45 protein-coding genes and 2 pseudogenes (1 of these 47 running past the window's edge) are annotated in these 57,671 nt (G+C 64.5%); 27 read left to right on the top strand and 20 right to left on the bottom strand.

Annotated elements, in window-relative coordinates; genetic code table 11:
* The 3 genes from WFQ67_RS25025 to WFQ67_RS25015 form a co-directional block, all read right to left on the bottom strand.
* A protein-coding gene (locus WFQ67_RS25025) for a PAS domain-containing hybrid sensor histidine kinase/response regulator (protein WP_337058498.1) crosses the window boundary here: on the bottom strand, positions 1 to 1,658 show its 5' portion. The gene continues 3,250 nt to the left of window position 1, outside the view; the window shows 1,658 of its 4,908 coding nt (coding positions 1–1,658); it begins with the start codon at positions 1,656 to 1,658; the stop codon falls past the left edge of the window.
* Positions 1,655 to 3,382, bottom strand: coding sequence for a putative bifunctional diguanylate cyclase/phosphodiesterase (locus WFQ67_RS25020; protein ID WP_213629417.1), 1,728 nt, complete (start codon positions 3,380 to 3,382; stop codon positions 1,655 to 1,657). The genes WFQ67_RS25025 and WFQ67_RS25020 overlap by 4 nt, the downstream gene beginning before the upstream one ends.
* A 478-nt stretch (positions 3,383 to 3,860) precedes the next feature.
* Positions 3,861 to 4,988 (bottom strand): response regulator, encoded by a 1,128-nt coding sequence (locus WFQ67_RS25015; protein ID WP_337058497.1) that lies wholly within the window; start codon positions 4,986 to 4,988, stop codon positions 3,861 to 3,863.
* A gap of 280 nt (positions 4,989 to 5,268) precedes the next feature.
* On the opposite strand from WFQ67_RS25015, the gene WFQ67_RS25010 reads away from it, so the two are divergent.
* The 6 genes from WFQ67_RS25010 to tam all read left to right on the top strand — a co-directional run bounded on the left by WFQ67_RS25010 (position 5,269) and on the right by tam (position 11,265).
* Positions 5,269 to 6,528 (top strand): HD-GYP domain-containing protein, encoded by a 1,260-nt coding sequence (locus WFQ67_RS25010; RefSeq protein ID WP_337058563.1) that lies wholly within the window; start codon positions 5,269 to 5,271, stop codon positions 6,526 to 6,528.
* Positions 6,529 to 6,595: 67 nt separating this feature from the next.
* Positions 6,596 to 7,066, top strand: coding sequence for a GNAT family N-acetyltransferase (locus WFQ67_RS25005; protein ID WP_337058496.1), 471 nt, complete (start codon positions 6,596 to 6,598; stop codon positions 7,064 to 7,066).
* A gap of 101 nt (positions 7,067 to 7,167) precedes the next feature.
* Complete coding sequence (gene blaPAM, locus WFQ67_RS25000) at positions 7,168 to 8,031, top strand: PAM family subclass B3 metallo-beta-lactamase (protein ID WP_337058495.1); 864 nt, start codon at positions 7,168 to 7,170, stop codon at positions 8,029 to 8,031.
* A gap of 25 nt (positions 8,032 to 8,056) precedes the next feature.
* A complete protein-coding gene (locus WFQ67_RS24995; RefSeq protein WP_213629410.1) occupies positions 8,057 to 8,479 on the top strand; it encodes a PaaI family thioesterase in 423 nt (140 codons plus the stop codon).
* 750 nt (positions 8,480 to 9,229) lie between these two features.
* On the top strand, positions 9,230 to 10,096 hold the full coding sequence (locus tag WFQ67_RS24990; protein WP_337058494.1) for a DMT family transporter: 867 nt from the start codon (positions 9,230 to 9,232) through the stop codon (positions 10,094 to 10,096).
* A gap of 398 nt (positions 10,097 to 10,494) precedes the next feature.
* On the top strand, positions 10,495 to 11,265 hold the full coding sequence (tam, locus tag WFQ67_RS24985; RefSeq protein ID WP_213629406.1) for a trans-aconitate 2-methyltransferase: 771 nt from the start codon (positions 10,495 to 10,497) through the stop codon (positions 11,263 to 11,265).
* Between the two features lie 84 nt (positions 11,266 to 11,349).
* Here the strand turns inward: tam and WFQ67_RS24980 are convergent, their stop codons facing one another.
* Entirely contained in the window at positions 11,350 to 11,712 is a 363-nt protein-coding gene (locus WFQ67_RS24980; RefSeq protein ID WP_111263190.1) for a DUF3509 domain-containing protein, read from the bottom strand.
* A gap of 170 nt (positions 11,713 to 11,882) precedes the next feature.
* Positions 11,883 to 12,743 carry a LysR family transcriptional regulator gene (locus WFQ67_RS24975; protein ID WP_213629404.1) on the bottom strand — a complete coding sequence of 287 codons (861 nt, stop codon included), beginning with the start codon at positions 12,741 to 12,743 and terminating at the stop codon, positions 11,883 to 11,885.
* A gap of 107 nt (positions 12,744 to 12,850) precedes the next feature.
* Here WFQ67_RS24975 and WFQ67_RS24970 point away from each other — a divergent pair, with 107 nt between their 5' ends.
* Positions 12,851 to 13,276 carry a VOC family protein gene (locus WFQ67_RS24970; protein WP_213629402.1) on the top strand — a complete coding sequence of 142 codons (426 nt, stop codon included), beginning with the start codon at positions 12,851 to 12,853 and terminating at the stop codon, positions 13,274 to 13,276.
* Between the two features lie 97 nt (positions 13,277 to 13,373).
* Here WFQ67_RS24970 and WFQ67_RS24965 read toward each other — a convergent pair whose 3' ends face one another.
* On the bottom strand, positions 13,374 to 14,012 hold the full coding sequence (locus tag WFQ67_RS24965) for a ferritin-like domain-containing protein (protein WP_337058493.1): 639 nt from the start codon (positions 14,010 to 14,012) through the stop codon (positions 13,374 to 13,376).
* Between the two features lie 124 nt (positions 14,013 to 14,136).
* On the bottom strand, positions 14,137 to 15,222 hold the full coding sequence (locus WFQ67_RS24960; protein WP_337058492.1) for a DUF1615 domain-containing protein: 1,086 nt from the start codon (positions 15,220 to 15,222) through the stop codon (positions 14,137 to 14,139).
* A gap of 143 nt (positions 15,223 to 15,365) precedes the next feature.
* On the opposite strand from WFQ67_RS24960, the gene WFQ67_RS24955 reads away from it, so the two are divergent.
* Positions 15,366 to 16,127, top strand: a complete 762-nt coding sequence (locus WFQ67_RS24955) for a DUF695 domain-containing protein (RefSeq protein ID WP_337058491.1) — start codon at positions 15,366 to 15,368, stop codon at positions 16,125 to 16,127.
* Positions 16,128 to 16,926: 799 nt separating this feature from the next.
* Here the strand turns inward: WFQ67_RS24955 and WFQ67_RS24950 are convergent.
* The 5 genes from WFQ67_RS24950 to peaA all read right to left on the bottom strand — a co-directional run bounded on the left by WFQ67_RS24950 (position 16,927) and on the right by peaA (position 23,300).
* Positions 16,927 to 18,597, bottom strand: coding sequence for an AMP-binding protein (locus tag WFQ67_RS24950; RefSeq protein WP_337058490.1), 1,671 nt, complete (start codon positions 18,595 to 18,597; stop codon positions 16,927 to 16,929).
* A 178-nt stretch (positions 18,598 to 18,775) separates the two neighbouring features.
* Positions 18,776 to 19,900 carry a quinohemoprotein amine dehydrogenase subunit beta gene (gene peaD / locus WFQ67_RS24945; RefSeq protein ID WP_337058489.1) on the bottom strand — a complete coding sequence of 375 codons (1,125 nt, stop codon included), beginning with the start codon at positions 19,898 to 19,900 and terminating at the stop codon, positions 18,776 to 18,778.
* A 29-nt stretch (positions 19,901 to 19,929) separates the two neighbouring features.
* Positions 19,930 to 20,253 carry a quinohemoprotein amine dehydrogenase subunit gamma gene (qhpC, locus tag WFQ67_RS24940; RefSeq protein ID WP_173180023.1) on the bottom strand — a complete coding sequence of 108 codons (324 nt, stop codon included), beginning with the start codon at positions 20,251 to 20,253 and terminating at the stop codon, positions 19,930 to 19,932.
* Position 20,254: 1 nt separating this feature from the next.
* Entirely contained in the window at positions 20,255 to 21,685 is a 1,431-nt protein-coding gene (gene peaB, locus WFQ67_RS24935) for a quinohemoprotein amine dehydrogenase maturation protein (RefSeq protein ID WP_337058488.1), read from the bottom strand.
* 49 nt (positions 21,686 to 21,734) lie between these two features.
* A complete protein-coding gene (gene peaA / locus WFQ67_RS24930) occupies positions 21,735 to 23,300 on the bottom strand; it encodes a quinohemoprotein amine dehydrogenase subunit alpha (RefSeq protein WP_337058487.1) in 1,566 nt (521 codons plus the stop codon).
* 406 nt (positions 23,301 to 23,706) lie between these two features.
* On the opposite strand from peaA, the gene WFQ67_RS24925 reads away from it, so the two are divergent.
* The 9 genes and pseudogenes from WFQ67_RS24925 (at position 23,707) to WFQ67_RS24885 (ending at position 35,265) form a co-directional block, all read left to right on the top strand.
* Positions 23,707 to 25,200 carry an aldehyde dehydrogenase family protein gene (locus WFQ67_RS24925; protein WP_337058486.1) on the top strand — a complete coding sequence of 498 codons (1,494 nt, stop codon included), beginning with the start codon at positions 23,707 to 23,709 and terminating at the stop codon, positions 25,198 to 25,200.
* Between the two features lie 294 nt (positions 25,201 to 25,494).
* On the top strand, positions 25,495 to 26,994 hold the full coding sequence (locus WFQ67_RS24920; RefSeq protein ID WP_337058485.1) for an RHS repeat protein: 1,500 nt from the start codon (positions 25,495 to 25,497) through the stop codon (positions 26,992 to 26,994).
* Between the two features lie 83 nt (positions 26,995 to 27,077).
* Positions 27,078 to 27,656: pseudogene (locus WFQ67_RS30535) on the top strand (DUF6531 domain-containing protein); the annotation flags it as partial.
* Positions 27,657 to 27,926: 270 nt separating this feature from the next.
* On the top strand, positions 27,927 to 28,559 hold the full coding sequence (locus WFQ67_RS24915; RefSeq protein ID WP_337058484.1) for an RHS repeat protein: 633 nt from the start codon (positions 27,927 to 27,929) through the stop codon (positions 28,557 to 28,559).
* A gap of 13 nt (positions 28,560 to 28,572) precedes the next feature.
* Positions 28,573 to 31,311 carry an RHS repeat-associated core domain-containing protein gene (locus WFQ67_RS24910; RefSeq protein ID WP_442969625.1) on the top strand — a complete coding sequence of 913 codons (2,739 nt, stop codon included), beginning with the start codon at positions 28,573 to 28,575 and terminating at the stop codon, positions 31,309 to 31,311.
* On the top strand, positions 31,308 to 31,718 hold the full coding sequence (locus WFQ67_RS24905) for a hypothetical protein (protein ID WP_213629371.1): 411 nt from the start codon (positions 31,308 to 31,310) through the stop codon (positions 31,716 to 31,718). The genes WFQ67_RS24910 and WFQ67_RS24905 overlap by 4 nt, the downstream gene beginning before the upstream one ends.
* Positions 31,719 to 32,653: 935 nt before the next feature.
* Positions 32,654 to 32,911: a hypothetical protein gene (locus WFQ67_RS24900; RefSeq protein WP_173180033.1), complete on the top strand. Its 258-nt coding sequence runs from the start codon at positions 32,654 to 32,656 to the stop codon at positions 32,909 to 32,911.
* A gap of 236 nt (positions 32,912 to 33,147) precedes the next feature.
* On the top strand, positions 33,148 to 34,356 hold the full coding sequence (locus tag WFQ67_RS24895) for a hypothetical protein (protein ID WP_337058482.1): 1,209 nt from the start codon (positions 33,148 to 33,150) through the stop codon (positions 34,354 to 34,356).
* A gap of 375 nt (positions 34,357 to 34,731) precedes the next feature.
* Positions 34,732 to 35,265: a hypothetical protein gene (locus tag WFQ67_RS24885; RefSeq protein ID WP_337058481.1), complete on the top strand. Its 534-nt coding sequence runs from the start codon at positions 34,732 to 34,734 to the stop codon at positions 35,263 to 35,265.
* Positions 35,266 to 35,277: 12 nt separating this feature from the next.
* Here WFQ67_RS24885 and WFQ67_RS24880 read toward each other — a convergent pair whose 3' ends face one another.
* Positions 35,278 to 35,826, bottom strand: coding sequence for a hypothetical protein (locus tag WFQ67_RS24880; RefSeq protein ID WP_337058480.1), 549 nt, complete (start codon positions 35,824 to 35,826; stop codon positions 35,278 to 35,280).
* Between the two features lie 277 nt (positions 35,827 to 36,103).
* Here WFQ67_RS24880 and WFQ67_RS24875 point away from each other — a divergent pair, with 277 nt between their 5' ends.
* Positions 36,104 to 36,949: an AraC family transcriptional regulator gene (locus tag WFQ67_RS24875; RefSeq protein WP_337058479.1), complete on the top strand. Its 846-nt coding sequence runs from the start codon at positions 36,104 to 36,106 to the stop codon at positions 36,947 to 36,949.
* A 72-nt stretch (positions 36,950 to 37,021) separates the two neighbouring features.
* Here WFQ67_RS24875 and WFQ67_RS24870 read toward each other — a convergent pair whose 3' ends face one another.
* From WFQ67_RS24870 to WFQ67_RS24850, 5 genes are all read right to left on the bottom strand, one after another.
* Positions 37,022 to 37,837, bottom strand: a complete 816-nt coding sequence (locus WFQ67_RS24870; RefSeq protein ID WP_111264197.1) for a protein phosphatase 2C domain-containing protein — start codon at positions 37,835 to 37,837, stop codon at positions 37,022 to 37,024.
* An 81-nt stretch (positions 37,838 to 37,918) separates the two neighbouring features.
* Positions 37,919 to 39,208, bottom strand: coding sequence for a flavin-dependent monooxygenase QhpG (gene qhpG / locus WFQ67_RS24865; protein WP_337058478.1), 1,290 nt, complete (start codon positions 39,206 to 39,208; stop codon positions 37,919 to 37,921).
* On the bottom strand, positions 39,201 to 39,872 hold the full coding sequence (gene qhpE / locus WFQ67_RS24860; protein ID WP_337058477.1) for a subtilisin-like serine protease QhpE: 672 nt from the start codon (positions 39,870 to 39,872) through the stop codon (positions 39,201 to 39,203). Before qhpE ends, qhpG begins: the two co-directional genes overlap by 8 nt.
* The gene (locus WFQ67_RS24855; protein WP_337058476.1) at positions 39,862 to 41,589 is read right to left on the bottom strand and encodes an ABC transporter ATP-binding protein; all 1,728 of its coding nucleotides are present in this window, start codon (positions 41,587 to 41,589) and stop codon (positions 39,862 to 39,864) included. Before WFQ67_RS24855 ends, qhpE begins: the two co-directional genes overlap by 11 nt.
* Positions 41,590 to 41,716: 127 nt before the next feature.
* A complete protein-coding gene (locus WFQ67_RS24850) occupies positions 41,717 to 43,606 on the bottom strand; it encodes a sigma-54-dependent Fis family transcriptional regulator (protein ID WP_337058475.1) in 1,890 nt (629 codons plus the stop codon).
* A gap of 234 nt (positions 43,607 to 43,840) precedes the next feature.
* On the opposite strand from WFQ67_RS24850, the gene WFQ67_RS24845 reads away from it, so the two are divergent.
* From WFQ67_RS24845 to WFQ67_RS24805, 9 genes are all read left to right on the top strand, one after another.
* Positions 43,841 to 44,236, top strand: a complete 396-nt coding sequence (locus tag WFQ67_RS24845) for a MerR family transcriptional regulator (RefSeq protein ID WP_021218137.1) — start codon at positions 43,841 to 43,843, stop codon at positions 44,234 to 44,236.
* A gap of 43 nt (positions 44,237 to 44,279) precedes the next feature.
* Positions 44,280 to 45,443, top strand: coding sequence for an isovaleryl-CoA dehydrogenase (locus WFQ67_RS24840; protein WP_173180051.1), 1,164 nt, complete (start codon positions 44,280 to 44,282; stop codon positions 45,441 to 45,443).
* Positions 45,444 to 45,523: 80 nt separating this feature from the next.
* The gene (locus tag WFQ67_RS24835) at positions 45,524 to 47,128 is read left to right on the top strand and encodes a carboxyl transferase domain-containing protein (RefSeq protein ID WP_263153833.1); all 1,605 of its coding nucleotides are present in this window, start codon (positions 45,524 to 45,526) and stop codon (positions 47,126 to 47,128) included.
* 91 nt (positions 47,129 to 47,219) lie between these two features.
* On the top strand, positions 47,220 to 48,017 hold the full coding sequence (locus WFQ67_RS24830; protein WP_337058474.1) for a gamma-carboxygeranoyl-CoA hydratase: 798 nt from the start codon (positions 47,220 to 47,222) through the stop codon (positions 48,015 to 48,017).
* A 69-nt stretch (positions 48,018 to 48,086) separates the two neighbouring features.
* Positions 48,087 to 50,030 carry an acetyl/propionyl/methylcrotonyl-CoA carboxylase subunit alpha gene (locus WFQ67_RS24825; protein WP_337058473.1) on the top strand — a complete coding sequence of 648 codons (1,944 nt, stop codon included), beginning with the start codon at positions 48,087 to 48,089 and terminating at the stop codon, positions 50,028 to 50,030.
* Positions 50,031 to 50,250: 220 nt separating this feature from the next.
* Complete coding sequence (locus WFQ67_RS24820; protein WP_337058562.1) at positions 50,251 to 51,159, top strand: hydroxymethylglutaryl-CoA lyase; 909 nt, start codon at positions 50,251 to 50,253, stop codon at positions 51,157 to 51,159.
* A 738-nt stretch (positions 51,160 to 51,897) separates the two neighbouring features.
* Complete coding sequence (locus WFQ67_RS24815; RefSeq protein WP_111264543.1) at positions 51,898 to 53,370, top strand: asparagine synthase-related protein; 1,473 nt, start codon at positions 51,898 to 51,900, stop codon at positions 53,368 to 53,370.
* Positions 53,371 to 53,401: 31 nt separating this feature from the next.
* On the top strand, positions 53,402 to 54,031 hold the full coding sequence (locus WFQ67_RS24810) for a lasso peptide biosynthesis B2 protein (RefSeq protein WP_158545639.1): 630 nt from the start codon (positions 53,402 to 53,404) through the stop codon (positions 54,029 to 54,031).
* A 21-nt stretch (positions 54,032 to 54,052) separates the two neighbouring features.
* Positions 54,053 to 55,744, top strand: coding sequence for an ABC transporter ATP-binding protein (locus WFQ67_RS24805; protein ID WP_337058472.1), 1,692 nt, complete (start codon positions 54,053 to 54,055; stop codon positions 55,742 to 55,744).
* Positions 55,745 to 55,790: 46 nt separating this feature from the next.
* Here the strand turns inward: WFQ67_RS24805 and WFQ67_RS24800 are convergent, their stop codons facing one another.
* Complete coding sequence (locus WFQ67_RS24800; protein WP_213629343.1) at positions 55,791 to 57,209, bottom strand: short-chain fatty acid transporter; 1,419 nt, start codon at positions 57,207 to 57,209, stop codon at positions 55,791 to 55,793.
* Positions 57,210 to 57,493: 284 nt separating this feature from the next.
* Positions 57,494 to 57,671 (bottom strand): annotated as a pseudogene (locus tag WFQ67_RS24795) (acetyl-CoA C-acetyltransferase); the annotation flags it as partial.

Below are 57,671 nucleotides of genomic sequence, written 5' to 3'. Positions count from 1 at the left end.
CTGAGTTCATGGCCGCGCTCGACCACCTCTTCGGTGACGTGCAGCAGCGCAGGGGTCTGCCGCCCCACCAGTTCCTTCGCCGTGTAGCCCAGCAGGCGCTCGGCGCCACGATTGAAGACGCGGATCAGGCCGTCGGCATCGGTGGCGATGATGGACACCTCCGAGGCCGAGCTGAGCACGCTGTCGAGCAGCACGTTGGTCGCCGTCAGCTCCTCGGTGCGCGCCGCCACCTGTTCCTCGAGCCCGGCGTTGAGTTCGAGGATGCGGGCCTCGGCACGCTTCTGCGCGGAGATGTCGCGTACGGTCTTGGAGATTCCCACCACATGCTTTTGGCGATCCAGGATGGGGGCGATGGACAGCGAGACATCGACCAGGCTGCCGTCCTTGCGGTGGCGCTCGGCATCGAACAGGGCGAGACGCTCGCCCCGGCCGACCCGCCGCAGGATGTCGGTCTCCTCATCGACGCGTGCCTCGGGGACGATCAGCTCCTTGAGCGTGTGGCCGATGGCCTCCTCCGCGTCGTAGCCGAAGATCGCCTCGGCGCCGGCGTTCCAGCTGGTCACCACGCCGCCCAGGGTCTGACCGATGATGCCGTCGGGGGAGCTTTCGACGATGGCCGCCAGGCGTGAGCGCTGCTCGAACACCTGTTGCTTGCGCCACCCGCTGACGCCATTGGCCCCCACCAGCGCGGCCAGCAGGCAGGTCAGCGCCAGGCCGGCGCCCCAGGCCAGGCGGGGTGACAACAGGTTGAGCTGGGCGGTGAAGGCCGGGTAGGCGGCCAGCTCAACCTCCCAATGGCGCCCGTAGAGGCTGCGCTCCACACGCAGGCTCATCACCTCGGGACTGCCGTCGGGGGAGGCGGCGCTTTCGTAGAACACGTCTGCGGTGCCCGGCGTGGTGATGTCGCGCAGGCGCAGTTGCAGGGTGTGGGCATCCACCTGCAGGCCGTCGAGCACCTCCTCGGTGAGCAGCGGCGCGTAGCTCCAGCCGACGAGCTGCCGCTCGCGCTCATCGACACTCGCGGGGACGGCCACGCCCTGGTAGATGGGCATCAGCATGAGAAAGGACTGCAGCGGCTTGCCGACCGCCTGCACCAGCGTGATGGGGGCGGTGAGACGCACCTCGCCGCTGCGCATGGAGGCCAGCGCGGCCTCGCGCCGATTGGCTTCCGAGGCGATGTCCAGGCCAATGGCCGCTGAATTGTTGGCCACCGGCTCCACGTACTGGATGACAAAGCGGTCGCCCTCGTGCTGGCTGATCTGGCGGATGGCGAAATCCGGCTTGCCGTCGGCGCGGGCGAGGCGGAGAAAGTCGGCCTCTTCGGCCTGAGCGACCTTGCGGATGAGGCCGAACCCCCGCGCGCCGGGAAACTCGAAGGCGATGTCGCGGGAGCGGGCGTAGCGGTTGAACAGCTCGCGGCTGATGCCCGCCTCGCCAACCGTCACCAGGGCGCCACGGGCACCGCGCAGGCCGTACTGGTAGAGGCCCAGGCGACGCACCACGGCATCGGCCATGGCGTCGGTGACCCGCGTCAGCGCCTCGTGGATGCGCTGCTGGTTGTGCTGCTGCAGCTGGCTGGCCACCAGCGCGGTGGCCAGGATCCCGGCCAGGACCACGGCCAGCATGCTGTAGACCGGCGCGGACAGGCGCCGGCTCATTGGCCGGCTCCATCGCCGGCGTCGAGCCAGCGTTGCGGGTGGGTGGTGTTCTCGGCGAGAAAGCGGCTGGCCTCGGGAAAGGGTACCGGCCGGCAGAACAGGTAGCCCTGCATGATCCGGCAGCCCAGCCCGAGCAGCAGCCGCGCCTGTTCGCGATGCTCGACGCCTTCGGCCACCAGATCCAGTCCCAGGGCCTGGGCGAGGCGGATGACCGCCTCGATGATGGCCGCGTCACTGCGGTCGGTGAGCATCTCGCGGACGAAGCTCTGGTCGATCTTCAGTACGTCGATGGGAAGGCGCTTGAGGTAGGCGAGGCTCGAATAGCCAGTGCCGAAATCGTCGATGGCGATGCGCACGCCCACCTCCTTCAATGCCAGCAGGGTCTTGCGCGTCTGGTCGATGTCATGGGCCAGCACGCCTTCGGTGATCTCCAGCTCCAGGTGGTCGGGCGGCAAGCCCGACTCCTGGATGATGTCCTTGACCATGCCGAGGAAGCTTTCCTCGCGGAACTGCACGGCGGAGATGTTCACGCTCAGGCACAGCGGGTAGCCCATGTCGAGCAGACGCCTGGCGTCGTTGCAGGCCTGCAGCAGCACGTACTTGCCGATGGGGATGATCAGCCCGGTTTCCTCGGCCAGGGGGATGAAGTCGGCGGGCGAGACCAGCGAGCCATCGGCGGTGCGCCAGCGGATCAGCGCCTCGATGCCCGATGGGCGGCCATCGGCGGCGTCGATCTTGGCCTGGTAGAACACCTCGAACACCCGCTGCTCCAGGGCCCGGCGCATGTGGCGTTCGAGCATGTGGCGGGCGCGGGTGCTGGCCTCGATCTTCTCGGAGAAGAAGCGGAAGCGGTTCCGTCCCTCCACCTTGGCCTGGTACATGGCCGAGTCGGCGTAGCGGTAGAGGGATTCCAGGTTGTCGCAATCGTCCGGGTAGACGCTGATGCCGATGCTGGCCGAGAGGTCGTAGCGGGCGCCGTTGATGGTCAGCGGCAGGCCGATGATCGACAGCAGGCGCTCGGCGAAGTCCCCCACCGCGTCGAAACCCTGGACATCCGGCAGCAGCACCACGAATTCGTCGCCGCCCTGGCGGCTGACGGTGTCGACGGTGCGCACCGAGGCCGAAAGGCGCAATGCGACCTCGCGCAGCACCTGGTCCCCGGTGGTGTGGCCGATGGAATCGTTGATCAGCTTGAAGTTGTCCAGGTCGAGCATCAGCATCGCCACCTTGCCCTGGCCCCGCCGCGCTTTCTGCAACGCCTGTATGGCGCGGTCCTGCAGCAGCGCGCGATTGGGCAGGCCGGTCAGCGCATCGACGTAGGCCACGCGCTTGGCCTGCTCGCGCAGGCTCAGGTGGGCCTTCACGTAGGCACGCACCACCGCCAGGTTGAGCGGCTTCTGGATGAAGCCCAGCGCACCGGACTCCAGGGCCTGCAGCTCGTTCTCCGGCCCGCTGTGTGAAGTGACGAAGATGATCGAGGCGTCGCACAGCTTGGGATCGGCCTTGATCTGCCGGCAGATGTCGAATCCGCTCATCTGCGGCATCTCGATGTCCAGCAGCACCACATCGGGCCGGCAGGACCGGGCGATCTCCAGGGTCCCCGGGCCGCCATTGGCGATGTGCACGGCCGCCAGGTCGCGCACGGCCTCGCTCAGCACCCGGATGTGGCTGACCTGGTCATCGACGATGAGGATCACTGGATCGTGGCTGTAGAGGTCGTGCATTCCCTGGCTACCTCGAATGACACTAAGGTCCTGACTAACTGACAGCCTAGACGAAGATATCCCACGCTCAGGTTCAACTGGACTGACAAGGGTCTCTGCTGGTCGGCGGGCGCCAGGAGCAGCGCACTACGCCCCTTGGCGACCTGCAGTTTTAGTGGGTCCCCGCGTTCGCGGGGATGACGAATGGGGGATGAGCGCCGTGAAAACCCCGTCACCCTCGTGAACGCAGGGGCCCAGTGAAAGGGCCGCAACGGGAAGCACGAAAACGAATCCTTCGCGGATGCACAGGTTTCCGTTAAGCCCGCAGCCGGTGGATTTGGGCTGTTCTTTAAGTGGCTCCCCGCGTTCGCGGGGATGACGGGTGGGGGATGAGCGCTGTGCAAACCCGTCACCCTCGCGAATGCGGGGGCCCAGTGAAAGGGGCGCAATCAGGCGTCGGAGCATGCAGCCGCCGCGCACTCCGGACCCTGTGGCTGCCCTAGCCCACGCCGGCCAGGCGCTTGAGGCGTTCGATCTCCGCCGCCGACTCCCCGACGCACTGGGCCGCGGCCAGGCGCATGACCACCTGCTCCTGGCGCACCTGGAACTGCGGCAGCGCATAGCAGGCGCCGATCAGGTCGCGCAGGGCCATGGGCAGGCCCCAGTGCGCCTTGAGGCGGATGGCGAACGGCTCGGCGAAGTCGGCGAGGGCCTTGGTCAGGGTGTTGTCGTCGAGGGCCTGGCGGCTCTGTCGCATCCACTGCTGGGCCTGGAAGATCACGCACATCTCGCCCAGCCGGTAGAGCAGCGCCGCCGCCTGCAGCGGACCGTGGTCGAGGCCGCACTGGCGGGCGGTGCGCACCACGGTTTCGGAAAGCTGCTCGATCTCGTCCAGGTAGTTCTGCAGGAACAGCTTCAGGAACGGGTCAGTGGTGCTGCCGGCCTGGCGCAGGGCCAGGGCGATGGCGTGGTTCATGCACGTGCGGGCGCCCATGCGCTTGAGCGCCTCGGGCAGGCTGATGCAGGGCGCCTGGCCGCTACCGTAGGTGGCGCTGTTGGCAGCGGCGATCAGGTAGGCGCACAGCGCCGGGTCGCGGTTCCAGTCGGCGGCCAGCTCCTGGAAATCCATCGGCACGCCCCGGCTGGCCTGTTGCAGCTTGTCCTTCACGTCGGCCAGCAGCGGCACGTCCAGCTGCTCGGCGGTCAGGCCGCGCAGGTGCTCCTCGAAGTTGCCCTGCTGCGCCTCGGGCTCCACTGCCCGGGCATCGCCGGGCAGCAGGCTCTCCAGGCAGGCGATGACCTTGGGTACATCGAAGGGCTTGGTGATATAGGCGCTGATGCCCATGGGGCGAGCGGCCATCACGCTTTCCCGGTCGGCACGGCCAGTGACCACCAGCAGCGGCACGGTCCTGTCGATGCGGCGGATCTTCTGCATCACATCCAGGCCGGTGCCATCCGGCAGGTTCCAATCGACGATGACCAGTTGGTAGCGGTTCGATCGCCAGGCATCGACGGCCGCACGAACCGCTGCGAAACACTCGATTTCCGCCCCCGGACGGACACTCAGCACCAGTTGCTGAAGCAGATTGGCGATCCAGGGATCGTCATCGACTATCTGAATCCTCATCGGCTCCTCTCGTCCTAGCCCCCGGGACGCTTCCACGGCATGGCTTCCCGGCCCCGGCAAAGAATAGAACAGCCCAGCCGCCAACGCCCTCGCCGGGCCGGGGCTCCAACCGAGCGATCGGCCACCGATCTTCACAGGCTTGCCTATAGTGAGTGCGTACCGCCATGCAACCTGAGGTGATCCCCATCCCACGCGCCCGTTCACCGGCCCGCACGTGACCGGTGAGGATCGAGCCGTGCCAGGCGCATGCGGCCCCAGCCACCCCATAGGATGTCCAATGGTGCTGAAGCGAATCGCTACCGCCGACCTGCAGCTCGGCATGTACGTCCAGGAATTCTGCGGCTCATGGATGGACCATCCCTTCTTCCGCGCCAAGTTCGTGGTCAAGACCGACAAGGACCTGCAACGCATCCGCAACAGCGAGATCGCCGAGGTGTGGATCGACACCAGCAAGGGCGCGGACGTGGCCGAGCATCTGCCCAGCCGCACCGTCGAGGAAGTCGAGGCCGAGATCGACGAGCGCCTGGCCGCCGCCGAGCACAAGCCGCCCCTGCGCCCCACCAGCCTGGAGGACGAGGTGGCGCGTGCCGCCGAGCTTTGCGCGCGCTCGAAGGAAGCGGTGGTGTCGATGTTCGGCGATGCGCGCATGGGCAAGGCCATCGACGTCGAGAACGCCCAGGGGCTGGTGGAGGAAATCGCCAACTCGGTGCTGCGCTGTCCCAATGCGCTGATCAGCCTGGCCCGCCTGAAGTCGGCCGACGAATACACCTACATGCATTCGGTGGCGGTCTGCGCGCTGATGATCGCCCTCGCCCGCCAGCTCGGCCTGGCGGAAGCCCAGGTGCGCGAGGCAGGCATGGCCGGGCTGCTGCACGACATCGGCAAGATGGCCGTGCCCATGGACGTACTGAACAAGCCCGGCAAGCTCACCGACAGCGAATTCGAGCAGGTACGCAGCCACCCCGAGGCGGGTACGCAGATACTCCTGCAGAGCGGCCAGGTCAGCGCCCTGGTGCTGGATGTCTGCCTGCACCATCACGAGAAGGTCGACGGAACCGGCTACCCGCATCGCCTGCAGAGCGATCAGATCAGCCTGCTGGCGAAGATGGGCGCCGTCTGCGACGTGTACGACGCCATCACCTCCGACCGCCCCTACAAGCGCGGCTGGGACCCCGCCGAATCCATCCGCCGCATGGCCGAATGGAGCCAGTCGCACTTCGACGAGGCGGTGTTCCAGGCGTTCGTCAAATCCATCGGCATCTATCCAACCGGTTCCCTGGTGCGCCTGGACAGCGGGCGCCTCGGCGTCGTGCTGGAGCAGCACCCGAAGTCGCTGACCATGCCGCGGGTCAAGGTCTTCTATTCCGTGCGCCTTAAAGCCGCCATCCCGGTGGAGGTGATCGACCTGGCGAAGCTCGCCGGGCGCGACAAGATCGTCGCGCGGGAATCCTCCGCCGACTGGCCGTTCAAGAACCTCGACGAGCTCTGGTCCGGGATCGCCGACGTGCGCCGCAGCCGCGCGGCAGAGGGGCAGCGCTGAAGCGGCGCTTGTGCGGGGCGCCGCACTGCTGTTCCATGTGCGCTCCCCACCCCGCAAGGACGACCCCATGTACCGCCTGGACTGGCTGCGCAACCACCCGCAGCACAGCGACACCTACGCCCTCTGGCTCTACCGGCAGTTCGCCTACGAGTTCGCCGACCAGCCCCTGGAGGACTGGCAGCGCGAGTTCGCCGAAGGCCAGCTCAGTGGCGAGTGGCAGTGCCTGGTGGCGCTGGATGGCGAACGCCTGCTCGGCGGCGCGGCCCTGGCCGCCGACGACCTGCCCGGCCGCGATGACCTGGGCCCCTGGCTCGCCTGCGTGTTCACCACACCCGAAGCGCGCGGGCAGGGCATCGCCGAGCGCCTGATCGAGGGCATCTGCGAGCAGGCACGCAGCCAGGGCCATGTGCGGCTCTACCTGCACACCCAGGATCGCGCCGACTACTACGCCCGGCGCGGCTGGACGCCGCTGGAATCTTTCCACGCCTGGGGCGCCGAGCACACCCTGATGTGGCGCGCCCTGGAAGGCGCGGCATGAGCGCGCCGAACCCCGGGCGCGAAAAAGGGTCAGAGCGGCTCCATGGCGCCCGGCGTACCGGCCGGGCAGAATGCCGCCCCCGTTATCGATGGAGTGTTCCGATGCGTTTGCTCGCCAGCCTCGCGCTGCCCCTGTTCGCCGCCAACCTGGCGGTCGCCGCCCCCGCCCAGCTGCCCCAGCTGGAGGCCTACAAGGGTCTCGACGCCTGGCTGGTGCCGGTGGAGCCACTGCGCATCAGCGACCACGTATGGCAGATCGGCACCGCCAGCATCAGCGCCCTGCTGGTGAAGACCGACGCTGGCGCGGTGCTCATCGACGGTGGCATGCCCCAGGTGGCCGATCACCTGCTGGCCAACATGAAGAAGCTCGGCGTGGCCCCGCAGGATGTGCGCCTGATCCTGCACAGCCATGCGCACATCGACCACGTCGGCCCGCTGGCGGCGATCAAGCGCGCCACCGGCGCCATGCTGGTGAGCAACGCCGAATCCGCCGTGCTGCTGCAACGTGGCGGCGCCGACGACATCCATTTCGGCAGCGGCATGCTCTTCGAACCGATCCAGACCGACCGCCTGGTGCAGGACGGCGAGGCCGTGACCCTGGGCAGCAGCACCTTCACCGTGCACTTCACCCCGGGGCACACGCCCGGCAGCATGAGCTGGACCTGGACCGACACCCGGGACGGCGAGCCCCTGCGCATCGCCTACAGCGACAGCCTCAGCGCGCCGGGCTACCAGTTGCGCCACAACGCCCGCTACCCGCACCTCGTGGAAGCCTTCCGCGCAAGCTTCGCCGCCGTCCGCGCCCTGCCCTGCGACCTGCTGCTCACACCCCACGCCGAAGGCAGCGGCTGGGACTACGCCAACGCCGCCAGGCCACATCCCCAGCCGGTCAGCTGCAAGGCCTACGCGGACAAGGCCGAGGCGAAGCTCGACCAGATGCTCGCCGAGCAGGCGAACAAGCGCTGACATCCAACGACCAGGGGGCCCGGACATGGCCAGCAAAGACGCGATCGCGAGTTTCATCAGGGACGCCTTCCCGCAGACCCGCGTGGTGATCGAGTCCGTCGGGCCGATGGCCGCCACGGTATCGCTGCAGGTGGACGACAGCGACCTGCGCCCCGGCGGCACCGTATCCGGCCCCACGCTCATGGCCGTGGCCGACGTCGCCCTCTACGTCGCCGTGCTGGGGCAGATCGGCATCGTGCCGCTGGCGGTCACCACCAGCCTGACCATCAACTTCCTGCGCCGGCCGGAAGCCGCCCGCCGGGTGATCGGCGAGTGCCGGCTGATGAAGCTGGGCAAGACCCTGGCCATGGGCGAGGTCTCCCTCTATTCCGAAGGCCTGGACGACCCCGTCGCCCACGTGGTCGGCACCTACGCCATCCCGCCGGAGCACCTGCGGCAGGTGCCGTGACACCGTGCAGGGGCGAATTCATTGGCTCTGTCTGCGTTAAGTGTTGCCAGGAGGTTTTTGGCCAAGCCGATTGCCGAGTTTTGCTGATGGTTTCTGTTTCGCCTTGCCGGGCGAGTCCCTTTTAACAATCGTCGGAATGCCGAACCACTTAAAAGGAACCAAAAGCGCTCGCCCCTGCATACGGGTCTGGCTGAAGCCAGACTCCCCTCGCTCCATCATCGTTTCAGGGGCCCGGCGTACCGGGCCATCCATGGCCCGGTACGCCTTTCGCGACATCCATGTCGCTCAACCCCTGAAACGACGATTGCGCTCGGCCTCCTGAAGGGGCGTTTGGCGGCTGCTGCAACCTCTTCGCCAGAATCTTCAGCGATGTGCGCATCACGCTCGCTTACGTAGGGTGGTGTAGAGCGAAGCGAAACCCACGCGGTGGGCGTGACAGGGAGCCATAAATGCCCCAGAAAGCACCAGGCTTGAGGCCACCCATCAAGTTCACAACAGCTAACGCAGACACAACCAATCCATTCGCCCAGCCCATGCTCGCAGGTTGCAGCGATGCGAACCCCATCAACGGTGGTTGCCGGCCCAGCATGGGGTTCGCTTCGCTCTTCCCATCCTGCGGATAGGCATATGACGGGTCGTGGGAGCGAATTCATTCGCGAATAACCGGCACCTTGGTCGCATTGACCGCCGTCGCGCGGCCGCGCTTGTATGGCGCCACGACAACGACCACCCGACGCTACGGGACCCGCCATGACCGTGCCTGCCGCCCACCCGACCACCACCCGAGGCTCCACGTTGCTGCTCACCGGCCTGGCGATGCTCGCCTTCGCCGGCAACTCGGTGCTTTGCCGCCTGGCCCTGAAGCACACGGGCATCGATGCCGCCAGCTTCACCGTGCTGCGCATCGCCAGCGGCGCGCTGATGCTGTGGTTCCTGCTCAGGTGGCGCAGCGCCGGCAAGCCCATGGCCGGCAGTTGGCCAGGCGCGCTGGCGCTGGTGGTGTACGCGGCGGGCTTTTCCCTGGCCTATGTCCACCTGGAGACCGGCACCGGCGCCCTGCTGCTGTTCGGCGCGGTGCAGTTGAGCATGCTGTCCTACGGTTTCCTGCGCGGTGAGCGGCTCGGGCTGCAGGGCGCGACGGGCCTGTTGCTGGCCATGGCCGGGTTGCTGGTGCTGCTGTTGCCGGGCGCCAGTGCGCCGCCCCTGGGCAGTGCGCTGCTGATGCTGGTGGCGGGGCTCGCCTGGGCGGTCTATTCGCTGCTGGGCAAGGGCTCCGGCGATCCGCTGGCTGCCACCACCGGCAACTTCGTGCGGGGCATCCCGATCGCCCTGGCCTGCGCCCTTCCCTTTCTCCACGACCTGCACTACGACCCCGCCGGCGCGGGCTTCGCCCTGCTCTCCGGCGCCGTGGCCTCCGGCCTGGGCTACGCCATCTGGTACGCGGCGGTGGCCCGGCTGGCTGCGATCCAGGCCGCCACGGTCCAGCTCAGCGTGCCGATCATCGCGGCGACGGCGGGCATCCTGCTGCTCGGGGAAGCACTGACCCTCACCCTGGCGATCTCGTCCATTGCGGTGCTGGGAGGCGTGGGGCTGGTCCTGGGCAGCAAGGTGCGCTGAAGCAGCGTTTGGCCTCCGGACCTGGGCGGTCTGTCAGATCTTTACCGTTTCGCTATAGCAAAAGGCTTACAAGAGGCGGATGAAATCTCCTCTGCCCGACTTTATCTGACAGACCTATCCTACACACACGACTGAAGCGCAGGACGCGCCCGGTCAGGGAAGATCGACCAACGCCAGGATGGCAGCCGACAGGATGTCGGACGGTCTGGAAAAAGCCCGCTTCGGCGGGCTTTTTACTTTTCTGCGTTCTGCAGGCATTGCACCCGCCCCGGCCCCTCGCCTACCTCGCATCGAGCACACCTGCTCGCCTGCGGAGCCCTTCGCCGCCATCCAGGCTGGAAGGATCGGCCGCGCTGGAGGATCATCGAGCCCCTCTCACCGCAGCCCGGAGCCTTTCGATGAGCTGGTCCGCCGCGCAGTACCGGAAGTTCGAAGACGAGCGCAATCGCCCCATCCATGACCTGCTGGCGCAGGTACCCGAGCACCCCGTGGCGCGGGCGATCGACCTGGGCTGCGGCCCGGGCAATTCCACCCAACTGCTCCTCGAGCGTTTTCCCGATGCCCGGGTCACCGGCCTGGACAGCTCGGAGGACATGATCGAGGCCGCCCGCCAGCGCCTGCCGGACGTCGACTTCCAGGTGGGCGACATCACCCGCTGGAGCAGCGCCGAGCCGGTCGACCTGATCCTCGCCAACGCGTCACTGCAATGGGTTCCGGACCATGCCAGCCTGCTGCCGGCGCTGCTGGCCCGGCTCGCCCCCGGCGGAAGCCTGGCGGTACAGATGCCCGACAACCTGGATGAGCCGGCGCACCGGCTGATGCGCGAAATCGCGGCGCAAGGGCCCTGGGCCGAGCGCCTGGCGGACGCGCACCGCGCCCGGGAAAGCCGCCATCCGGCGTCGTGGTATTTCGGCGTCCTGCGTGAAGCCGGCGCACGGGTGAACGTCTGGCGGACCGTCTACCACCATGCGCTGGCGGGCGGCCCGAAGGCTATCGTCGAGTGGTTCAAGGGCAGCGGCCTGCGTCCCTTCCTCGCGCCGCTTTCGGCCACTGAGCAGGACCAGTACCTGGCCCGTTACGAGGCCGCAGTGGCGGCGGCCTATCCCAGCTACGCCGATGGCTGCGTGCTGCTGCCCTTCCCGCGCCTGTTCTTCGTCGCCACCCGCTGAGACGCGCCCGGGCCCATCAGCCCGGCGCGCGGGGTGCGCGCGATCAGCCCCATCACCCCGGGGCTAGGCGTGCAGCGAGAAAACTCAACCCGCCACGGCCTGGCGGCCGACCGAGCCATGGCGCAGGGCGCGGCGGGCGAACAGCGTCTTGGCGGCGGTGACCTGGATCGGGCCGCCGGTGAAGGTCGGCAGCTCGCCACGGACCCACTGGTTGCCCTCGCCCTTCCAGCTCACCTCGCCCGCAGCGAGCTTGATGTCGCGGATCAGCTCGCGGATCAGGCCGCGCACCCGCTTCTGGCAGAACACCGCGTCACTGTCGATGGCCTTGCGCAGGGTCGGGTGGTCGTCCTTGTCGAGGGTCAGCAGCAGCTTGCCGTCGGGACGGGGCGTGATGGAGACGGTGTAGCCAGGGAAGGCGTCGAAGAATTCTTTGATGGCGATCTGCATTGCAATCACTCCTGTCCGGTTCATTGCCGTAACAGGAGGTGCATCCGCCGTGCCAGCCTCGGGCCGACCGTTAAATCCTTATTAATCAAACGGTTGCGTAAAGCTGATATCAAGCTGTCATTTGCAGGATGCAAGGCCGGCCAATTGTTGAGGCCGTATTCTGCAAGGGCTCAGGCGCCCTGCAGGCAGCGGGCGAAGAGCTGCAGGATGGGCTGGCTGCGCTGGCCATGACGGGTCAGCAGGATGATGCGCCGCTGGAAGGTCAGCTCGCCCAGGCGGATGACGCGGATGGCGGCCTCGCGCTCCAGCCACAGGCCCGCCTCGGGGATCAGCGAGACCCCGAGCCCCGCTTCGACCATGCGCACGATGGCATCGAGCTCGTCGAGCTCCAGTGCCACCTGGACCTCCAGCCGCTGCCGACGGAGGAAGCGGGTGACCTGGCGCCCGCCGAAGGAGGTGCGGTCGTAGCGCACCAGCGGCTGGCTGGCGAGGATGCGCAGCGGGTCGTCGCCCTCCAGCTCGCGGGGCACGATGAGCACGAAATCCTCCTCGCGCAGGACTTCGGCGTGCAGCTCCTTGGGCAGGTCGAACGGCGGCTCGATGAGGATCGCCAGGTCCAGTTCACCCGCGTCCACCTGGCTCAGCAGGTTCAACGAGACACCGGGGATCAGCTTGGGCTCGACCTTGGGCGCGGCCTCGCGCAGGCGCAGCAGCGCGGCGGCCAGCAGGCCGGTCTGCACCGTGGCGATGGCACCTATGCGCAGCTCGCCGCTGAACTGCTCGGCCGCCTCCGGGGTGGCCATGCGCGCGAAGATCTCCAGCATCTCCCGCGCCATGGGCAGCGCGCGGTGCCCGGCGGCATTGAGGATGGCCTGGCGCCCGGTGCGATCGAACAGGCGCACGCCAAGGGCCTGCTCCAGGTTGCGGATCTGCGCGCTGACCGCCGACTGGGTCAACCCGATGTGCATCCCGGCGGCGGCGAAGGTGCCGTGGCGGGCGACGGCGATGAAGGTGCGGAGTTCGCGCAGCATGGTCGGCCTCTGATCGAAATTATTCGTGCTCGGCACAAATTATCCCGACTTTCCATCGACAATCCCATCTCTAGAATGGAGCGCACACCCCCACGAGGCAGCGCCCCATGAGTCTTTCCCCCTTCCACCTGGCCATCCCCGTCCATGACCTGGCCGCCGCGCGGCACTTCTACGGCGAGGTGTTCGGCCTCGCCGAGGGTCGCTCCAGCGAACACTGGGTGGACTTCGATTTCTTCGGCCACCAACTGGTGATCCACGAGCACCCGAAGACCTCCAGCCAGGAGGCCGCCCACACCAATGCGGTGGACGGCCACGACGTGCCGGTGCCGCATTTCGGCGTGGTGTTGCCCTGGGCGGAATGGGAAGCCCTCGCCGAGCGCCTGCGCGGGCTGGGCACGCGGTTCGTGATCGAACCCTACGTGCGCTTCAAGGGACAGGTGGGCGAACAGGCGACCCTGTTCCTCTTCGACCCGTGCGGCAACGCCCTGGAGTTCAAGGCGTTCAAGGACATGGGGCAGCTGTTCGCCAAGTGATGGGGAGCACCGGGCTGCTGTTCAGTGGGTCCCCGCGTTCGCGGGGATGACGGGATGACCTGGCCCGCTGCGGTCGGCGCCGGGCCCTGCCGGGGTGCTACGCCTCGGGCAGTTCGCGGGACAGCAGCGCCTTGATGGTGTTGGCGTGGCGCTGCTCGTCCTGCAGGACGGCCTGGAAACGACGCAGCCAGGAGTCGTCACCCATGGCGCCGACCAGGGTCACCAGGGTTTCCCAGGCGGCCTGCTCGCCCAGCTCGTAGATGAGCATGGCGTGCAGGCATTGCGGCACGGTGCTGTCCGGTTGCGCCAGCACCTGGGCCACGCGCTGGGCGGCGATGCCCCAGGTGCGGGGGTGCTCGGCCAGCGCGGTGCGGGCCCGCACGCCAACGGTTTCCAGGGCCTCGATCAAGGTCCAGACGTGGGCCAGCTCTTCATCGCGGATCTGCCGGAAGGTCGCCACCAGCTCGGCGCGGTTGCCGTGGTGGTGCATGGCACGGTCCAGCAGCGAATCGTAGAGCTGTACGCAGATGCTTTCCGCAAGCACGGCCTCTTCCAGCTTGGCGATGAACAGGCTCGAATCGCTGCGCGCCATGGCGGCGAAGGCGTGTTCGCCACGGCTGCGCCAGTCTTCGCCGGGATCATCGGCCGTGGACGGGGCCTGGCCGATGACGCCGACGCTGACGCTGACGCTGACGAGCTCACTGCGGTCGGGGCGTGCTGAGGTGACACTGGGCATTGTTATTCTCCTCTCGTGACCCGGCGGGTGCGTGCCTGAGCACCCGCCTTGGTCATGGGAAAATCCGTCCGGTGGGAGGTTCAAGAAGTTTTCAGCCGAGCTGACGACGGGCCGGCATTGCCATTCAACGTGCCATGCAGCGCTGGTAGCGCTCGTCGACACGCTTGGCGAACCACGCCGTGGTCAGCTTGCGGGTGATCTTCGGACTCTGCAGGGTGATGCCCGGCAGCACCGCGCGGGGCAGCTTGCGCCCGCCCCCCTTCTCGGCCAGGGCGAAGACCTTCTCGTACAGCTCCGTTTCGGCGAAATCCGGCCCGTCGCCCTGCTCCAGGGCGCGGCGGATGGCGCCATCGCCCATGTCCAGGCGCCGCCCCAGGGTGCGCACCGCCTTCTCGGTGGAGCCGGCATCGCGGCTGCCGTGGATGATCAGGTCGCCATCCAGCGCCAGGGGCATGCCGCTGGCCAGGCTCACCGCCTGCTGGAAGGCGGCGTTGCGGCTGGCGTACCAGCCGGCGTTGAAGTCGGCGAAGCGGTACAGCGGCTCGGGGTAGTCCGCCTCGTAGCCGAGCAGGTGGGCGATGCCGAAGTACAGGCCGCCACGACGGGTGAACACCTCGTCGCGCACGCTGCCGGTGGTCGGGTACGGGTAGTGCTCGGCGTGCTCCTGGGCGAAGGCGATGCTGACCTGCATGGGGCCGCCGGTGTGCACCGGGTTGAAGGTGCCGAACAGCTGGCGGCCGAGGGGCACCATGCCGATGAAGTCATCGAAGATCACGCTCAGCTGGCGCTCGGTGCGCACGGCTGCGAGGCGCTCGGCGTAGGTCTTGCCGGTGGGCGAGCGGATGTCCAGCGCCGAATCCACCAGGAAGCCCGGCAGGTGCAGGCGCGCGGCACGGCGGTCGATCTCCTGGCGGGCGATCTTCGCCAGGCCCGGCACCGCCGGGTCGGCCTGGTAGGTCGACTCCTGCTCGGTCACCGCCAGCACCGCGCAGAAGTTGCTCTTCACCGTGGCCAGCTCCTGGGCGGTGAAGGCCACCTGGATATCCGTGGCCCAGCCCTGGCGGTCCACCACGCTGCTGGGAATCAGCCGCGCCACCTGGGCGCGCACCTCGGCCGGGGTGAGCTGCGGGCCCTCCTGGCTGCGCTGGCTGCCGCAGCCGGCCAGCAACGCGGCGGCGACGAGGACGAGACTGGCGGGGGCGAGATTCATGGTGGCTCCGACGGCGGCAAACGAAACGGCATGGCCCAGCTTCGACAGGCGTGCCGTGAAGCTGTTCAACCGACATGCCGGCAATCCGTGCGCGAACGCGCGCGCCTCTGTAGAGTCGCTCCATCCACGCAAGGAGCTGCTGCATGACTGACGACTGGGATTTCTATTTCGCACAGGTCGACGACCGCCCCGCCTCCCTCTACGTCGACCTCGGCGCGGTGCGCGAGGCACCCCTGGAGCACCTGCCGTTCATGGCCTACGTGCGCCTGCACATGCGCACGCCGCGTGACGACGGCCTCTCCAGCCAGGATGAATTCGACCGGCTGATCGAGATCGAGGACCAGTTGACGGCACGCCTGGTCAACGAAGGCTGCGCCTACCTGGGCCGCTACACCGGCAACAGCCTGCGCGATTTCTTCTACTTCGTGGGCGACCCGTCGCTCTGGGAGGGCCGGGTGGCCACCGTGCTGGAGGGTTTCCCCGAGTACGAGTACGAAGCCGGCACCCGGGAAGACCGGGAATGGTCGACCTACTTCGACTTCCTCTTCCCGCCCGCCGAGGACCAGCAACGCATCAGCAACCGCCGCCTGTGCGCGGTGCTGGAAAGCAATGGCGACACGCTGGAGACCCCGCGCGAGATCGACCACTGGTTCTACCTGCCCGACGAGGCCCGTGGCCAGGCGCTGATCGCCGAGGCGGCCACCCTCGAATTCGCCGTGCGCAACTGTGGTTGGACCGAGGATGAGGACGCCTACCAGGTGCAGCTGTGGCGCGAGGACATCCCCCAGCCCGGGCACATCGACGAGCTGACCCTGGCGATGCTGGCCCTGGCGCTGGCCTTCGACGGCGATTACGACGGCTGGGAGACGGTGCTGGTGACGGACGAGCCGACGACGCTGCATTGAGGGGATTCGGGGGGCCGTCGACTCCCCGGCCCCAATGAATGATCCGCCAGCGCAGAGCCGGTGAGATCCATCCACATCTGTGGGAGCGAATTCATTCGCGAAAGGCCACGTCGTGGCCCAGGACCTGCAATTCGCAAAGGTGCCTTCAGGGCCTTTCCGGATGCCTGGTGCGCCCACCGCATGGGTTTCGCTTCGCTCTACGCCATCCTACGAGAGCCGCCAACCGAGCCGGCAATGGAGCCGCTGCGCGGCCCTTTCGCGAATGAATTCGCTCCCACGGGCTGGGTTGGCGATAGACAGTGGGCGAATGAATTGGCTCTGACTGCGTTAGCTGTGTGGATTCAACAGGACGACTCTGGATTCCTGGCACACCCACCGCATGGGTTTCGCTTCGCTCTACACCATCCTACGAAAGCCGCCAGCCACGGCATCCACCCGGTGGTGATGCGCACATCAATGTGAAGTCGTGAGCCTCGACGTTGGAGCAGCGGCCAAACGCCCCTTCAGGAGGCCGAGCGCAATCGTCGTTTCAGGGGTTGAGCGACATGGATGTCGCGAAAGGCGTACCGGGCCAGGGATGGCCCGTTACGCCGGGCCCCTGAAACGATGATGGAGCGAGGGAAGTCTGGCGGAGCCAGACCCGTATGCAGGGGCAAGCCTTTTTGGTTTCTTTTTTGGCGACTGAAAAAAGAGACTCGCCCGGCAAGGCGAAACAGAAACCATCAGCAAGACTCGGCAATCAACCGGGTCCCAAATCCCCTAGCAACACCTAACGCAGACAGCGCCAATGAATTCGCCCCTACGGGCCGATCTCCTCGATGCTGATTTCGCGCATGCGGAATTTCTGGATCTTGCCGGTCACGGTCATGGGGAATTCGCTGACGAAGCGGAAGTGCCGCGGCACCTTGAAGTGGGCGATGCGTGAGCGGGCCCAGTCGCGCAGTTCTTCCGCCGTGGCCGTGTGGCCGGGGTGCAGCTGGACCCAGGCCACCAGCTCCTCGCCGTAGCGGTTGCAGGGGATGCCGATCACCTGCACGTCGGCCACCGCCGGGTGGGTGAAGAAGAATTCCTCCAGCTCGCGCGGATAGATGTTCTCGCCACCGCGGATGATCATGTCCTTGCTGCGACCGACGATGCGTACGTAGCCCTCCTCGTCCATGGCCGCCAGGTCGCCGGTGTGCATCCAGCCGCCGGGGTCAATGGCGTCCGTCGTCGCCAGCGGGTTGTTCCAGTAGCCGAGCATGACGCTGTAGCCACGGGTGCACAGCTCGCCGATCTGCCCACGCGGGACGATGCGGCCGTCGGCGTCGACGATCTTGCTTTCCAGCTGCGGCTGGGTACGGCCGACGGTGGTGACGCGCAGTTCCAGGCCGTCATCGGGGCCGGTCTGCAGGGACACCGGGCTGGTCTCGGTCATGCCGTAGGCGATCTGCACCTCAGCCATGTGCATCTCGTCGATCACCCGGCGCATCACCTCGATCGGGCAGGTGGCACCGGCCATGATCCCGGTGCGCAGGCTGGAGAGATCGAAGTCGCGGCGCCGAGGGTGGTCCAGCTCGGCGATGAACATGGTGGGCACGCCGTACAGCGCGGTGGCCTTCTCCTCCGCCACGGCGGCCAGGGTGGCCAGGGGGTCGAAGGCATCGCCCGGGTAGATCATGGTGCTGCCGTGGGTCAGGCAGCCGAGGTTGCCCATGACCATGCCGAAGCAGTGGTAGAGCGGCACCGGGATCACCAGGCGGTCGTGCTCGGTGAGGCCCAGGCTCTCGCCGACCATGTAGCCGTTGTTGAGGATGTTGTAGTGGCTGAGGGTGGCGCCCTTGGGGAAGCCGGTGGTGCCGGAGGTGTACTGGATGTTGATCGGGTCGTCGAACTGCAACTGGCCCTCGCGCTCGGCCAGCGCCGCGGCGCTCACCTCCCCGGCCCGCGCCTGCAGGGCGGCCCAGGGAAGGAAGCCGGCCGGTGGCTCGGCAGCCAGGCTGACCACGCCACGCAGCTCCGGCAGCTTCTCGCTGGCGAGCGTGCCCGGCTCGCCGTCGGCCAGGGCCGGGGCCAGTTCCAGCAGCATCGCGTGGTAGTCGGAGGTCTTGAAGGCATCGGCGCAGATCACCCAGCGGCAGCCGGATTGCTTGAGGGCGTATTCCAGCTCGCTGCTGCGGTAGGCCGGGTTGATGTTGACCAGGATGGCGCCGACCTTGGCGCTGGCGAACTGGGTGATGGTCCATTCGGCGCAGTTGGGCGCCCAGATGCCGAGGCGGTCGCCCGCCTCCAGGCCGATGGCCATGAGCGCGCGGGCATGGCGCTCCACTTCCGCCGCCAGTTGCGCCCAGCTCAGGCGCAGGCCCTGGTGGCGCACCACCAGCGCTTCGCGTTCGGGGAAGCGCGCCACGGTGGCGTCGAAGGCGGCGCCCAGGGTCATGGCCAGCAATGGCTTGTCCTGGCGCCCACGGGTGTAGCTGGGGTGATTCATGGTGGTCCCTTCTTGTGCTTGTTGGGATCGACGCTGAACCGACTGCCGCTGCCAGGCAGGCAACGCGGGTGTGCCGGTCTTATTTAACCTTTACGTAAACGTTAAGCCAGGCCTGGAGGGGTCTCCGTTGGTCGTAGAGGCGTTGCGCCATACCGGCCGCAACGCCCTGCCCACTGCCTCAGCGCACGAACACCTGCGTCGTGGTGATCGCCATGTCTCCGCCGGGCAGCTTGATGTTCTTCACCTTCTCCAGGCTGTCCGGGTCGAACACCGCGATGTCGTTGAAGGTGCCGGCGAGGTACAGCTTGCTGCCGGCCTTGTTGAAGGCCACGCAGTAGTAGCTGTGGTCGAGGTTGGCGGCCTTGACCAGCTTCTGCTGCCTGATGTCGTACTTGGCCAGGCGGTTGAGCACGCCGAACATCAGGTTCGGGTCCTTGGGCGAGCGCATGCCGGTGAAGTACAGCTCGGTGAGCGGGGCGAAGTCCTGCACCGTGCTCTTGCCGGTCTTCAGGTCGATGCTGACGAAGCCGTAGATGAAGTCGGCGGTGGCCAGGTCCTGCTTCGCGTCCTTGAACTTCGCGGTGGTGTAAAGCATGGAGAAGTCGTGCAGCGCGCTCTGGTGCGGCCAGAAGTACAGCACGTCCGGCGCGCTGTAGTCGGGGCGCTGCCAGTTGCGCCCGGGCACCGCCACCTCGTATTTGCCGGTGTGCACATCCATCTTGTAGATGTCCGGCCCCGCCACGAACAGGCTGCCGTCGTCGGCGGCGCGCATCAGGTACACCTGGCGCGGCATGGGGAAGCTGCGCACGGGCTTGGCGTCGAGGCCGTCGGCGGTGCGGAACACCTCCAGGCGCGGCGGCTTGACCACGTAGTGGTCGCTCATCACCTGGGTCGGGTTGACCGTGGTGTACAGCTCCTTGCCGTCCGGGCTCAAGGCGAAGGAGAACATCGAGCGCACCTTCTCCCCCGGGTTGCGCGAGAGCCTGGCGTGGAACACGGTCTTGCAGTCGTCCAGGTCGACGCCGTAGAGGTCGCCGAAGTGGTTGTTGAGCAGGTAGGCGGTCTTGTTGTCCGGCGCCATCATCGCGGTGCCGGGGCCGAAGGCGTCGGGCAGGCGGCAGGTCTTGTAGAGGCTGTCGCTGGCCAGGTCGACCACATGGATGTTGTTCGGGTAGTTGGTGGCGATCAGGTATTCGCTGCCGGGCTTGAGGGCCGGGCCGGCGCTGTCGGCGGCCCAGGCGCCGGTGCCCAGGGCGAGGCTGGCGACGGCGGTCGCCAAGTGGGCGATGACGTTGAGTTTCATGCGGATTCCTCTTCTGTTCTTCTCGCCGGTCACTTGTCTTTGGGGAAGACGGTGCCGAGGTTGCGCCAGTCCTGCGAGGAATCCGCAGCGTTGGCGTTCCAGTCCTGGTAGGTGCTCATCATGTCCGGCACCTGGGCCGGCCACCAGCAGGGGTCGGAGCAGCCGTAGAGGTCCGCCTCCATGGGCTGGCAGAGCGAGGAGACGCCCCCGAAGGCGTCCACTTCCCAGCCCGGGTCGGTGGTGGAGGTGCAGCCGGCCACGGCGCTCATGGCCACCACGTCTTCGATGCGGTCCTCGGCCACGGCCTGGTCCAGCAACTGGGCTTTGTTGTTCAGCGGCTTGAGATGCTTCATGTCAGTGCGCCTTCCGCGAGGTGATGTAGCGGCTGATGAAGGCCGGGTTGGCGGCCATGATCCGGCTGTAGACCTCGATGCCGAAGTCCACCCAGTCACGCATCAGGTCGCAGTAGTGGTAGGTCGGGTGGGTGGGGTCGCCGTAGCGGGCGTAGCTCTCGTGGTAGCAGCCGCCGGAGCAGAGGTTGCGGATGCGGCAGGTGTCGCAGCCGGTGCCCTGGCGGTCCAGGCGCTGGGAGAGGAAGTCGTTGAGCTCGGCCTGTTTCACTCCGCTGTGCACGTCGCCGAAGGTGGGCAGGCTGGAGCCGGTGAAGCGGTGGCAGAGGTTGAGCCCGCCAGCGTGATCCACGGCCAGCATCTTCAAGCCGGCGCCGCAGGGCAGCGCCTTCTTCTGCCCCTCGTGGATATCGGTGATCAGCTGGTGCAGGTTGGAGAAGCCGATGTTGCGGTGCTCCAGCGCCGCCTCCAGGTAGCGCCGGCCGAGGGCCTTCATGTTGGCGAAGACCTGCACCAGTTCCTCGCCCGTGAGGTTGTAGTCGCTGAGATCGCCCGAGGTGACCGGGGCGAAACCGACCTCGGCGAAGCCCATCTCGTTGAACAGGTGGTTCCAGATGGTTTCGACATCGGTGATGCCCCGGGTCAGGGTCACCCGTGCGCCCACCGGGCGGCTGCGGTAGCGCGACAGCAGCATGTCGGCCTTGCGCCGGACCACGTCGTAGGTGCCCTGCCCACCCACGGTGATGCGGTTGCGGTCGTGCACCGTCTTCGGCCCGTCGATGCTGATGGAGAGGCCGAAGCGATGGGCGTCGAGCCAGTCGACGATCTCCTCGGTGAGCAGCGTGGCGTTGGTGGTCATGATGAATTCCACCGGCTTGCCGGCCTGTGCGAAACGCCGCTCGCAGTAGCCCACCATGTGCTCGATCAGCGCGCGGTTGGAGAGCGGTTCGCCACCGAAGAACACCACGCTGTAGCGGGGCTCGTCGGGGGATTCGCGCAGCAGCATCTCCACCGAGGCTTCGGCGGTCTCGACGGCCATTTTGCGGCCGGCCGAGGGCTTGTCGAGGTCCTCCTTGTAGCAATAGGTGCAGCTGAGGTTGCAGCCGGTGTTGACGTTCAGCACCACGGTGTTCAGCGCGGTGCGCTCGACCCGCTTGATGCCGACTTCCGGCGTCAGCGGCGAGCCGTCGCTGACCAGCTCCAGCGCGATCAGCTCGCGCAGGGTCTCGCTCACCTCCTGGCCGGGGAAGCGCCCGGCCAGGCGCTGCACCAGGTCCTCGGGCGAGCAGCCCTGCTGGCGCAGCGCGTCGATGATGCCGCCGGTGACGGCGTCCGTGGCGAACAACGAACTGCTGGGGATGTGGAACAGCATGCGGTCCGCGTCCACCTGCACTTCATGCAGGTTGCGCTCGACCAGATTCAAGATTGCGCCCATGGCGACCTCCGGGGAATTTGCCCAATCGTCGATGCGGTTCGCGGCGGGTTCATGGCAGCGGCGGGTTGTTCCAGCGCTGCACGGTGACGATCAGGTGGCCTTCACCCTTCTGGCCGCCCTCCTCCAGCTCGGCGATCACCTTCAGGTTGCCGGCGTTATTGGTCATCATCCGGCGCTCGGGGTTGGGGCCGGCGGCACCGGGGATGAACACGCCGTCCTTCTGCATCTGCCCGGCGAACTTCACGTCCTGGTCCTCCTCGGCGCGTGCGTCGAAGGGCGCGACCGACCAGCTGGCCGGCAGGTAGCCGATGCGGTACGGCTGGCCGGCTGCATCCCGGCCCCAGGCCTCGGCCTCGAAACGGCCCTGCACCTTGGGCGTGGAGCCGCCGTTCTCGCCCACCCGGGCGATGGAGAACGCGGGCACCACCTTCACCTCGGTGACCTTGCTGTAGACCGCCAGGGACACGCCCTTGAGCTCGTCCAGCGCCACGTCACGCACACCCGGCGCAGCATCGGCGGCGGCCTTGACCCGCACGCGCACCTGCTCCGGCGTCGCCTCCAGCACCTTGACCACCTGCAGGCCGGCCCCCAGTTGCGGAGTGCCCTTGAGGCCGCTGCCCACCAGGGTCAGCTCCGCTTCGCTACCGGCCTTGATAGAGGCCGGCTGCACGGCCAGCAGCTTGGCGCCGCCCACCTTGGCGGCGCTGAAGTCGAGGCCGCGCTCGTCGTGCTCGGCCTCGAACATGCGCCCCTTCATCTCGCCATCCAGTGCCGCGAAGACCTGGCGCATGGCGGTATCGCCGACCTTCACGTTGCCGCGCCATTCATAGCCGTTGTAGAGGATGGCCGAGCCGCTGCCCGTGAAGGGCGTGCCATCGGCGTAGGTGCCGTTCACCTGCAGCGTGAAGCTGTCGCCGGCATCGGCCGTCACCGTCATCACGCCGCGCACATCGCCCTTGGCGAGCATGTGGCCGCTGAAGCTCCATTGCCCTGGCAGCGCATCCGCCTTGGGTCGCGCCTTCTGCCAGTCGGCCCAGGCCTGGTCCTCCAGCGGGAAGCGCTTGGCCAGCTCCGGCACCATCTGCTTGAGGGCGATATCCAGCCAGTCGCGGTCGCGGGACTGGGCCTGGTACTCCAGCGACGGCCACTGGCCGAGGTGGAAGTTGACCAGGTGCTCCCACTCCCTGGCCGGGCGGCGCTGCAGGGCCACCCGTGCGCCGGAGTGGCAGCGACCGCACATCTGGGTCAGTTCCTCGTCGAACTGCTCCACCGTGTTGAGGCGACGCTCCATGGCGTAGCGCACGCCCTCGGTCTCGCTGGGGGCCAGGCCTTGCTGGTCGGCCAGGTACTTGACCAGGGTGCGGCGGTCGTCGTCGCTGATGGAGAGGCCGTGCATCACCTGCATGCGCGCGATGCTCATCAGCCAGCCTTCGGGCGTCTTGCGCTGGTGGCTGATGCGGCTGTAACGGTCGCCGCCCTCGGGAATGTGGCAACCCATGCACTTGCTCTTGAGCAGCGCCGGGCCCTCCTCCGCCGCCTGGGCCTGGGTGCACAGCAAGGCTGCCGCAGCCAAAAACAGGCTGCCCGCACGCCACCGGAGTCGAATCGTCTTCAAGGTCGGACCTCCACGGTTTTGTTCTTATGGTTCGCACCCGTCTCGCCAGCGGTGCGTCTGCAACGGCAAATACACAATGTGTGCCATCGCCTGGCAGGGCCTTTAAGAACAACGACTTAAGCCATTTCCGGGGGTGCGCCGGGGCCTTCGGTAACGGGGCCGGGCGTCTAATTTCGCGACAGCTCGTCACAGGCTGAGACAGCGGCACCCACCGGGCCGAGGGGGCCGGGCGGCGGCACTGTCCAGCGGCTGTCTCACCCCGTCTCAAACTGCAACAGTGGGGGACGGCGGCGGTGCAGGCCGTTATCGATAAATCCCTTTCCATTCAATCACTTGACTGCATTCAGGGGCCTTGGCACGGGCGTTGCGCGAGCCGTTGCAATGCCCATCGACAGAGGCCCTGCCCATGCATTCCGAACTGCCCGTACTGCCCCAGACCCGAGACTTCCTCGACCGCCCGCTGAAGATGCTGATCGGCGATGGCTGGCAGGACGCCGCCAGCGGCGCCACCCTGGACTTCCGCAACCCCGCCACGGGCGATGTACTGGGCAGCGTGCCCTCCGCCGCCGCCGAGGATGTCGACCGCGCCGTACGCGCCGCGCACCAGGCCTTCGACGACTCGCCTTGGAGCCGCATGCGCCCGCGCGAGCGGCAGAACCTGCTGTGGCGCCTGGCCGACCTGATGGAGCGCGACGCCCAGCAACTGGCCGAGCTGGAATGCCTGAACAACGGCAAGAGCGCCGCCGTCGCCCAGGTGATGGACGTGCAATTGGGCATCGACTTCCTGCGCTACATGGCCGGCTGGGCCACCAAGATCGAAGGCACCACGGTCGACCCGTCGCTGCCGCTGATGCCCGACGACCGCTTCCACGGCTTCATCCGGCGCGAGGCGGTAGGCGTGGTGGGCGCCATCGTCGCCTGGAACTTCCCCCTGCTGCTGGCCTGCTGGAAGCTCGGCCCGGCCCTGGCCACCGGCTGCACCCTGGTGCTCAAGCCCGCCGACGAAACCCCGCTCACCGCCCTCAAGCTGGCCGAGCTGGTGCTGGAGGCGGGCTACCCGGCGGGGGTGTTCAACGTGGTGACCGGCACCGGCCTCAACGCCGGCGTCGCCCTCACCCGCCACCCGGGCGTGGACAAGCTGACCTTCACCGGCTCCACCGAGGTGGGCAAGCAGATCGGCAAGGCGGCGATGGACAACATGACCCGCGTAACCCTGGAGCTGGGCGGCAAATCCCCCACCCTCGTCCTGCCCGACGCCAACCTGCAGGAGGCCGCCGCCGGCGCCGCCACGGCCATCTTCTTCAACCAGGGGCAGGTGTGCTGCGCCGGCTCGCGCCTCTACGTGCACCGCAAGCACTTCGACAACGTGGTCGCCGACATCGCCGGCATCGCCAACGCCATGAAGCTCGGCAACGGCCTCGACCCCAGCGTGCAGATGGGCCCGCTGATCTCCGCCAAGCAACAGGACCGCGTCACCGGCTACATCGACCTCGGCCGCGAACTGGGCGCCACCGTCGCCTGCGGCGGCGAAGGCTTCGGCCCGGGCTACTTCGTCAAACCCACCGTCCTCGTCGACGTCGACCAGAAGCACCGCCTGGTGCAGGAAGAAATCTTCGGTCCCGTACTCGTCGCCATGCCCTTCGACGACCTCGACGAAGCCGTGCGCCTGGCCAACGACAACCCCTACGGCCTGGGCGCGAGCATCTGGTCCAACGACCTTTCCGCCGTGCACCGCATGATCCCGCGCATCAAGTCCGGATCCGTCTGGGTCAACTGCCACAGCGCCCTCGACCCGGCGCTGCCGTTCGGGGGCTACAAGATGTCGGGAGTCGGCCGCGAGATGGGCGCGGCTGCGATCGAGCACTACACGGAGGTGAAGTCGGTGTTGATCAGGGTGTGAGGGGAAGGGCCCGCTTTTAGGGGCGGGCCTTGGGGAGCTCAATGCATGGACCACTTTCAGCCCTGAGGACAATCCGAGCCTGGTCAGGCTAATAAGTCCTCTAAGACTGAAGCGAACAACACTCATCCCGCATCTGAACGCCTTTTTGGCCCTGCCCAAAGCCAGCATGAGCGTAAAATAAATTTGACTGTAAAGCAGATTGAACCTTGAAAAGCCAAGAGAGCATCAATTTATAATGCCGCCTAAAGCAGAGCAACGCATGACGCAAGCTCTCGCCACGCTAGGACTCAAGGATTGAAGAAGTACGCATCGCTGGCAATAGCACTCTATCCCCTACAATTCAGCCCCATGGCCTCTGCACAGGAGTTCTACTGGACGTCGTTCAGCTACGTTGGCACACATGCATCTGCAACTGCAGGCTGTATAAAAAATCTCCCAAGTACAAACCCACAACTGTTGAGACTGAGATACTCTCATACGACTATAACTCCAGGAGATGGCTTTCCTATCGCCAAATGCTGGGCGATCCAGACATTCTGGCAGGATAATTTTGCAACAGAATCCCTCCGCGACTATGATTTGCTATTCCGATCTGGTGATACCTGCCCACAATATCGCAAATACAATCCCACAACCGGGGAGTGCGGCAACGACGAACAGAAAGGGCCCGACTCAATCAACAAACCTGCACTGTGCAGCACCCAAGACTCAAGTATAAAAACATCGATCGGAAACAATTACATATTCAGAGAAGAGCTACAGGAAGTCGGACTTAGCGCCCCCCTCCAGCTACACTACAACAGCATCGACAGTTCTTGGCAGCATAGCTACTCCACTCACTTGCGCACCACCTCAGAAAGATATATTTCGCTAATAAAACCAACTGGCCAAGAAGAAATATTCCTCTACAAAGAGAACGATATCACTCCAACCGACATCAACTCTGGAACGCTAACAAAAAACAACAGCGAATGGATCTACAAGTCTAGAGACAACAAAGACCTCCATTTCGACAGCGCCGGCCGACTCATCGCTCAAAACAGCATATCGGCACATATAACACTCTCCTACCTAGACAACAAAATCACAATTACCGACCAAAATGGGAGGACACTTGTAATTACTCAGTCTGTAGACCGCCGTATTCTTAGCGCACAAGCCGGCACTCAGATTATCGACTACACCTACAGCGGAATGGGTCAATTAATAGAAGCGACACGTCGGGCCAATGGGGTCGTAACCAGCAGCAAATACTCGTATGAAGATCCGCATAATGTAGGCCTCCTCACCGGCATCACCGACGAGCGCGGTATCCGCTATGCCACCTGGACCTACGACGACCAGGGCCGTGCCATCTCCAGCGAGCACGCTGGCGGCGCCGAGCGCACTCTGGTGAGCTACAACGCCGATGGTTCCTCCACCGTCACCAACGCCCTCGGCAAGCGCACCACCTATCGCTTCCAGACCATCCAGGGCATACGGCGCATCACCGCTATCGAAGGCGAGCCCTCGGCCAACTGCCCCAACAGCAATTCCACCTTCACCTACGACGACCGTGGTCTGGTGAAGACTCGTACCGACAACAAGGGCAACGTCACCACCTTCGACTACAACGATCGTGGCCTCGAGGTGTCCCGCACCGAAGCCTTCGGCACGCCCCAGGCGCGCACCGTCACTACGGAGTGGCACCCGACTCTGTTTCTGCCGGCTACTGTCACAGAACCTGACCGAGTGACCAGTTACAGTTATGACGTACAGGGAAGACTAACTGGACAAGCCACTACTCAGCGTTGAGTGCGACCACAGCTAGCGCCCAAGGACCATGCAGGCAAGGATGATCTAAATTGCAGACTCGCTTTCCATTTAAAGCCGGCGCCATGCTTGCTTTGCTTCTTTTAGCCTCTACCGCCAGGGCGGAATATTTTTATTGGTGGGCACCCGTCTACGGATTCGACAAATTCCCCTCACGCGACGCGGCAGCCCAAGCGGTACTTTCCGTCTACACAGAAAACGACAGAGACTGGTATAGCAATTACTCCATAACAAGCATTGATTATGTACGAGAAGGAACGTACATAGTAGAGATGCTTGGCTACTTCGTCGGAACAACACCATCCCGCGCCAACAACCTTGTTTATCTTGGTGGCGATAGCTGCCCACCTGGTGCGTCCTATGACACTCTTTCGTATAAGTGCAGCAGCCCTCTACTGGATGCCAATAAAGGCCTACCACCTACTGACTTGACCTGTGCAGTCCCGAATGACCGCCAGGGAAACCCAATAAATATATCTATTGGCAACAAGGTCCAGACTATCGTAGACGCCCCAGCTGCAAGCAACTCGCTCATCGGCCTCACGAGAACCTACAACAGCGCGGATGGTGTATGGCGACACAGCTACTCGACTCATCTCGAGAAAAATGGAAGCTCTTTAATTCTTGTTCGCGCGGATGGCCGTGAAACCAAATTCCAACTACAGGATGGCGTAAATAGCTACGGCATAGCTGCCAGCGGCATACTCACCCGCCAAGGGGAAGAGTGGTCTTTTGAAGAACCTAACGGCACCAAACTCGCCTTCAACTCGGCTCTTCGGCTCTCAAAAATCACTGAAAAGAATGGCCAATGGCAAGCGCTGACTTATTTCGACGCTCTCATAACCATTACCGACTCTTTCGGCAACACGGCCACTCTTCGACAGGATGCTGAGTATCAGCCCAAGCTATTTGCAATGGGAGAAACGTCCGTCAGCTACACATACAACTCCATCAGAAGGTTGACTGCTGTAACGACTACCCGAAACTCTGTTGTTTCCAGTCAGACTTATCATTACGAAGACGCCAACCCCAATCTCCTCACAGGCATCACCGACGAGCGCGGCATCCGCTACGCCACCTGGACCTACGACGACCAGGGCCGTGCCGTCTCCAGCGAGCACGCTGGCGGTGCCGAACGCACCTTGGTGAGCTACAACACCGACGGTTCCTCCACCGTCACCAACGCCCTCGGCAAGCGCACCACCTACCGCTTCCAGACTATCCAAGGCGTACGGCGCATCACCGCCATCGAAGGCGAGCCCTCGGCCAACTGCCCCAACAGCAACTCCACCTTCACCTATGACGACCGTGGCCTGGTGAAGACCCGTACCGACAACAGGGGCAACGTCACCACCTTCGACTACAACGAGCGTGGCCTCGAGGTGTCCCGCACCGAAGCCTTTGGCACGCCCCAGGCCCGCACCGTCACCACCACCTGGCACCCGACCCTGTTCCTGCCGGCCACCGTGACCGAGCCCGACCGCATCACCACCTATAGCTACGACGACCAAGGACGACCACTCAGCCAGAGCGTCAGCCAGCGCTGATTCGCACAAGGACTTGCCCATGAAACCCCTGCACCACCGCTTGAGCGTCCTCACGCTCGCCCTGGCCGGCACCCTCGCCGCCGCCAGCCTCCAGGCCGCCCCGCGCAACTGGAGCTACACCTACACCGCCAGCGGCCAGATCGAAACCGCCGATGGCCCGCGTACCGATGTCCAGGACATCACCCACTACGCCTACGACGCCCAGGGCCACCTCATCAGCGTCACCAACGCCCTCGGTCACATCACCCAGCTGTCCAGCTTCGACAGCTACGGCAACCCGCAAACCGTCATCGACCCCAACGGCGTCACCACCGCCCTCACCTACACCCCGCAGGGCTGGCTCGCCTCGGTCAGCGTCGGCGGCGGCACTACCGCCTTCGAGCACGACGCCATCGGCCAGATCACCAAGGTCACCCGGGGCGACGGCAGCTGGCTTGCCTACACCTGGGACGATGCCCGGCGCCTGACCAGGATCACCAACAACCTCGGCGAGCAGGTCGAGTTCGACCTCGACGCCATGGGCAACCGCACCGCCCAGCGCATCAAGGACGCCTCCAACAACCTCACCCAGCAGCAGCAGTGGGTGTACGACGAGCTCGGCCGCCTGCTGCGCTCGGTCGGGGCCGGTGGCCAGACCCACAGCCAGCAGTACGACCTCAACGACAACCCCACCACCGACACCAACCCGCGCCAGTTCGCCCACACAAAGGCCTATGACGCCCTCGACCGCCTGGTCTCCAGCACCGATCCGCTGAGCAAGGTCACCCGCCTCGGCTACGACGCCCAAGACAACCTCACCCAGGTCGTCGACCCGCGTGGCGTCACCACCCGCTACGTATACGACGGCCTCGGCAACCTCACCCAACTCATCAGCCCCGACACCGGCACCACCACCTACCAGCACGACGCCGCCGGCAACGTCATCCGCAAGACCGACGCCCGCGGCATCGTCACCACCTACAGCTACGACGCCCTCGACCGCCTCACCGGCCGCCAGTACCCCGCCACCCCCGCGCTCAACGTCCAGTACCACTACGACATGACCGCCAACGGCAACAAAGGGGTGGGCCGCCTCACCGCCGTGCAGGACGCCAGCGGCGTGCTCGGCTACAAGTACGACGAGCGCGGCAACCTCATCGAGCAGCTGCGCTCCGTGTCCGTGCTGGGGAGTGATCAATACGACACCCTCGGCTACGCCTACGACGCCGCCAACAACCTCATCCGCATCGACTACCCGGCCGGCTTCAGCATCCACTACAGCCGCAACGCCGCCGGCCAGGTCAGCCAGGTCGGTTTTGCCGTCGGCAGCGCCACCCCCACCAGCCTCGCCAGCAACATCGGCTACGCCCCCTTCGGGCCGCTCAAGAGCCTCACCTGGAACAACGGCATCGTCCTCAGCCGCACCTACGACCAGGATTACCAGCTCACCGCCCAGCAGGTCGGCAACTGGCAGAGCAGCTACAGCCACGACGCCAACGGTAACATCACCGCCCACGCCCACAGCCTGTTCGGCAGCCTCGACTACCAGTACGACGCCCTCGACCGCCTGACCGAGGAAAAGGCCGCCGCCAGCCGCAAGGCCTACGCCTACGACGCCACCGGCAACCGCAGCTCGCGCACCACCTACGCCACCAGCAACGGCACCGAAGCGCAGACCGCCAAGCAGACCCTGCACTACGCCCCCGACAGCAACCGCCTCAGCCAGCGCAGCACCAGCTACGCCGTCGAAGCCGACGCCGCCGGCAACTACACCCGCTACAGCCAGAGCCGCCGCTACACCTACGACGACCAGGGCCGCCTCAACGCCGTCACCGACGAGGCCGGCACGCCCATCGCCAGCTACGCCTACAACGCCCTCGGCCAGCGCGTGCTCAAAGACGTGCTGCAAGGCACCGCCCACACGCCCTACACCTACCTCTACGGCCCCGACGGCCAGGTGCTCGGCCAGGTGCGCTACACCAGCAGCGGCAAGAAAAGCAAAGCCAGCTACTACGTCTGGCTCGACAGCCTGCCCATCGCCCAGATCGACCTTGGCTACGACGCCGCCGGCACCACCATCGCCAGTACCACCCTCACCTACCTGCACAGCGACCACCTCGACACCCCGCGCTTGGCCACCAACCAGGGCGGCAACCTGGTGTGGAGCTGGCAAAGCGATGCCTTTGGTGTGGGGCAGCCCAACACCTATGGCGGCAATATCGATGTGATCCTGCGCTTCCCGGGCCAAGTCGCCGATGCGCACAGTGCGCTTTACTACAACTACTTCCGCGATTATGACCCCGAGACGGGGCGCTACGTCGAGAGCGACCCGATTGGGCTCAAAGGCGGGGTGAATACCTACGGGTATGTAGAAGGAAACCCACTTAAATACGTTGACCCGAAAGGACAAAGCGTACTTACGGCACCCGCAGCAGAAATGGGAGCCGCAGCTGGCACAGCTGTATGCCCTGGCGTAGGAACCGTTGTGGGCGGTGTCATTGGTGCAGGCATCGGAGCAGGGCTGAGCTGGTATCTTGGTGACAAGCTTTTCAATGAGTCATCAGACACCGACAGTTCAGCGCCAAATGAAAAAGATCTCACCAAGGTTAAGGAGCGGGACGGAAATAAAGCAGCACAGGATGCCGGCTACGATGATGCTCACGATGCGAAGAAGGGACGCGGAGAAGGTGGCGTTGACATCTATCGTGATAAGACCACAGGAAAAACTTGGCTATGGAACGGTGTTCCAGGGGCAGACAAGGAGCCACTATGAGCGCGACACCTAATAAGGTTAAAACAGTAGCTTTATGCTTGCGTGGATTTGAGCTGACGCCTGAACAAGTAGAGTCTGCAATAGGAAGGAAAGCCTCTGAAACTGGTACTCGTGGTGAACCAGTTAAGCCCGGGGTAAAAAGTCTATTGAAGCGCTCATTTGTTAGATTTTCAGTGCAGTTCCCTGATGGCTGCCGAATTGATGAGCTGATTCCAGCACTTTGGACTCATCTTGGTGGCATTGAGCGAATTCGAGAAGCCAGAGATACCATTAAGCCTGAGTTTCTAGAAATAGACTTAGTGCTTCCCGTTAAGAGCTCTGATGAGCAAGAAGGTGGTTTCATACCCCCTTCAACCATTGCCGAGCTTAGCCTTTTGGGAGCGTCTTTATCTTTCCAGTTTCTTTAGATTTATAGATACAGCTCTCACCTGACACCGGCCTCGTGCCGGTGTCTTTTTATGCAGCTTCAGATCTGTCTTCTTCAGTTGCTTAGCGAGCCTTTCCAGAGCATCGCTAGCCGTATCAATTTTCTCAGCAGGCCGTTCAGACCTTTTCGGTTCAGGGTGTCAGGTTAGGCCAGCAGGGTGTTCAAGTTGGTGCAGCCCCTACAGTCTCTGTAGGTGGCGCAGGCGCCAGACTGCCAGCCACTGGCATGGGAGCTTATGTAGGAAGCGGAAACTCCTCGACAGTCGATGTATCCGTAGGATGGAAATAGAGCTCTCAACAAATGAATAAATCACTATATATTTGTACATCAGCAGGCATCTCTCTCTTGTGTTTCTTGTTATGGAAACTCACAAATGAGAAAGATGCAGAACCCATTGCATTGGTAGTGTTCCTTTCGCTTTTAGCGGCGAAATTTTTCTCCCCCAATCGGAATTTAATCCTAGGTTTAACCAGCATAAAATCCTATGACTGGATAACTGCAATAGGTTTCTCTGGAACACTTGCATACATCGCAAGCAACGAATCGCTCAAAACAGCTCTGATGCTTTTTGGGGTGCTATTTATTTTCGCCATTTCATGCGTAATTCGGATCAGGAGGTAATCAATAAACTCTGATCAGTGCAGTTTAAGAGGCAAGATGCATTGAAGGGCTTCATGAGAAGGGATGGCCACGCGTAGCCCGGCGAATAGATACTGACTATCTCCCCTTGCCCTCCCGCCCCCTCCTCCCTATCCTGCCCCGGCCACGGTAAATCCCCTGGCCGGGTTTGACAGCCCGAAACACTGGTGGCTTTCCCTCTTAACACTGGAGCTCCACCATGCATGAATTACAGTTCCGACTCGCTATCTACGACCCCGCTCGTCTCCTTGTGACATCCACAAAGGAGGCCTCGGCATGAATAGCGCCCCTCTGATCGATTACAAGGAGCAACGCATCCAGCAGTTGGTCGACCACCTCGACACGCGACTGCACACCACCCAGGTGATGGCGGAGTTGCTTCTGGATTTCGCGGCCTTGCGCGACGGCGCCGACTACTCCTACCTCAGCCGGTACCGGGAAGGGGCCTTGATGGACGCGATGGTCCATCTGTCGCGCAACAACTATGAAGACTTCTGCAAACTGGCAGAGTTGGCGCAGTTGCCGGGTAAATAGCCGGGGCCCTGATCTATTCCCTATGAAGGGATCGCCAGGGGCAACGATGTTGCCCCTGGCAAATAACCGCTCCCAACAAACCCGGCCGCCGACCACCGGCCACCCCTCCTCCACGGATTCAGGCCTCTCTCACAGAATTCCCTGCCTGCCTCCCTCGATAATTGCCGCCTCAACACCCCATCCCCCACCCATCCGCTGCCACCGGCAGCCGCTGAACCAGCCCGACAGGACGCACCATGGCCAACGCCCCGAGCCCCGCTCTCGCCGCAATCGATTACGACCGCATCCAGGCCCTGCTGAACTCGGAGTACGTGGAAGAGCACTTCCACGCGTACATCGAAGGCAATGACAACGACGAGTGGGTGACCCTCGAACTTGACGATGGCGAGGAGACGGAGGCGTTCGTCGTGTTCGACCAGCACCGCATCCGCGTCGCGGTGGAGAATTTCGACAGCCCGGCCGCCAGGAACGGGCACAGCGACCACCGCCACTACATCTTCAAGCTGGTGGACCACGAGACCCGCGAATACGAGGTGCGCTACCAGCCCGTCGAGGTGGATGCAGAGGGCGAGGACACGCTCGATACCTTCCCCATCGCCGAGCAGAGCGCGGCGATCCAGGAAAGCGCCGTGAAGCACTTCGAGGCGCTGGAGGCCTACATCGCCGCCAAGGACGAGCAGCTGACCAACATCAAGGCCAGCCTGCCGCCGGCGATGATCCTCAACGTGCTGGGCAACATGGAGTCCTTCGATGCGCTGAAGTCGGAGTTCGAGGAAATGGCCGCCGCAGCCTTCGTCGACACCTATCGCCTGGACCCGGAGTTCAGCGAGCTGGAGAACGACGACCGCATGCTCCGCTCCTACTCGGCCTGCATGGACCGCACCGAGCCCTCGATGACCGACCAGGACTGGGAGAACATCGAGAACCACACCGCCTCCGCCTACTTCATCGTGCGCAACATCTTCTCCGAGCGGACGCGCATCTCGGTCTCGATGGTGACCGCCCGCTGCCTGGGCAACCTGATCGACAAGGGCATGATCACCGCCGCCAAGATCGAGACGGCGGGCCTCGCCCATGGCCTCGTGCGCTGGCGCGAGCTGATCACCCAGATGACCGACGCGGTGGAGCAGCGCGACCAGAAGTCCATGCTGCTGGCCCTGTACAAGATGTTCGTGCGCAAGCCCATCAGCGACGACGACAAGCTCTACACCTGCGGCATGCAGAACCTGGGGCTGCCGGACTTCGTGATCGCCTTCGGCGAGGACGCGGAGCCATCGGAGCAGGAGCAGATCGACTCGGTCGCGCGCTTCGAAAAGGCCTTCCTGGCGACCTTCGGCCTGGAGGAAGCCAGCGAGCCGCTCACGCCTTACAAGAAGCGCCCCGACTTCGGCTATAAGCTCGGCGACCTGCGCCACAACCCCTTCGGCTACACCCTGATCGGCTGAGTCGGCGCCTTCGGCCATGCAACGAGCCCGCTCCTTAGAGCGGGCTTTTTTTGGCTGCCAGCGATACCACTCCGGTGCTCGCCGGATCGGCCTTCCAACCCGGCCGGTACCGCACCCAGCCCCTGAAGGTGAAGCCGGCGTAGAACAGCTCGACGCCCTCGAAACCGGCCTGGCGCAGCAGCAGCTCCCCGCCCTTCCTCCGGCAGGAGATGCAGGGTGAGCAGGCAGGTGGCGCCGTCGAAGGGCGCAAGCGAAGTCGACTCGATATGACCCTCGTGCAGGCCTACGCGCGCCTTGAGGTCGGCGCCATTGTGCGAGGCAGACGACACACGTAGCCTTGCGCGCCCCGAGTTCGCCATTTCAAGGAGTGAAGACATGATGAAAGCTGCCCACCTGACCGGACTGGCAGGCCTGTGCCTGTCGCTGGCCTGCGGTGCGTCGGAGCACGCGATGGAGTTCGATGTCCCGTATGGAAACTACGGCACCTACTTCCAGCAGGACGTGGGGCAAGAGGGCCGCTTGTCGTGCGACGTGAAAATCGACGAACACCGCTCCGGCGAGAAGTGGAGCCCCGGCGTGATCCTCGCGGCAGCGGAGGATGAGGTGGAAGACAACACCCTGTTTCTCGACAGTGCGCCTGCGGGTGAGGGGCAGCGCAACTTCTCCGTTCGTACCTTCAATGCCGCAAAGCCGGTTGTCAGCAGCAACATCCTTACCACCGCGGACCACAAGGGTGCCTATACGCTACGCCTGGCCTGGCACAGCGATGGCTCCATCAGCTATCAGGTCGCCAGCGGTGACGTCTGGTCAAAGGAGATGAAAATCGAACAGCCCGGCTTTGCCGTACGGCATGTGAGCGTGCACGCGACGGGCGTCGAAGGCACCGCGACCTGCGAGCTGGACGACTGATTGCCAGCGCCGCTACTGCTCGTCCTCGGGCCGCAGCGGTGATGTCCACCACTCGCACCACTCGATCACCTCACGGGACATAGCATCGAGCTCAGCGTGGTAGTTGTGCGCGTGAGGTACGGGGACCTGCGGCTGACCCTCGCTGAAACCAAGGTCCCTGAGCGCGCCCTCGTAGTCATCGAGAGGGCCATAGGCATAGAGCATGTCATGGCGATCCCAGGCCAGCGTGGCCTGTTGCGACGGTGAGTGGACCCACAGATCGAAGCGGCTGTCATTCGCCAGGAACGGCCTGAACTCGCGGATGAACGCCTCGATCTCAGAGCAAGACAGCTCCGGGCTCTGGTAGCGCGCCGGCTCTGCCTCCCCACGAGTCGTGTGCAGGATATGAAGCAGCAACAACGGTTCTTCCAGGCAACGAGCAAGCCGCAGGATCACCTCCGGATCAGAGCCCGGAACGCCAACCACTACCCGCTGGTGCGCCTCCGCATCGGGAAGCGAAAAAACCGCTGGGTGCCGATACTCCGCCCACTCTCCATTCACCAGGTGACCTAACTTGTACATGCACCGCTTCCTTGCCCTTACGCCTGAAGGGCACGGATGGTGCAGCCAGGAGCGGCTCAACGCAACCGATGAAAACGCCATTACAGAACCCGCCCCGGCTATTTCCATCCCCAGGCGCGCCCCTCACAATGTCCCTCCCGGGCCAACAACCCAGCGCAGGGAACCCGAAGCCGCCTTGTCCCCAGCGGGTTCTGCAACGTCCCGGCAAGGCCCGCAAGAACGATCAAATCCCCCCTTTGCTCCGCTGCTAACGTCGCCCCGTCTTCAAGGAGCACCCATGCCAAGCATCGAGAAAGTCCTGTGGTTCATCGAAACGGAGTTGGGCTCCGAGCTGGATCTCGGGCATGTCGCGCGCCAGTTCGGCCTGTCGCCGTTCGCCCTGTCGCGGTTCTTCTCGATGGCGACGGGCTGGTCGGTGATGCGCTACATCCGCGCGCGCCGGTTGAGCCAGGCGGCGCTGGCATTGGGCGAGAGAAAGCGCGACATCCTCGATATCGCGCTGGATGCCGGCTACGGCTCCCATGAAGCCTTCACACGTGCCTTCAGCGACCTGTTCGGCGTAACGCCCCGGCAGGTTCGCGAACAGGGGCACGGGAACCTGTCATTGGTGGAGCCTTTGCGCATGAAAGAAATGAGCTTTGTGGAACTGTCCGAACCCCGTTATGAAACCCGCGCCGAATTCATCATCGCCGGCCTGGGCGAGCGCTTCACCTTCGACCGTAACGAAGGCATCGTCGGCCTCTGGCAGGCCTTCATTCCCTTCCTGGGCAACATCCCCGGGCAAACCAGCTACGTCACCTACGGCCTGTGCTGCAACCCGGGCGAGGACGGCAGCTTCGAATACATCGCCGGCGTCGAAGTGCCACGTGTCGAAGGGCTACCGCCCGCCCTTCGCCACTTCAAGGTGCCCCCGCAGGACTACGCCGTGTTCCGCCACCTGGGCCACATCTCCACCATCCACCAGACCTTTCTCACCATCTTCAACAAATGGCTGCCGGAGTCCGATTACGCCTTCGCCGACGCCCCGGAATTCGAGCAGTACAGCGCCGACTTCGACCCGATGCAGGGGACGGGCCACGTGGAGGTATGGGTGCCGGTGGTGCGTCGCGGACAAATCCCGTAGGTCGGGTGCAACCCGACGCCCTGAGTACAGGAACATCGCGGGTTTCACCCGCCCTACGAGGGCCTTTCGGCCCTACCCCACCCGCAACCAGATCACCGAGGCATCGTCGCTGGCCTTGAAGCGCGGATAGCGCAGGCAGGCGGCATCTTCGAGTTCGATGCGGCGCAGCTCGGCGGCCAGGGGCAGCAGGCCGCTTTCGAGCACGCGGGCCACCAGGGTGGCGGCGTCGTAGTGGCGGTAGGTGTCGAACAGCGCGGCGAAGCCATCGGTCATCAGCAGCAGGTCGTCCCCCCTGGCCAGCGGCGCGCGGGCGTAGTGCATGCCCGCCTTCGCCTGCTCGGCGTCGACGCTCAGCACCGCCTTCGGGCGTTCGCGGGCGGCGCGGCGGTCGGCCAGCACGTGGGCGCTGCGCACGTTGTCGGCACCGGTGCCCGGGCCCAGGGCCGCGGCTTCGGCCTGTTCGGTGTCGCGGTTCGGCTCGGGGGTGAGGAAGGCGACGCCGCTGGCGCTGCGGTGGATGACGACGCAGTCGCCGAGATGGCCGCAGGCGAGGCTTTCGCCCTCGATGGCCACGGCGGCGAGCGAGGCGCGGGGCAACTCCCAGTGGGCGACCGGCTCGCGCTGGCGGTCACGCGCATAGTCCGTGGCGACGCGGTCGAACACCCCGTTGCACAGTTCCGCCAGCGGGCCCGAGGCACCGGCGAATGCGCGATGCGCCGAGCCGGCCAGCCAGGCCGCGCCACCGCGCTCGCCCATGAGCCCCGGTTCGCCGAGGTCGGTGGCGCCGTCGATGACCCAGGCATGCTGCTCGGCGCTGCCGATGCGGTCGTCGTTCGGAACCGAGTTCTTGCCCGCGAGGCTGAGGGTCTGGATCAGGTCGAAATGCATGGAGGTCCCTTCAATGGCCAGGCTGAATCAGCGTCGCATTCTAGCCTTCGGTCATTCCGAACAGGACAGGAAACGGACGAATCAGGGCCGATACCCCTGGGCCAGGAGCCAGCCCTGGAGCTTGCGCCGCGCCTCGGGCGCCTGCTCCGCCAGGGTCTCGGAGAGCCGGCCGCCCTGCAGCGCGCGGACGATGGGCGCGAGTGCGATGCCGTCCAGGTGCCAGATGCCCAGGGGCTGGTCGGCGGTGACGACCACCTCGTGCTCCTCGATCAAATCGCCCTGGATGACGGGTCCACGCTCGACCCGCAGCTGGCCCACATCGGCTGGCACGTGCAGCGGCTCGGCATCCGGCCAGGCACTGCGTTCACGCCAGAACGGCTGCTTAGCCCAGCGCCGCTCCAGGGCGTAGAAATCACGACCGGTGCGGGCGAAGCGCAGGAACAGTTGCTCCACCCGCTGCTGATGGAAGCGCTGCGCCAACCCGCCGCGCTCGGGCCGTTGCAGCAGGGTGTTGATCACCGCCGGCGCCTGCAACGCGGAGGACAGGGACTGGAAGATGCCATTGCCCGAAAGCGGGTCCACCGCCATGGCGGCATCGCCCACGCGCAGCCAGTCCACGCCACTGGCCTCGTTGAAGAGAATCGCGGTGCTGCTGCGGGCATGCAGGTTGGCCGGCTGCAACGCGACCTCGCCGAACAGTTCGCACACCAGGGCGGACTCACTGCGGCGCTGCGCGCACCAGGCCGGCAGGCGCTCCTTGGGCGGCAGGTCGCGGGCGTTGAGGGTGATCTGCCAGTAGCAGCGCCCGTCCTCCCGCCGTGCCATCCAGGCCCAGCCGTCGGCCAGGCTTTCCAGCGCCGAGCCCGGCTGGCCCGGTGCTTCGCGCCAGGTATTGAGCAGGCTGAGGGTTTCCGGCCCACGCAGGCGCCCCCCCGCCAACGGTGCCTGGCGACCCCGGGCTTCCACCAGGAAGTCCGTACGCAGCGGCTCCCCGCCGTCGAGATGCACGAGGTGCCCCCGCTCCAGCGCCTCGACCCGCAGCACCCGCGCTTCCTGCACCGCGATGCCGGCAGCGGCCAGGTCCTCGCGCAGCGCTGCATCGAAGCGCGGGCGATCCAGCAGGCATTCGCGGTTGATCGATTGGCTGCCGGCGCCCCAGGCAACCCGCCGAGCGGACGGCGCATCGGCACAGGCCAGTGCACGGGTGAGCCCGGCATGACGCAGGCCTTCGAGCACCCGTTGCGACACGCCCTCCAGCGCTGCGAAACGCCGCCACTCGCTGACCACACGCACCGGGTAGCCCAGCCGTTTCAGCCCCAGGGCGACCGCAGCGCCCGCCGGGCCGGCGCCGAGCACGACGACCTCAGCCATGGCGGCGCTCCGGCCCGGTGAAGGCCGCGCCTTCGTGCAGCCAGCGCAGCACCGCTTCGCGGCCGGCACCGGGGTGCTCGCGCAGGTGGGCCGCGATGATTCCGCTCATTGCAGCGCAGGCCATGCTGGCTCCGGCCACGCCATTGGCGGCACTGACATGGGCGCCGAAATCGGCCTGGGGGCTGCCCAGCCAGGACCACTGTCCCGGCGCGCAGCGGGCATCGCCGGTGATGCGGATCACCCCCGGGTAGCCGGCCGGGTACACCGCCGCGCCCTGGGCGGGGCTGGAGGCGCAGAGCAGCACGCCGGCGCTCTGCACCAGCGCGCAGGCTTCGCGCAGCACGGGGCGGTCATTGCGCAGGCCGAGGCTCATGTTGATCAACGCCACGCCCTGCTCCGCCAGCCAGTACAGGGCGGCGGCGACCTGCAACGGGCTGGTCTGCCAACGCTCGCCGAAGACCTGCGCCAGGCAGGTGCGCACCGGCGCGCTGGGTGGGCAGATGGCATCCAGCACCAGGGGGCCGTGGCCGAGGGCATCGGGCTGCGCCTCGCCTTCCTGCAGCTCGCCGCCCTCCAGCCAGAAGCGTCGGGCCAGCGTCACCCGCGCGGCCTGCTCGGGGGCGAAGCCGCTGTCGATGATGCCGATGGCCAGCTCAGTGCCCATGGCTCACCGGCTCCAGGCGCTGCAGGCGGCCCTGCTCCATGCGGAAGGCGAGATCGGCTTCGGCCAGGGTGGAGGCACGATGACTGATGAGGATGCGCGTACGCCCGGCGAAGAGCTGGTCGATGGCGGCGATCACGTCGCGCTCGGTGGCTTCGTCCACCGCCGAGGTGGCCTCGTCCAGCACCAGGATCAGCGGGTCCTGCAACAGCGCGCGGGCGATGGCGATGCGCTGCTTCTGCCCACCGGAAAGCTGCTGGCCACGCTCGCCCAGGGGGTTGTCCAGCCCCAGGGGCAGGGACGCGATCAGGCCATCGAGGCGGGCCAGCCGCGCCACCTGTTCAATGGCCTCGCGGCTGGCATCGGGGGCGGCGTAGGCGAGGTTCTCCGCCAGGGTGCCGCGGAACAGCACGATGTCCTGGCTGACCACGGCGATGCGCCGGCGCAGGGCGAGCAGGTCCAGTTCGCGCAGGTCGGCGCCGTCCAGCAGGATGCGGCCCCGGTCCGGGTCGTAGAAGCGTTGCAGCAGGTCGATCAGGGTGGACTTGCCGACGCCCGACGCCCCGCTGATGGCGACCTTGAGGCCGGCGGGAATGCTCGCGTCCACGCCATCGAGTAGCAGGCCGGCGCGCTGCTCGTGGGCGAAGTGCACGCCCTCCAGGCGCAGCGCGCCACGGCCTTCCGGCATCGGCTGCGGCGCATCGCTCTGGCGCACCGTGACCGGCTCCTGCTGCAGCTCCATCACCCGGCCGAGGCTGACGGTCATCCGCTGCAGCGCGACATAGAGCCCCAGCAGGCTCTGCACCGGCCCCACGGCCATGCCCAGGTAGGTGGAGAAGGCGATCAGCGCGCCCAGCTGCCAGGTGCCCTGGATCACCCAGTAGCCGCCGATGAGGAAGGCGCAGGCGCGCGACAGCGAGGTGAGCGTGCCGGGCACCGCGTGGGTGAAGAACTCGGTGACCTGCACCCGCAGCAGTTGGCGCATGTAGCCCTGCCCCAAGCCTTCCAGGCGCCGCGCTTCGCGCTGCTGGGCACCGGCGGCCTGGATGAATTTCATCGCCGGCAGGGTTTCCACCAGGAAGGACGACACATCCGCCGAACGCTCGCGCAGGCTGCGCACCTCGCGCTCCACCTTGCGCCGCATCCAGCGCAGCCAGAGCACCTCGATGGGGATCAGCAGCGCCAGCAGCAGCGACAGCTGCCAGGACAGCATCAGCATCAGCGCCACCGCGCCGATCAGGCCGATGACGCTGGAGACGGCGGAGAACAGCGAGTCCACGGCGAAGCGCTGGATTTCCGCCACGTCGCCATCGAGCCGGGAAAGGATGTCGCCCAGGCGCTTGCGCCCGAAGAAGGCCGGCGACAGGCGCTGCAGGTGGCGGTAGAGGTCGTCACGCAGGGCGAAGAGAATGCGCCCCGAGAGCCGTGTGTGCAGGTAGCGGTTGATGCCCGACAGCGCCGTGCCGAGCAGCCCGACCAGGATCATCGCCAGGGCCACCTGCACCAGGGTGCCGAAGTCCCGGGCCAGCAGGCCGTCGTCGATCAGCGTCTTGGTCAGCCAGGGCTGCGCCAGCACCAGGAGGCTGGCGCAGAGGGACAGCCCCAGCAGCGCGGCGATGGCCCGCCCGTGGGGGCGGACGAAGCCGTAGAGCCAGGCCAGGGCGCGACGCAGCAGGTCGGGGTCGCTGGCGTCGACGAGTTTGAGCAGGAGGCGGGTCATGAGGCACAGAAACACTGTAGGGGCGAATTCATTCGCCCAGCAGGCCGGAGGACTGCCAACGGGGCAACTGCGTTGCCCTTGGCGAATGAATTCGCCCCTACAAGAACAATATGCTCCTGCATGGAACTCATCCCCTGAGCTGCTTCAGCTTGCGATACAGGGTCGCGCGGCTGATGCCCAGGGCGTCGGCGGCGGCCGAGACATTGCCCTGGTGGCGCTCCAGGGCGCTGCGGATCAGCTCCAGCTCGTTCTCGCGGATGCTGCCGGGCTGGCGACGGCTGCTGGTCAGCTCGTCCAGCAGGCTGTCGGTGAGGTGGTCCAGGCCCAGCGTCCGTTCGCCGGGCTCGCGCATGGCCAGGGCCGAGCGCAGCACCATCTCCAGCTGGCGGATGTTGCCCGGCCAGTCGTAGCCGCCGAGCAGCTCGGCCAGGTCCTTGTCCAGGCTCATGCCGGGTTCGCCGAGGCGCGCCAGCACCTCGGCGATGAGGGTGGCCAGGTCATCGCGCTCACGCAGCGACGGCAGGCGCAGGCTCACGCCATTGACGCGGTAGTAGAGGTCTTCGCGGAACTGCCCGCCCTGCACCAGGCGCTGCAGGTCGCGGTGGGTGGCGCAGATCACGGCGATGTCCAGCTCCTGCTCCTCGCCCGCGCCGAGCGGTGCGACGCGGCGTTCCTGCAGCACGCGCAGCAGGCGCGCCTGCAGGGCCAGGGGCATGTCGCCGATCTCGTCGAGGAACAGCGTGCCGCCCTGGGCCTGCATCACCCGGCCGACCATGCCGCCCTTGCGCGAACCGGTGAAGGCGCCCTCGCGGTAGCCGAAGAGTTCGGACTCGATCAGCCCTTCGGGGATCGCCGCGCAGTTCACCGCGACGAAAGGCTTGCCCGCCCGTGCACTGGCCTGGTGCAAGGCGCGGGCGACCACCTCCTTGCCGGTGCCGGTTTCGCCCAGCAGCAGCACCGGCAGCTCGCCGGCCAGCCCCTGGCGGGCCATGCGCAAGGCCCGGGCCAGGCGCGCGTTGCCGCCGGCCAGGGCTTCCAGCTCCGGCGCGGGCGCGGCGGTCGGCCTGGCCGGTGCCACCGGGGCGACACCGATGTGCCGGGGCAGGTGCAGGGCACGGAAGAAGAACTCGCCGCGCGGGGTCTGCACGCTGCTCACGCCGCCTTGCAGCAGGCGCGCGAGGAAGCCCGAGGCGCGGGCGCCGAGCAGCTCCTCGCAGCGGTGCCCCAGCAGCGCCTGGCGCTCCACCCGCAGCAGGTTGCAGGCCTGGTCGTTGGCGGCCAGCAACTCGCCGTCCAGGCTCAGGGCCAGCAGGCCGTGCCAGGCGGAACCGAGGTACTGCGGGCGTGAATGGAAGGCCAGCACCAGTTGCTGCGGGTAGCTGAGGCCGAACAGGCGGCTCTCGATATTGCCGGCCGCCAGCAGCAGCGTGGCGAAGCTGTCGCGGGGCTCGGCGAGGTGGCCTTCGCGGGTCAGGTCGATGACGCCGACCACGCGGCCATGGGGGTCTTTCAGCGGCACCGAGGTGCAGGCGAAACGGCTGAGGCGGTCCAGGTAGTGCTCGCCACTGTTGATCAGGGTCGGCCGGCCCTCGACCACGGCGGTGCCCAGGGCGTTGGTGCCGCGCAGGGATTCGCTCCAGCAACTGCCCGGGCGCAGGTCGCGCAGGCCGGCGAGCTGCAGGGCGTCGGTCTGCCCTTCGATGGCCAGGACGTTGGCCTGGGCGTCACCGAGTATCACCAGGCCGCCCTGCCCCTGCTGACGCACCAGGTATTCGAGTTCGGGGGTGGCGGCGTCGATCAGCAGGCGATTGCCCGCCAGCAGGAGGTCGAGGTCGCGCATCTGCTCGATGCCCGCGTCGTCGCCTTCGAGGCAGTCGAGCCCGTGGCCGAGGCTGCGCCGCCAGGAGGCGTCGATCTCTTCGCGCAGCACGCCGCCGGGCAGGTCGCCCTCGCTCTGCAGGCGCAGGCGGGCGAGCCGGGACTGCCGCAGGACATCGTCGTTTCTTGTTATTCGCATGTCATCCGTACTCCAGCGCCCTCCTCGCCCGGCACCTGTATGGGAGCCCGGCGGCAGGGTCGCCCAGAATGTCTACACCCGCCTTCCGGCGCCGTAAAGAGTCGTGTCGTCCGTGGGCATGGCGAGCAATCTTCGCGCCAGAAGGGGCCAGCGGAACGACCGTGACGAGCGTTGACAGGCAGGTTCGCACAGGTTTACGTTAACGTAAAGGTAAACACAGCCGAGCCCGTTTCCATGTCCAAGACCTACAGCATTTCCGACCTCGCCCGCGAACTGGATGTGACCACCCGCGCCATCCGCTTCTACGAGGAGCAGGAGATGCTCTTCCCCGAACGCCGGGGCCAGGAGCGCATCTACAGCCCCAAGGACCTGGTGGCGCTGAAGCTGATCCTGCGCGGCAAGCGCATCGGCTTCTCCCTCGCCGAGTGCAAGGAACTGATCGACCTCTACGACCCGAGCAGCGGCAACCGCAAGCAGTTGGAGACCTTCATGGAGAAGATCGCCGCCCGCCGCGCGCAGCTGGAACAGCAGTTGCTCGACATCCAGCAGATGCAGCTGGAGCTGGACACCGCCGAGGAACGCTGCCTGGCCGCCCTCGCCGAAACCAAGAAACAGGGCGCCAGCGCCTGACCCGACAACCCGTTTCCCGACAATCACAAGCACAGGTGGAACCATGACTTACCCGAGCCTGAACTTCGCCCTCGGCGACACCATCGACATGCTGCGCGAGCAGGTGCAGCACTTCGTCGCCGCCGAACTGGCGCCCCGCGCGGCCCAGGTGGACAGCGAGAATGCCTTCCCCATGGACATGTGGAAGAAGTTCGGCGAGATGGGCCTGCTCGGCATCACCGTGCCCGAGGAGTTCGGCGGCGCGGGCCTGGGCTACCTGGCCCACGTGGTGGCCATGGAGGAGATCAGCCGCGGTTCCGCCTCGGTCGCCCTCTCCTACGGCGCCCACTCCAACCTGTGCGTCAACCAGATCAACCGCAACGGCACCGCCGAGCAGAAGCACAAGTACCTGCCCAAGCTGATCAGCGGCGAGCACGTCGGCGCCCTGGCCATGAGCGAGCCCAACGCCGGCTCCGACGTGGTCTCCATGAAGCTGCGCGCCGACCGCAAGGGCGACCGCTTCGTGCTCAACGGCAGCAAGACCTGGATCACCAACGGGCCCGACGCCAACACCTACGTGATCTACGCCAAGACCGACCTGGACAAGGGCCCCCACGGCATCACCGCCTTCATCGTCGAGCGCGACTGGAAGGGGTTCTCCCGCAGCAACAAGTTCGACAAGCTCGGCATGCGCGGCTCCAACACCTGCGAGCTGTTCTTCGATGACGTCGAGGTGCCGGAGGAAAACATCCTCGGCGTGCTCAATGGCGGCGTGAAGGTGCTGATGAGCGGGCTCGACTACGAGCGCGTGGTGCTCTCCGGCGGCCCCACCGGGATCATGCAGGCGTGCATGGACGTGGTGGTGCCCTACATCCACGACCGCAAGCAGTTCGGCCAGAGCATCGGCGAGTTCCAGCTGATCCAGGGCAAGGTCGCCGACATGTACACCCAGCTCAACGCCAGCCGCGCCTACCTCTATGCCGTGGCCCAGGCCTGCGACCGCAGCGAGACCACCCGCAAGGACGCCGCCGGGGTGATCCTCTACACCGCCGAGCGCGCGACGCAAATGGCCCTGGACGCGATCCAGATCCTCGGCGGCAACGGCTACATCAACGAATTCCCCGCCGGCCGCCTGCTGCGCGACGCCAAGCTCTACGAGATCGGCGCCGGCACCAGCGAGATCCGCCGCATGCTGATCGGGCGCGAGCTGTTCAACGAGACTAAGTAAGCGGCAAGCAGCAAGCTTCAAGCGGCAAGGGAGCCCCTCTTGCAGCTTGGTGCTTGCGGCTTGCAGCTCATGGAGAAGCCATGATCCTGCACACCCAGATCAACCCCCGCTCCCCCGACTTCGCCGCCAACGCCGCGGCGATGGGCGAGCAGGTCGGCGCGCTACGCGAGCTGCTGGCGCGCGTCCATGAAGGCGGCGGCGCCAAGGCCCAGGAACGCCACACCTCGCGGGGCAAGCTGCTGCCGCGCGAGCGCATCAACCGCCTGCTCGACCCCGGCTCGCCCTTCCTCGAGATCGGCCAGCTGGCCGCCCACGAGGTGTATGGCGAGGACGTGCCCGCCGCCGGCGTGGTGGCCGGCATCGGTCGCGTGGAAGGCGTCGAATGCATGATCGTGGCCAACGACGCCACGGTGAAAGGCGGCTCCTACTACCCGCTGACGGTGAAGAAGCACCTGCGCGCCCAGGCCATCGCCCGGGAAAACCGCCTGCCGTGCATCTACCTGGTGGACTCCGGCGGCGCCAACCTGCCGCGCCAGGACGAGGTCTTCCCCGACCGCGAGCACTTCGGCCGCATCTTCTTCAACCAGGCCAACATGAGCGCCCTGGGCATCCCGCAGATCGCCGTGGTCATGGGCTCCTGCACCGCCGGTGGCGCCTACGTGCCGGCGATGAGCGACGAGACCATCATGGTGCGCAACCAGGCCACCATCTTCCTCGCCGGCCCGCCGCTGGTGAAGGCCGCCACCGGCGAGGTGGTGAGCGCCGAGGACCTGGGCGGCGCCGACGTGCACTGCAAGACCTCGGGCGTGGCCGACCACTACGCCGAGGACGACGCCCACGCCCTGGCGCTCGCGCGCCGCAGCATCGCCAACCTCAACTGGCGCAAGCTCGGCCAGCTCAACCACCGCCAGCCGGTGCCACCGCGCTACGCGGCGGAGGAGCTGTACGGGGTGATCCCGGCGGACGCCAAGCAGCCCTTCGATGTGCGCGAGGTGATCGCACGCCTGGTGGACGGCTCCGAGTTCGATGAATTCAAGGCCCTGTTCGGCACCACCCTGGTGTGCGGCTTCGCCCACCTCAACGGCTACCCGATCGCCATTCTCGCCAACAACGGCATCCTCTTCGCCGAGGCCGCGCAGAAAGGCGCGCACTTCATCGAACTGGCCTGCCAGCGCGGCATCCCGCTGCTGTTCTTGCAGAACATCACAGGCTTCATGGTCGGCCAGAAGTACGAGGCCGGCGGCATCGCCAAGCACGGCGCCAAGCTGGTCACCGCCGTGGCCTGCGCCAGGGTGCCCAAGTTCACCGTGATCATCGGCGGCAGCTTCGGCGCCGGTAACTACGGCATGTGCGGCCGCGCCTACGACCCGCGCTTCCTGTGGATGTGGCCCAACGCGCGCATCGGCGTGATGGGCGCCGAGCAGGCCGCCGGGGTGCTGGCCCAGGTCAAGCGCGAGCAGAGCGAACGCGCCGGGCAGGTGTTCAGCGCCGAGGAGGAGGCCCGCCTCAAACAGCCGATCCTCGACCAGTACGAGCGCCAGGGGCACCCCTACTACTCCAGCGCGCGGCTCTGGGACGACGGCGTGATCGACCCGGCGCAGACCCGCGAGGTGCTCGCCATGGCGATCTCCAGCGCGCTCAACGCGCCGATCGAGCCGACCACTTTCGGCGTGTTCAGGATGTGAAAAAACCAGCCGCAAGCTGCAAGCCGCAAGCCCCAAGAGGCGCGGCTCGCACTTGCAGCTTGCCGCTTGAAACGTGCAGCTGGGGAACCCCATGACCGACTTCGACACCCTGCAACTGGAGTTCGCCGACAACGGCGTCGCCACCCTCTGGCTCAACCGCCCGGAGAAGAACAACGCCTTCAACGCCGGCATGATCCGCGAGCTGATCCTCGCCATCGAAACCGTCAAGAGCGCCGCCAACGTGCGCTTCCTGATGCTGCGCGGCCGGGGCCGGCACTTCTCCGCCGGCGCGGATCTCGCCTGGATGCAGGAGTCCGCGCGCCTCGACTACAACGCCAACCTGGACGACTCCCGCGAGCTGGCCGAGCTGATGTACAACCTCTACCAGCTCAAGGTGCCGACCCTGGCCGTGGTGCAGGGCGCGGCCTTTGGCGGCGCACTGGGCCTGATCAGCTGCTGCGACATGGCCATCGGTGCCAGCGACGCGCAGTTCTCCCTGTCGGAGGTGCGCATCGGCCTGGCCCCGGCGGTGATCAGCCCCTTCGTGGTCCAGGCCATCGGCGAGCGCGCCGCGCGCCGCTACGCCCTCACCGCCGAACGCTTCAGCGGCGAGCGCGCCCGCGAACTGGGCCTGCTCGCCGAGTGCTACCCGGCGGAGGAACTGGAACAGGCGGTGCAGGACTGGACCGCCAACCTGCTGCTGAACAGCCCCCAGGCCATGCGCGTGAGCAAGGAGCTGATGCGCGAAGTCGGCAGCGGTGCCCTCAGCCCCAACCTGCGCCGCTACACCGAGAACGCCATCGCCCGCATTCGCGTCAGCCCCGAGGGGCAGGAAGGGCTCACGGCCTTCCTGGAAAAGCGCAAGCCGAGTTGGCAGACGAACAGCTAGAAGCTGGAAGCCCGAAGCTGGAAGCAATCGCCGCCAGCACTAGCCCCAGCTCGCCAAAGGAGCAGAACAATGATTACAACCTTGCTGATCGCCAACCGTGGCGAAATCGCCTGCCGGGTGATGCGCACCGCCAAGGCCCTGGGCCTGACCACCGTGGCCGTGCACAGTGAAATCGATCGCCACGCCCGCCACGTGCGCGAGGCGGACATGGCGGTGAACCTGGGGGGCGCCAAACCCTCGGAAAGCTACCTGCTGGCCGAGCGCATCATCGCCGCCGCCCAGGCCAGCGGTGCCCAGGCCATCCACCCCGGCTACGGCTTCCTCTCGGAGAACGCCGCCTTCGCCCGTGCCATCGAGGCCGCCGGCCTGGTGTTCCTCGGCCCGCCGGCCAGCGCCATCGACGCCATGGGCAGCAAGTCCGCCGCCAAGGCGCTGATGGAGGAAGCCGGCGTGCCCCTGGTGCCCGGCTACCACGGCGAGGCCCAGGACCTGGAGACCTTCCGCACCGCCGCCGAGCGCATCGGCTACCCGGTGCTGCTGAAAGCCGCCGCCGGCGGTGGCGGCAAGGGCATGAAGGTGGTCGAGCGCGAAGCCGAGCTGGGCGAAGCCCTGGCCTCGGCCCAGCGTGAAGCGCAGTCGGCCTTCGGCGACGCGCGCATGCTGGTGGAGAAGTACGTCCTCAAGCCGCGCCACGTGGAGATCCAGGTGTTCGCCGATCGCCACGGCCACTGCCTGTACCTCAACGAACGCGATTGCTCGATCCAGCGCCGCCACCAGAAGGTGGTCGAGGAAGCCCCCGCCCCCGGCCTGTCGCCGGAGCTGCGCCGCGCCATGGGCGAAGCCGCCGTGCGCGCCGCCCAGGCCATCGGCTACGTCGGTGCCGGCACCGTGGAATTCCTCCTCGACGAGCGTGGCGACTTCTTCTTCATGGAGATGAACACCCGCCTGCAGGTGGAGCACCCGGTCACCGAGGCCATCACCGGCCTGGACCTGGTGGCCTGGCAGATCCGCGTCGCCCGGGGCGAGGCGCTGCCCATCACCCAGGAGCAGGTGCCGCTGAACGGCCACGCCATCGAAGTGCGCCTCTACGCGGAAGACCCGCAGCAGGACTTCCTCCCCGCCAGCGGCCGCCTCGCGCTGTACCGCGAACCCGCCGCCGGCCCCGGCCGCCGGGTGGACAGCGGCGTCGCCGAGGGCGATGAGGTCTCGCCCTTCTACGACCCGATGCTGGCCAAGCTGATCGCCTGGGGTGAGACCCGCGAAGAAGCCCGCCAGCGCCTGCTGGCCATGCTCGACGAAACCGCCGTGGGCGGCTTCGCCACCAACCTGGCCTTCCTCCGCCGCGTGCTGGCCCACCCCGCCTTCGCCGCCGCCGAACTGGACACCGGCTTCATCGCCCGCCACCAGGAGCCACTTCTGCCCGCCCCTGCCGCGCGGCCCGAAGCCTTCTGGCAGGTTGCCGCCGAAGCCTTCCGCCAGGGCGAGCCCCTGCGTCAGCGCGAGGACGACCCGCATTCGCCCTGGAGCCGCAACGATGGCTGGCGCCCCGGGCTGCCCAGCGAGGTGGACCTGCACCTGGCCTGTGGCGAGGAACGCCAGGTGGTGCGCCTGCGCGGCACCGCGCCGAGCCCGATCCGCCTCGAGGGCGAACGCCTGTGGCAGGAACAGGACGGCATCACCCGCCAGCGCCTGGCGATCCGCCGGGGCAACACCCTCTACCTGGAATGGGACGGCGAGCTGCAACGCGTGGAACAGGTCGACCCGGTGGCCGAGGCCCAGGCCGGGCACGCCCATCACGGAGGGCTGACGGCGCCCATGAACGGCAGTATCGTGCGCATCCTGGTGGACGCCGGCCAGGCCGTCGAAGCCGGCACTGCCCTGGTGGTGCTGGAGGCGATGAAGATGGAGCACAGCATCCGCGCGCCCCACGCAGGCACCGTCAAGGCGCTGTACTGCAGCGAAGGCGAACTGGTCGCCGAAGGCACCGCGCTGGTGGAGCTGGAAGAGGCCTGAGGGGGCACAGCCCCGTAGGGTGGATGTCGTCGCTCTTTACATCCACCAGCCTGGCCCGGCCCGGCACCTGCCACCGATGCCCTTGTAGGATGGGTAGAGCCCCGCGAAACCCATCGCGGGGTTGATGGGTTTCGCTTCGCTCTACCCATCCTACGGAGATGAACTCTGATTAAGCCGGGAACCCGGCTCGGCGCCGCCGATGAATGAGAGAGATGACGCGATGACGATTCCCAAGAAGGTCCGCCTGGTCGAAGTCGGCCCCCGCGATGGCCTGCAGAACGAGAAGCAACCCATCAGCGTGGCCGACAAGGTGCGCCTGGTGGACGACCTCTCCGCCGCCGGCCTCGGCTACATCGAGGTGGGCAGCTTCGTCTCGCCCAAGTGGGTGCCGCAGATGGCCGGCAGCACCGAGGTGTTCGCCGGCATCACCTACCGCCCGGGCGTCACCTATGCCGCCCTGGCGCCGAACATGAAGGGCTTCGAGGCCGCCCTGGAAGCCGGGGTGAAGGAAGTGGCGGTGTTCGCCGCCGCCTCCGAGGCCTTCTCGCAGAAGAACATCAACTGCTCCATCGCCGAGAGCCTGGAGCGCTTCGTGCCGCTGATGGACGCGGCGCGGGCCAACGGCATCCGCGTGCGCGGCTACATCTCCTGCGTGCTGGGCTGCCCCTACGAGGGCGAGGTGCCCGCCGAACAGGTGGCCGCCATCGCCGCCCAGCTGGACGCCATGGGCTGCTATGAAGTCTCCCTCGGCGACACCATCGGCACCGGCACGGCCGGCGCCACCCGCCAGCTGTTCGAAGTGGTGGGCGCCAGGGTGCCGCGCGAGCGCCTCGCCGGGCACTTCCACGACACCTACGGCCAGGCCGTGGCCAACGTCCACGCCGGCCTTCTGGAAGGCATCGCCGTGTTCGACAGCTCCGTCGCCGGCCTCGGCGGCTGCCCCTACGCCAAGGGCGCCACCGGCAACGTCGCCACGGAAGACCTGCTCTACCTCATGAACGGCATGGGCATCGAAACCGGCATCGACATGGACCGCCTGGTGGACGCGGGCCAACGCATCTGCGCCGTGCTCGGCAAGGAAAACGGCTCCCGCGTCGCCCGCGCGCTGCTGGCCAAGCGGAGCAGATAGTTCCGGTCTACTTGCCATTTTCAAAAATTAACGCTGGGGTCTCATCCACCCCACAGGCAACGATCTCTGCAACCAGGAAGGCGGAGCCAGTCCGCCACCTACCCGCTCCTGAATTTGCAGTTCAAGCGTTCGCATAGATTCCGCTCCCTATCGGCTAACCAAGGCCAAATAAATCCATCTGTTATCCCCGCTCCTTCGCGAAATTTTATTCGCCGCTTTTTGGCAATAAGAAACCGGGCCTGACGTGATCGAAAACAGCGGTCCTTTTAACGCCTATCGCTTCCCTCCTGAAAACTCCCAATATAACGATCAGACCGCTGCGTACGAATTCAGGACCCCACCCGTAAGACCATTCAAAAAACTACTGTTATAAAAAGTCTACACGCCAAGTATTTTTCCATCTCCAATCACAATCCTAAGAAAATTCGCAAGCAACACCACTACCTTTCGCCAGTCTTCATAAGCCGCCACCCGTTGAAATTCATATCCTTTTAAAAGAGCATCAAGTGGCATCACAGTGATGCAGTTAAAGGAGTGAATTCTAATGTTCAAAAAAATCAGGCCTTTGAAAACCAATTCCTTCGTAACAATCAAAGCAAGCACCTCTACCAAGGGGCGCGGAGGCGGTGCAATTATGGAGGGGAAATTCTGGATCTATCGAGGAAAATGGAACTAACGCAGCCAAGAAGACCCTCTTCATGAGGGTCTTCCTTTAAAAAACGGAATGGATACCGATCAATGATATTTGAGGCTATCAAACTAATAACAAGGGAAAGCGAAAACTCTTTCAAAAGCTGGAAGATAACTAAAAACAAGTTAGCAAAAACCGTAAAAATCGCCATTTGCAATGAACATATAACGATAACCAACCCTATCGATAATCACATCATACTTCACATAGAAATCACAAAAAACCGCATAGTAATTTCAAATCAAATAATTAACATACTCACTGAAAAATCAAGGCTTTCCAGACCAGCCATCCTCCGATACTTAAACAATACCAAACAGCTTGGAGATTCAATCTGGGAAAATATTTATACCATTACACCGGGTACGTCTGGAAAAATCAGAGCCGACCTTTCAATAAGAATATCTATAGACATCCCAAAGGCAGTTCGATGCGATCCAGCCGAAACCCTTACCGAAGTAATAAGCAAGCAAACTCGCGGTCAAAATATTTCGGTTAGATTTTCTGGGGGTATAGAATCAACGGCGATTTTAGCGGCCTGCAAAGCTATAGCCGACCCCAGAAATATAGTAGCAACGACGTGGTACTCTGAAGCTGAAGGCTATAACTCCGACGTTTCAGAGTCGAGTAGGATTGCGAGAATTCTACAAATTGAGCACCTTCTGGTTCCAATTGATGAGAGCAGATTATTTACAATCCCCTCAACGATGAACCTGCCAGCTTATCCGTCTCCGGCTCTAGCTTTTTCCGGCATTCTAGAAATCTTAGATAGGCACGCCACTGAGCACTTCGGAGGTCGTGCGCCTATAGTTCTAGATGGGCATGGAGGCGATCATGCTTTCCTGGAGCATCCAGACCCCAGGTTATTGCGTAACTGTATTGGCAATAATTTCTTCAAAAAACTTAATGAATACTGCGACCTTAACGCAACCAGCTACTCAAGAGTAATAAAACGAATTCTTTTAGGTCCTGAGCCGCACAAAAATAACATTCTTATCAAGAAATATCGCAAGCAACGCCAGTTCCCTGATTTAACGAAAACCACAAATCGTCTAAGAGCGGAGATAATCCAAGAAGCGCTCGAGGAAATCTGCATAACACCATCTAGGCCAGAAGAAAAAATACTCTACCCATTTCTCCACTCGCCAATGATTGAATGCGCCTTAGCATTTGAGATATCTGAAGCATTCAATTCAAGTCTTAGCAGGATTGCCTTCAGGAAGTCCGCAGCAAAAGCGTTTGGGAATGGCCTTTTCACTAGAGATAACAAGGGCTCTGTAACCGGTTCCTTTCAAAAAGCCCTTAGCCTTCAGCGAGAAAGGCTCTTAGCCATTATAGAAAATGGCTATTGCACGAAAGAGAAATTAATTGATTTATCTAAATTCAAGAGCGCCTATAACATTTCTGCGCAAGGAGCGGAAGGGCTCAACTATGAAATGATGAAAATACTAAACCTTGAGCTATTAATATCGTATTCCTTTAATAAATTAAAGCGACTAACAAGCAATGCAATTTTCTAAATATGTGCACCATGTCGTAATCAACGACGAAATGGTAATTCTCGACGAACCAGGAGACAAGTACTGGCTGCTTAGCCACTCGGACACCCAAGCAGTTATCCATGCTGTGCAATCGAGGCTTGACACATACCCACCCGAACTTCAAGAGCTCGTACAATGTAAAATACTAACCCTTGAGAGAGGAACTACCCACATTAATATAGGCTCTCCTAGAAAGCTTGGATTAAATAATCACGAGTGGTCTCAATCCTTCAAAGCAAATTTAACCAAAGTTTCAGCTTTCTCAATCATAAAAGCCTCCCTCGCACTAACCCTCTCCTTCATCACAACAAAGACATTTGGCCTACACAAAACCCTGAACCTTATAAGGAAGATAAAAAGAAATCGCCTCAGCACATGCAAGCTTGAATTAAAAGAGCTTCAGCAAATATCTTCCAGCATAAAACAGGCATCTAAAATCTTGCCTTTCAGTACATCATGCTTGCAGCATTCAATATGCACCTTCCTTCTCTGCGCAATTAAGGGAGAGGTTGTCACACTCAAAATCGGAGTAAAAACTTATGATTTTTTTGCCCATGCCTGGACGGAAAGTGATAGCGGTTTGGTTATAGGCGACAAACAAGAAATCCCTGAATCACTTCATGAAATCCTCTCTATCTAGCAAGAGATCATTATTCCGACCATGAGCACCAAACTATCTCATTCCTACCGTAACGCGCTCGACATAACTAAACAAAAATACCCGGCATTCTTCAGAGACTTCTCATTAGTACTTGCTATTATTTTATTCACTTCCGCGTTCAGCTCTATCGTACCGCTACTTTTGAGGGAGTCAGCAAATTTACTGAGCAACTCTTCTGCCGAGAGAAGCCTTTTATATATAGTTGTCTCTGCCTATGCACTAGCCTGGACAGTCAGCAATGCAATGGAATGGCTCAAAAGCATAGCAACCTCTTATGTCATGGTACGCTGCGATGCGTCTTTTTATAGATCACTATTCGAATGCTTCTTAAAGCTCACCCCAGAAAATCATAAAATCCTAACAAAGGGAGAGATTCTTTCAGATTTTGACAGATCAATGACAAGTTTTGGACAAATCAATCAAACACTATTCTGGACTCTAGCACCATTAGCCTTCGAATTAATTCTTGTATTCATCATCTTGTGGAAATCAACGAGCCTAGCTTTCTCCTTCGCATTTTTAGTTTCCATCACCCTGCTATTTCTTATCGCAATATGGGTATCACAAAGAACAGAAGACGTGCACCTGGACTGTTTCAATGCAGTAAATAAACTTACTGAGTTCCTGTCTGAAAAAATTGATGCAACCAACGAAATACTTATAAACGCCTCGCAACCTAGAGAATCAAGAAAAATCAAAAGCGTCATTCATAATTATACAAAGGCTATCTTCAAAGCAAACTCACGAATGGCTCTCCTACTAAGCTTGCAAGTCATTGCGATCGGTATGACCCTCCTCGCATTCACCCTTACATCGGCCAACCTTACACTTAATAACCAATTCTCGGTCGGCGACTTTGTGATGGTGGTCTCCTATGTCGTCCAGCTAACAGCCCCATTCGCAGTAATCGCCAGCTCCTTAGTCGGCCTGAAGAGAGATCATCTTGCACTGGAGGCCGGCCTCAAATATTTCAAGCTCACCGCCCCCTCTCCAAGCGGTACAACTCAGTGCAAAAAATCCTCTATATTGTTCAAGATAGACAAATATCAAACCGAGCATATCAAACCACTGTCCACCAACATCCAGCTCGGAAAGACCTACGCAATCTGCGGCCCTTCCGGCAGCGGAAAGACAACATTAATCAATAGTATGATCGGGTTAAATCGCACCTATACAGGTTCCATAGCCCTCTTCGGGGCGGACCTGAAGACCCTTTCGTCCGATGCGGTAATTGACCAAATAAGCGTTGTCCAACAAACCCCATTTATCTTTTCGGGAACGGTTCGTGAAAACCTGCTTTACGGCACGGACAGGGTGGTGGATGACAGCGAGCTGATTGAAGTAATTGACGCACTAGACCTTCACCTGAGCGACGATGTCAGCACAAATAGCCTAGACATAGCTGTCGGTGGAGAAAACCGTTCACTTTCAGGGGGGGAGCAACAGCGAATTGGCATTGCCAGAGCAGTATTACGTCAGAAACGTATAATTATTCTCGATGAACCAACTTCCGCTCTAGATGAAAACACTGCAAAAAAAGCGCTTCGTTTCCTTAGGTCACAGGGTGGTACTTTGATCTTTGCCAGCCATCAAGGCTCCATCATAGAAATGGCGGATGAGATAGTGCGTATAGAACTTATGACACACGCCGAGAGCTTCAATGAAGCAGAATCGGATTGGGCGCAGCGTTGACTGCGCCCAACATCCATCGCTGTTTACCTAACCTCGCCTTTCCCCATCACGGCATCACCGGCGGCACGTATTCCAGGGTGGTGCCCAGGGCCCACAGCAGCACCAGCACCAGCGGGGTGTGCACCAGCAGCTGGACGAAGGAGAAGCCGATCAGGTCGCGCGCCTTCAGGCCCAGCACGCCCAGCAGGGGCAGCATGTAGAAGGGGTTGATCAGGTTCGGCAGCGCCTCGGCGGCGTTGTAGATCTGCACCGACCAGCCCAGGTGGTAGCGCAGCTCGTTGGCCACCTGCATCACGTAGGGCGCCTCGATGATCCACTTGCCGCCACCGGAGGGAATGAAGAAGCCCAGCACGGCGGAGTACACGCCCATCAGCAGCGCGTAGGTGTCGTGGGAGGCGATCTGCACGAAGAAGGTGGAGATGTGGTGCGCCAGGGTCTGGCCGTCGCTGCCGTTGACGGTGGTCATCAGCGCGGCGATGGAGCCGTACAGCGGGAACTGGATCAGCACCCCGGTGGTGGTCGGCACGGCGCGGGCCACTGCGTCGAGGAAGCTGCGCGGGCGCCAGTGCAGCAGCGCACCGGCCATGATGAACAGCAGGTTGTAGGTGTTGAGCCCGGAGATGGCGGTGATCGCCGGCTTGCTGGCGAACTCCTGGGCCAGCCAGCCACCGGCCAGCACCACCAGCATGATGATCAGCAGCGGGCTGTGCTCCAGCCACTCGCCCGGGCGGGTCGGCTTGGGCTGCGGCGGCGCGGTGAAGCTCGGGTCCACGCCGCAGGCCTTGGCATCACGGGCGCTGGCCGCGCTGGGTGCGGTCATGTAGGCGATGGCCAGGGACACCAGGATCAGCGCCAGCAGCATCACGCCCGATTGCCAGAGGAAGATGGTCTCGGTGAAGGGGATCACGCCGGTGATGGCGAGGATGGACGGCGGCAGGCTGGCCGGGTTGGCCTGCAACTGCGCGGCGGAGGACGACAGCCCCAGTGCCCACACGGCGCCCAGGCCGAGGTAGGCGGCGGCACCGGCGGCGCGGTAGTCCATCTTGATGTCTTCACGGCGGGCCAGGGCGCGCACCAGCAGGCCGCCGAACACCAGGGACAGGCCCCAGTTGAGCAGCGAGGCGAGCATGGAGATCAGCGCCACCCAGGCCACCGCCGAGCGCCCGTTCTTCGGCACCCGGGCCAGCAGGTCGATGAGCCGCGACGCCGGGCCGGAGCTGGCGACCACATAGCCGCCGATGACCACGAAGGCCATCTGCATGGTGAAGGGGATCAGGCTCCAGAACCCGTCACCGAAGGCCTTGGCCGTGGCGCTGGCGGGTGCGCCCATGGCCATCACGGCGACGGTGACGATCAGGACCGCCAGCGCGGCGAATACCCAGGAGTCGGGGAACCAGCGCTCAGCCCAGGCTGAGCAGCGCATGGCGAAACGGGCGGAACGGCTTTCTTCGAGTTGCGTGACCATCGGTCTACCTCACTTTTATTCTTGTCGGCATGGCACGGCCGGGGCCGGGCACCGGATAAGGGTTGGAACCAGTACGAGGGTCTTTGCCCCCTGTTTGCCTGAAACGACGACGCCACGCCCCAGGGCGTGGAATGCGTCTTGCGCCGCTCGGTGAGCGGTGCGGTGCGTGATGCAATTCCCGGCGCAACCTTTATCCGTAGGTCGTCACCGGGCGCAGCGGAGCCCAGCACGGGAGGCTGGGCCGGGTGATGCGTCGGGCCGGGTTCCTCGGCCCGACTGGAGGCTTAACGCTCGATCGCCAGCGCCACGCCCTGGCCGCCACCGATGCACAGGGTGGCGAGGCCCTTCTTGGCATCGCGCTTGATCATCTCGTGCAGCAGGGTCACCAGTACGCGGCAGCCGGAGGCGCCGATGGGGTGGCCGATGGCGATGGCGCCGCCGTTGACGTTGACCTTCTCGGCA

The sequence above is a fragment of the Pseudomonas sp. USHLN015 genome (assembly GCF_037153275.1).
In the GTDB taxonomy this organism is placed as follows: Bacteria; Pseudomonadota; Gammaproteobacteria; order Pseudomonadales; family Pseudomonadaceae; genus Metapseudomonas; species Metapseudomonas tohonis.
Note: the sequence above shows the minus strand (reverse complement) of the source record. Positions and strands in the feature narration are given on the sequence as shown.

Coding starts and splice junctions, on each gene's coding strand:
- WFQ67_RS25020 (WP_213629417.1), bottom strand. CDS start 3,382: ATGCACGACCTCTACAGCCACGATCCAGTGATCCTCATCGTCGATGAC.
- WFQ67_RS25015 (WP_337058497.1), bottom strand. CDS start 4,988: ATGAGGATTCAGATAGTCGATGACGATCCCTGGATCGCCAATCTGCTT.
- WFQ67_RS25005 (WP_337058496.1), top strand. CDS start 6,596: ATGTACCGCCTGGACTGGCTGCGCAACCACCCGCAGCACAGCGACACC.
- blaPAM (WP_337058495.1), top strand. CDS start 7,168: ATGCGTTTGCTCGCCAGCCTCGCGCTGCCCCTGTTCGCCGCCAACCTG.
- WFQ67_RS24995 (WP_213629410.1), top strand. CDS start 8,057: ATGGCCAGCAAAGACGCGATCGCGAGTTTCATCAGGGACGCCTTCCCG.
- WFQ67_RS24990 (WP_337058494.1), top strand. CDS start 9,230: ATGACCGTGCCTGCCGCCCACCCGACCACCACCCGAGGCTCCACGTTG.
- tam (WP_213629406.1), top strand. CDS start 10,495: ATGAGCTGGTCCGCCGCGCAGTACCGGAAGTTCGAAGACGAGCGCAAT.
- WFQ67_RS24980 (WP_111263190.1), bottom strand. CDS start 11,712: ATGCAGATCGCCATCAAAGAATTCTTCGACGCCTTCCCTGGCTACACC.
- WFQ67_RS24975 (WP_213629404.1), bottom strand. CDS start 12,743: ATGCTGCGCGAACTCCGCACCTTCATCGCCGTCGCCCGCCACGGCACC.
- WFQ67_RS24970 (WP_213629402.1), top strand. CDS start 12,851: ATGAGTCTTTCCCCCTTCCACCTGGCCATCCCCGTCCATGACCTGGCC.
- WFQ67_RS24965 (WP_337058493.1), bottom strand. CDS start 14,012: ATGCCCAGTGTCACCTCAGCACGCCCCGACCGCAGTGAGCTCGTCAGC.
- WFQ67_RS24960 (WP_337058492.1), bottom strand. CDS start 15,222: ATGAATCTCGCCCCCGCCAGTCTCGTCCTCGTCGCCGCCGCGTTGCTG.
- WFQ67_RS24955 (WP_337058491.1), top strand. CDS start 15,366: ATGACTGACGACTGGGATTTCTATTTCGCACAGGTCGACGACCGCCCC.
- WFQ67_RS24950 (WP_337058490.1), bottom strand. CDS start 18,597: ATGAATCACCCCAGCTACACCCGTGGGCGCCAGGACAAGCCATTGCTG.
- peaD (WP_337058489.1), bottom strand. CDS start 19,900: ATGAAACTCAACGTCATCGCCCACTTGGCGACCGCCGTCGCCAGCCTC.
- qhpC (WP_173180023.1), bottom strand. CDS start 20,253: ATGAAGCATCTCAAGCCGCTGAACAACAAAGCCCAGTTGCTGGACCAG.
- peaB (WP_337058488.1), bottom strand. CDS start 21,685: ATGGGCGCAATCTTGAATCTGGTCGAGCGCAACCTGCATGAAGTGCAG.
- WFQ67_RS24925 (WP_337058486.1), top strand. CDS start 23,707: ATGCATTCCGAACTGCCCGTACTGCCCCAGACCCGAGACTTCCTCGAC.
- WFQ67_RS24915 (WP_337058484.1), top strand. CDS start 27,927: ATGGGAGAAACGTCCGTCAGCTACACATACAACTCCATCAGAAGGTTG.
- WFQ67_RS24905 (WP_213629371.1), top strand. CDS start 31,308: ATGAGCGCGACACCTAATAAGGTTAAAACAGTAGCTTTATGCTTGCGT.
- WFQ67_RS24900 (WP_173180033.1), top strand. CDS start 32,654: ATGAATAGCGCCCCTCTGATCGATTACAAGGAGCAACGCATCCAGCAG.
- WFQ67_RS24895 (WP_337058482.1), top strand. CDS start 33,148: ATGGCCAACGCCCCGAGCCCCGCTCTCGCCGCAATCGATTACGACCGC.
- WFQ67_RS24885 (WP_337058481.1), top strand. CDS start 34,732: ATGATGAAAGCTGCCCACCTGACCGGACTGGCAGGCCTGTGCCTGTCG.
- WFQ67_RS24880 (WP_337058480.1), bottom strand. CDS start 35,826: ATGTACAAGTTAGGTCACCTGGTGAATGGAGAGTGGGCGGAGTATCGG.
- WFQ67_RS24875 (WP_337058479.1), top strand. CDS start 36,104: ATGCCAAGCATCGAGAAAGTCCTGTGGTTCATCGAAACGGAGTTGGGC.
- WFQ67_RS24870 (WP_111264197.1), bottom strand. CDS start 37,837: ATGCATTTCGACCTGATCCAGACCCTCAGCCTCGCGGGCAAGAACTCG.
- qhpG (WP_337058478.1), bottom strand. CDS start 39,208: ATGGCTGAGGTCGTCGTGCTCGGCGCCGGCCCGGCGGGCGCTGCGGTC.
- qhpE (WP_337058477.1), bottom strand. CDS start 39,872: ATGGGCACTGAGCTGGCCATCGGCATCATCGACAGCGGCTTCGCCCCC.
- WFQ67_RS24855 (WP_337058476.1), bottom strand. CDS start 41,589: ATGACCCGCCTCCTGCTCAAACTCGTCGACGCCAGCGACCCCGACCTG.
- WFQ67_RS24850 (WP_337058475.1), bottom strand. CDS start 43,606: ATGCGAATAACAAGAAACGACGATGTCCTGCGGCAGTCCCGGCTCGCC.
- WFQ67_RS24845 (WP_021218137.1), top strand. CDS start 43,841: ATGTCCAAGACCTACAGCATTTCCGACCTCGCCCGCGAACTGGATGTG.
- WFQ67_RS24840 (WP_173180051.1), top strand. CDS start 44,280: ATGACTTACCCGAGCCTGAACTTCGCCCTCGGCGACACCATCGACATG.
- WFQ67_RS24835 (WP_263153833.1), top strand. CDS start 45,524: ATGATCCTGCACACCCAGATCAACCCCCGCTCCCCCGACTTCGCCGCC.
- WFQ67_RS24830 (WP_337058474.1), top strand. CDS start 47,220: ATGACCGACTTCGACACCCTGCAACTGGAGTTCGCCGACAACGGCGTC.
- WFQ67_RS24825 (WP_337058473.1), top strand. CDS start 48,087: ATGATTACAACCTTGCTGATCGCCAACCGTGGCGAAATCGCCTGCCGG.
- WFQ67_RS24820 (WP_337058562.1), top strand. CDS start 50,251: ATGACGATTCCCAAGAAGGTCCGCCTGGTCGAAGTCGGCCCCCGCGAT.
- WFQ67_RS24815 (WP_111264543.1), top strand. CDS start 51,898: ATGATATTTGAGGCTATCAAACTAATAACAAGGGAAAGCGAAAACTCT.
- WFQ67_RS24810 (WP_158545639.1), top strand. CDS start 53,402: ATGGTAATTCTCGACGAACCAGGAGACAAGTACTGGCTGCTTAGCCAC.
- WFQ67_RS24805 (WP_337058472.1), top strand. CDS start 54,053: ATGAGCACCAAACTATCTCATTCCTACCGTAACGCGCTCGACATAACT.
- WFQ67_RS24800 (WP_213629343.1), bottom strand. CDS start 57,209: ATGGTCACGCAACTCGAAGAAAGCCGTTCCGCCCGTTTCGCCATGCGC.